The sequence below is a fragment of the Pseudomonas sp. SC3(2021) genome, from assembly GCF_019856535.1.
GTDB classification, from domain to species: Bacteria; Pseudomonadota; Gammaproteobacteria; order Pseudomonadales; family Pseudomonadaceae; genus Aquipseudomonas; species Aquipseudomonas monsensis.
Map to the genome: position 1 here is coordinate 2449259 of NZ_CP082236.1, position 57671 is coordinate 2506929.

The 57671-nt window shown below is 61.2% G+C and carries 49 protein-coding genes and 1 pseudogene (1 of these 50 cut by a window edge); 28 read left to right on the top strand and 22 right to left on the bottom strand.

Annotated features, from left to right (window positions below):
* The first annotated feature begins 56 nt into the window (after positions 1 to 56).
* From nrdR to K5Y35_RS10955, 12 genes are all read left to right on the top strand, one after another.
* Positions 57 to 521: a transcriptional regulator NrdR gene (nrdR, locus tag K5Y35_RS10900; protein ID WP_003228656.1), complete on the top strand. Its 465-nt coding sequence runs from the start codon at positions 57 to 59 to the stop codon at positions 519 to 521.
* Complete coding sequence (gene ribD, locus K5Y35_RS10905; RefSeq protein ID WP_222834211.1) at positions 518 to 1651, top strand: bifunctional diaminohydroxyphosphoribosylaminopyrimidine deaminase/5-amino-6-(5-phosphoribosylamino)uracil reductase RibD; 1134 nt, start codon at positions 518 to 520, stop codon at positions 1649 to 1651. The genes nrdR and ribD overlap by 4 nt, the downstream gene beginning before the upstream one ends.
* A 47-nt stretch (positions 1652 to 1698) precedes the next feature.
* Positions 1699 to 2364 (top strand): riboflavin synthase, encoded by a 666-nt coding sequence (locus K5Y35_RS10910; RefSeq protein ID WP_123463754.1) that lies wholly within the window; start codon positions 1699 to 1701, stop codon positions 2362 to 2364.
* A gap of 16 nt (positions 2365 to 2380) precedes the next feature.
* Positions 2381 to 3472, top strand: a complete 1092-nt coding sequence (ribBA, locus tag K5Y35_RS10915) for a bifunctional 3,4-dihydroxy-2-butanone-4-phosphate synthase/GTP cyclohydrolase II (protein ID WP_123463756.1) — start codon at positions 2381 to 2383, stop codon at positions 3470 to 3472.
* Between the two features lie 91 nt (positions 3473 to 3563).
* Positions 3564 to 4040 (top strand): 6,7-dimethyl-8-ribityllumazine synthase, encoded by a 477-nt coding sequence (ribE, locus tag K5Y35_RS10920; RefSeq protein ID WP_003228649.1) that lies wholly within the window; start codon positions 3564 to 3566, stop codon positions 4038 to 4040.
* Complete coding sequence (gene nusB, locus K5Y35_RS10925; RefSeq protein WP_123448286.1) at positions 4037 to 4537, top strand: transcription antitermination factor NusB; 501 nt, start codon at positions 4037 to 4039, stop codon at positions 4535 to 4537. Before ribE ends, nusB begins: the two co-directional genes overlap by 4 nt.
* Positions 4538 to 4564: 27 nt before the next feature.
* Complete coding sequence (gene thiL / locus K5Y35_RS10930; protein ID WP_222834212.1) at positions 4565 to 5530, top strand: thiamine-phosphate kinase; 966 nt, start codon at positions 4565 to 4567, stop codon at positions 5528 to 5530.
* Positions 5527 to 6030, top strand: a complete 504-nt coding sequence (locus tag K5Y35_RS10935) for a phosphatidylglycerophosphatase A (protein ID WP_003228639.1) — start codon at positions 5527 to 5529, stop codon at positions 6028 to 6030. The genes thiL and K5Y35_RS10935 overlap by 4 nt, the downstream gene beginning before the upstream one ends.
* A gap of 34 nt (positions 6031 to 6064) precedes the next feature.
* Positions 6065 to 6802 carry a substrate-binding periplasmic protein gene (locus K5Y35_RS10940; RefSeq protein WP_222834213.1) on the top strand — a complete coding sequence of 246 codons (738 nt, stop codon included), beginning with the start codon at positions 6065 to 6067 and terminating at the stop codon, positions 6800 to 6802.
* Between the two features lie 254 nt (positions 6803 to 7056).
* Positions 7057 to 7674: a GTP cyclohydrolase II gene (gene ribA, locus K5Y35_RS10945; protein ID WP_123463762.1), complete on the top strand. Its 618-nt coding sequence runs from the start codon at positions 7057 to 7059 to the stop codon at positions 7672 to 7674.
* Complete coding sequence (locus K5Y35_RS10950; RefSeq protein ID WP_123463764.1) at positions 7671 to 8090, top strand: MFS transporter; 420 nt, start codon at positions 7671 to 7673, stop codon at positions 8088 to 8090. Before ribA ends, K5Y35_RS10950 begins: the two co-directional genes overlap by 4 nt.
* Positions 8090 to 8890, top strand: a complete 801-nt coding sequence (locus tag K5Y35_RS10955) for a cobalamin-binding protein (RefSeq protein ID WP_222834214.1) — start codon at positions 8090 to 8092, stop codon at positions 8888 to 8890. Before K5Y35_RS10950 ends, K5Y35_RS10955 begins: the two co-directional genes overlap by 1 nt.
* Before the next feature lie 15 nt (positions 8891 to 8905).
* Here K5Y35_RS10955 and K5Y35_RS10960 read toward each other — a convergent pair whose 3' ends face one another.
* From K5Y35_RS10960 to K5Y35_RS10975, 4 genes are all read right to left on the bottom strand, one after another.
* On the bottom strand, positions 8906 to 10789 hold the full coding sequence (locus K5Y35_RS10960) for a TonB-dependent receptor domain-containing protein (protein ID WP_222834215.1): 1884 nt from the start codon (positions 10787 to 10789) through the stop codon (positions 8906 to 8908).
* A 163-nt stretch (positions 10790 to 10952) separates the two neighbouring features.
* Entirely contained in the window at positions 10953 to 12851 is a 1899-nt protein-coding gene (gene dxs, locus K5Y35_RS10965; RefSeq protein ID WP_186746113.1) for a 1-deoxy-D-xylulose-5-phosphate synthase, read from the bottom strand.
* A gap of 91 nt (positions 12852 to 12942) precedes the next feature.
* Complete coding sequence (gene ispA, locus K5Y35_RS10970) at positions 12943 to 13830, bottom strand: (2E,6E)-farnesyl diphosphate synthase (protein ID WP_123463771.1); 888 nt, start codon at positions 13828 to 13830, stop codon at positions 12943 to 12945.
* Positions 13827 to 14069, bottom strand: coding sequence for an exodeoxyribonuclease VII small subunit (locus tag K5Y35_RS10975; RefSeq protein ID WP_003228627.1), 243 nt, complete (start codon positions 14067 to 14069; stop codon positions 13827 to 13829). The genes ispA and K5Y35_RS10975 overlap by 4 nt, the downstream gene beginning before the upstream one ends.
* A 499-nt stretch (positions 14070 to 14568) precedes the next feature.
* Here K5Y35_RS10975 and K5Y35_RS10980 point away from each other — a divergent pair, with 499 nt between their 5' ends.
* Genes K5Y35_RS10980 through K5Y35_RS10995 form a run of 4 tightly spaced genes read left to right on the top strand, consistent with a single transcriptional unit; the run spans position 14569 to position 22317 of the window.
* Positions 14569 to 15360, top strand: coding sequence for a YfaP family protein (locus tag K5Y35_RS10980; protein ID WP_064589424.1), 792 nt, complete (start codon positions 14569 to 14571; stop codon positions 15358 to 15360).
* A gap of 38 nt (positions 15361 to 15398) precedes the next feature.
* Positions 15399 to 17111, top strand: coding sequence for a DUF2138 domain-containing protein (locus K5Y35_RS10985; protein ID WP_222834216.1), 1713 nt, complete (start codon positions 15399 to 15401; stop codon positions 17109 to 17111).
* A complete protein-coding gene (locus tag K5Y35_RS10990) occupies positions 17096 to 17746 on the top strand; it encodes a DUF1175 domain-containing protein (RefSeq protein WP_128615239.1) in 651 nt (216 codons plus the stop codon). Before K5Y35_RS10985 ends, K5Y35_RS10990 begins: the two co-directional genes overlap by 16 nt.
* On the top strand, positions 17743 to 22317 hold the full coding sequence (locus tag K5Y35_RS10995; protein ID WP_222834217.1) for an alpha-2-macroglobulin family protein: 4575 nt from the start codon (positions 17743 to 17745) through the stop codon (positions 22315 to 22317). The genes K5Y35_RS10990 and K5Y35_RS10995 overlap by 4 nt, the downstream gene beginning before the upstream one ends.
* Here K5Y35_RS10995 and K5Y35_RS28160 read toward each other — a convergent pair.
* Entirely contained in the window at positions 22310 to 22615 is a 306-nt protein-coding gene (locus K5Y35_RS28160; RefSeq protein ID WP_410055924.1) for a hypothetical protein, read from the bottom strand. The two genes, K5Y35_RS10995 and K5Y35_RS28160, sit on opposite strands and share 8 nt — an antisense overlap.
* Between K5Y35_RS28160 and K5Y35_RS11000 the strand changes: the two genes are divergently transcribed.
* Positions 22517 to 23938, top strand: a complete 1422-nt coding sequence (locus tag K5Y35_RS11000; protein ID WP_410055925.1) for a DUF2300 domain-containing protein — start codon at positions 22517 to 22519, stop codon at positions 23936 to 23938. The genes K5Y35_RS28160 and K5Y35_RS11000 overlap by 99 nt on opposite strands.
* 3 nt (positions 23939 to 23941) lie before the next feature.
* Positions 23942 to 24754, top strand: coding sequence for a YfaP family protein (locus tag K5Y35_RS11005; protein WP_222834219.1), 813 nt, complete (start codon positions 23942 to 23944; stop codon positions 24752 to 24754).
* 60 nt (positions 24755 to 24814) lie between these two features.
* On the opposite strand, the pseudogene K5Y35_RS11010 reads toward K5Y35_RS11005, so the two are convergent.
* From K5Y35_RS11010 to K5Y35_RS11055, 10 genes and pseudogenes are all read right to left on the bottom strand, one after another.
* A pseudogene (locus K5Y35_RS11010) lies at positions 24815 to 26372 on the bottom strand (methyl-accepting chemotaxis protein).
* Positions 26373 to 27627: 1255 nt separating this feature from the next.
* The gene (locus K5Y35_RS11015) at positions 27628 to 28374 is read right to left on the bottom strand and encodes a helix-turn-helix transcriptional regulator (RefSeq protein ID WP_123463785.1); all 747 of its coding nucleotides are present in this window, start codon (positions 28372 to 28374) and stop codon (positions 27628 to 27630) included.
* A gap of 222 nt (positions 28375 to 28596) precedes the next feature.
* Complete coding sequence (gene ppa, locus K5Y35_RS11020; RefSeq protein ID WP_095188472.1) at positions 28597 to 29124, bottom strand: inorganic diphosphatase; 528 nt, start codon at positions 29122 to 29124, stop codon at positions 28597 to 28599.
* A 112-nt stretch (positions 29125 to 29236) separates the two neighbouring features.
* Positions 29237 to 30049 (bottom strand): zinc-dependent peptidase, encoded by an 813-nt coding sequence (locus K5Y35_RS11025; protein ID WP_128614174.1) that lies wholly within the window; start codon positions 30047 to 30049, stop codon positions 29237 to 29239.
* 3 nt (positions 30050 to 30052) lie between these two features.
* Complete coding sequence (locus K5Y35_RS11030) at positions 30053 to 30703, bottom strand: DedA family protein (protein ID WP_123463789.1); 651 nt, start codon at positions 30701 to 30703, stop codon at positions 30053 to 30055.
* Between the two features lie 341 nt (positions 30704 to 31044).
* Positions 31045 to 31506, bottom strand: coding sequence for a GNAT family N-acetyltransferase (locus K5Y35_RS11035; RefSeq protein WP_003228592.1), 462 nt, complete (start codon positions 31504 to 31506; stop codon positions 31045 to 31047).
* A gap of 114 nt (positions 31507 to 31620) precedes the next feature.
* Complete coding sequence (gene eutC / locus K5Y35_RS11040) at positions 31621 to 32445, bottom strand: ethanolamine ammonia-lyase subunit EutC (protein ID WP_222834220.1); 825 nt, start codon at positions 32443 to 32445, stop codon at positions 31621 to 31623.
* A gap of 5 nt (positions 32446 to 32450) precedes the next feature.
* The gene (locus tag K5Y35_RS11045; RefSeq protein WP_222834221.1) at positions 32451 to 33845 is read right to left on the bottom strand and encodes an ethanolamine ammonia-lyase subunit EutB; all 1395 of its coding nucleotides are present in this window, start codon (positions 33843 to 33845) and stop codon (positions 32451 to 32453) included.
* Positions 33846 to 34029: 184 nt separating this feature from the next.
* Positions 34030 to 35400 (bottom strand): ethanolamine permease, encoded by a 1371-nt coding sequence (gene eat / locus K5Y35_RS11050; protein ID WP_123463795.1) that lies wholly within the window; start codon positions 35398 to 35400, stop codon positions 34030 to 34032.
* A 301-nt stretch (positions 35401 to 35701) separates the two neighbouring features.
* On the bottom strand, positions 35702 to 37222 hold the full coding sequence (locus tag K5Y35_RS11055) for an aldehyde dehydrogenase family protein (protein WP_123448265.1): 1521 nt from the start codon (positions 37220 to 37222) through the stop codon (positions 35702 to 35704).
* Positions 37223 to 37539: 317 nt separating this feature from the next.
* Between K5Y35_RS11055 and K5Y35_RS11060 the strand changes: the two genes are divergently transcribed.
* The 4 genes from K5Y35_RS11060 (at position 37540) to K5Y35_RS11075 (ending at position 42394) form a co-directional block, all read left to right on the top strand.
* Positions 37540 to 39453: a sigma-54-dependent Fis family transcriptional regulator gene (locus K5Y35_RS11060; RefSeq protein WP_222834222.1), complete on the top strand. Its 1914-nt coding sequence runs from the start codon at positions 37540 to 37542 to the stop codon at positions 39451 to 39453.
* A gap of 670 nt (positions 39454 to 40123) precedes the next feature.
* Entirely contained in the window at positions 40124 to 41473 is a 1350-nt protein-coding gene (gene mpl / locus K5Y35_RS11065; protein WP_128613636.1) for a UDP-N-acetylmuramate:L-alanyl-gamma-D-glutamyl-meso-diaminopimelate ligase, read from the top strand.
* Entirely contained in the window at positions 41470 to 42117 is a 648-nt protein-coding gene (gene ubiX, locus K5Y35_RS11070; RefSeq protein ID WP_102354554.1) for a flavin prenyltransferase UbiX, read from the top strand. The genes mpl and ubiX overlap by 4 nt, the downstream gene beginning before the upstream one ends.
* Positions 42110 to 42394: a YceK/YidQ family lipoprotein gene (locus K5Y35_RS11075; RefSeq protein ID WP_222834223.1), complete on the top strand. Its 285-nt coding sequence runs from the start codon at positions 42110 to 42112 to the stop codon at positions 42392 to 42394. The genes ubiX and K5Y35_RS11075 overlap by 8 nt, the downstream gene beginning before the upstream one ends.
* A gap of 50 nt (positions 42395 to 42444) precedes the next feature.
* Here K5Y35_RS11075 and K5Y35_RS11080 read toward each other — a convergent pair whose 3' ends face one another.
* The 3 genes from K5Y35_RS11080 to K5Y35_RS11090 form a co-directional block, all read right to left on the bottom strand.
* Positions 42445 to 43086: an oxidoreductase gene (locus K5Y35_RS11080; RefSeq protein ID WP_123463805.1), complete on the bottom strand. Its 642-nt coding sequence runs from the start codon at positions 43084 to 43086 to the stop codon at positions 42445 to 42447.
* A 27-nt stretch (positions 43087 to 43113) separates the two neighbouring features.
* On the bottom strand, positions 43114 to 44841 hold the full coding sequence (locus K5Y35_RS11085) for a C13 family peptidase (RefSeq protein ID WP_222834224.1): 1728 nt from the start codon (positions 44839 to 44841) through the stop codon (positions 43114 to 43116).
* Positions 44842 to 44952: 111 nt separating this feature from the next.
* Positions 44953 to 45408 (bottom strand): MaoC family dehydratase, encoded by a 456-nt coding sequence (locus K5Y35_RS11090; RefSeq protein WP_007909575.1) that lies wholly within the window; start codon positions 45406 to 45408, stop codon positions 44953 to 44955.
* A gap of 180 nt (positions 45409 to 45588) precedes the next feature.
* On the opposite strand from K5Y35_RS11090, the gene K5Y35_RS11095 reads away from it, so the two are divergent.
* From K5Y35_RS11095 to K5Y35_RS11105, 3 genes are read left to right on the top strand one after another with little or no spacing between them, the layout of a single operon-like run.
* Positions 45589 to 45951, top strand: coding sequence for a CidA/LrgA family protein (locus tag K5Y35_RS11095; protein ID WP_123463810.1), 363 nt, complete (start codon positions 45589 to 45591; stop codon positions 45949 to 45951).
* Complete coding sequence (locus K5Y35_RS11100) at positions 45951 to 46667, top strand: LrgB family protein (RefSeq protein WP_123463812.1); 717 nt, start codon at positions 45951 to 45953, stop codon at positions 46665 to 46667. The genes K5Y35_RS11095 and K5Y35_RS11100 overlap by 1 nt, the downstream gene beginning before the upstream one ends.
* Positions 46668 to 46677: 10 nt before the next feature.
* A complete protein-coding gene (locus K5Y35_RS11105) occupies positions 46678 to 47268 on the top strand; it encodes an LON peptidase substrate-binding domain-containing protein (protein ID WP_123463814.1) in 591 nt (196 codons plus the stop codon).
* Between the two features lie 8 nt (positions 47269 to 47276).
* On the opposite strand, the gene K5Y35_RS11110 is transcribed toward K5Y35_RS11105, so the two are convergent.
* From K5Y35_RS11110 to K5Y35_RS11125, 4 genes are all read right to left on the bottom strand, one after another.
* The gene (locus tag K5Y35_RS11110) at positions 47277 to 50777 is read right to left on the bottom strand and encodes a calcium-binding protein (protein WP_222834225.1); all 3501 of its coding nucleotides are present in this window, start codon (positions 50775 to 50777) and stop codon (positions 47277 to 47279) included.
* A 204-nt stretch (positions 50778 to 50981) separates the two neighbouring features.
* A complete protein-coding gene (locus tag K5Y35_RS11115) occupies positions 50982 to 52502 on the bottom strand; it encodes a hypothetical protein (RefSeq protein WP_261991562.1) in 1521 nt (506 codons plus the stop codon).
* Between the two features lie 477 nt (positions 52503 to 52979).
* A complete protein-coding gene (locus K5Y35_RS11120; RefSeq protein ID WP_123463820.1) occupies positions 52980 to 54296 on the bottom strand; it encodes a bifunctional DedA family/phosphatase PAP2 family protein in 1317 nt (438 codons plus the stop codon).
* Between the two features lie 134 nt (positions 54297 to 54430).
* Positions 54431 to 55150, bottom strand: a complete 720-nt coding sequence (locus K5Y35_RS11125; RefSeq protein ID WP_222834451.1) for a DNA-3-methyladenine glycosylase — start codon at positions 55148 to 55150, stop codon at positions 54431 to 54433.
* Positions 55151 to 55327: 177 nt separating this feature from the next.
* Here K5Y35_RS11125 and K5Y35_RS11130 point away from each other — a divergent pair, with 177 nt between their 5' ends.
* From K5Y35_RS11130 to rsfS, 3 genes are all read left to right on the top strand, one after another.
* Complete coding sequence (locus K5Y35_RS11130) at positions 55328 to 56599, top strand: glutamate-5-semialdehyde dehydrogenase (RefSeq protein ID WP_222834227.1); 1272 nt, start codon at positions 55328 to 55330, stop codon at positions 56597 to 56599.
* Entirely contained in the window at positions 56568 to 57290 is a 723-nt protein-coding gene (gene nadD / locus K5Y35_RS11135; RefSeq protein WP_261991565.1) for a nicotinate-nucleotide adenylyltransferase, read from the top strand. Before K5Y35_RS11130 ends, nadD begins: the two co-directional genes overlap by 32 nt.
* Before the next feature lie 72 nt (positions 57291 to 57362).
* Positions 57363 to 57671: the 5' portion of a ribosome silencing factor gene (rsfS, locus tag K5Y35_RS11140; protein ID WP_123463828.1), read on the top strand. The gene runs 186 nt beyond the window's last position; only the first 309 of its 495 coding nucleotides appear in the window; its start codon is at positions 57363 to 57365; the stop codon falls past the right edge of the window.

The following is a 57671-nucleotide window of genomic DNA, read 5'->3' on the forward strand; positions in this document are numbered from 1 at the left end:
TGTCTTGCCACCGGGATGCGCTACCATGGCCCTCCCTTTTTTTGTTGCCAGCCACCATGCACTGTCCCTTCTGCGGTGCCAACGACACCAAGGTCATCGACTCCCGTCTGGTCGCCGAGGGCGAACAGGTGCGCCGCCGGCGTGAATGCCTGGCCTGCGGCGAACGTTTCACAACGTTCGAGACGGCCGAACTGGTGTTGCCGCGCCTGATCAAAACCGACGGCAGCCGCCAACCGTTCGACGAAGAAAAGCTGCGCGCCGGCATGCAACGCGCCCTGGAGAAACGTCCGGTGAGCGTCGAGCGCCTCGAATCTTCTCTGGTCCACATCAAGCACAAGCTGCGCGCCACCGGTGAGCGCGAGGTCAAATCCCTCGTGGTCGGCGAACTGGTGATGGCCGAACTGCAAAAACTCGATGAAGTCGCCTACATCCGTTTCGCTTCGGTGTACCGGCGCTTTCAGGACCTCAACGAGTTCCGCGAAGAAATCGACCGCCTCGCCCGCGAACCGGTGAAAGAATGACCCGCGCCGCCGAGCAGGCCATCCTCGACGCGCACTTCATGGCTCGCGCGCTGGAACTGGCGCGCAAGGGCCACTACACCACCCATCCCAATCCACGGGTTGGCTGCGTGATCGTGCGTGACGGGCAAATTGTCGGCGAAGGCTTCCACGAGCGCGCCGGCGAACCCCATGCCGAAGTCCACGCCCTGCGCGCCGCCGGTGAACTGGCCCGCGGCGCGACCGCTTACGTCACCCTTGAACCGTGCAGCCATCATGGCCGCACGCCGCCGTGCGCCGACGCATTGGTGAATGCCGGGGTGGGCCGGGTGGTCGCAGCGATGCGTGATCCGAACCCGCAAGTTGCCGGGCGTGGCTTACAGCGTCTGGCCGATGCCGGCATTGCCACTGAAAGCGGTGTGCTGGAAGCCGAGGCGCGCCAGCTCAATCAAGGTTTCCTGAAACGCATGGAACACGGCTTGCCGTTCGTGCGGGTCAAGCTGGCGATGAGTCTGGACGGTCGCACGGCGATGGACAGCGGCGAGAGCCAATGGATCACCGGCCCGGCCGCCCGTTCGGCGGTGCAGCGTCTGCGCGCTCAGGCCAGCGTGGTGCTGACCGGCGCCGACACCGTACTGGCTGACGGCGCTCGCCTGACCGTGCGCGCCGACGAGTTGGGCCTGGATGCCGGGCAAACCGCGTTGGCCATGAGCCGTCCGCCACTGCGGGTGCTGATCGACGGGCGCCTGCGGGTGCCGCTCGATGCGCCGTTCTTCAAGGCCGGTCCGGCGCTGGTCGCCACGTGTATGGCGGTGGAAGAGCAGCACGCCAACGGCCCGGAATGCCTGATCGTGCCGGGTGATGACGGTCAGGTCGATCTGCATCAACTGCTCATCGAACTGGCGAATCGTGGCGTCAACGAGGTGCTGGTCGAGGCCGGCCCGCGTCTGGCGGGGGCGTTTGCCCAGCTCGGTCTGGTCGACGAATTCGTGATCTTCATCGCCGGCAAGTTCCTCGGCTCCACGGCGCGTCCGCTACTGGACTGGCCGCTGGCCTATATGAAGGACGCTCCCGAACTGAAAATCACCGAGATTCGCGCGGTTGGCGATGACTGGCGAGTCACTGCGACGCCGGTCCGTTCGGCGAGCGTATAATTCCCGGCCATCGCCTTAGCGCTGGCTTCGTTCTCAAGGAGAACCCCATGTTTACCGGCATCATCGAATCCATCGGCAGTATCCGTGCACTGACCCCCAAGGGCGGTGATGTACGGGTGCACGTCGAAACCGGCAAGCTCGACCTGAGTGACGTCAAACTCGGCGACAGCATCGCGGTCAACGGCGTGTGCCTGACTGCCGTTGAACTGCCGGGCAACGGCTTTGCCGCCGACGTCAGCCGTGAAACGCTGGACTGCACGGCCATGAACGACCTGAAAAGCGGCAGCCCGGTCAATCTGGAAAAAGCCCTGACCCCGACCACCCGTCTCGGTGGGCATCTGGTCAGCGGTCACGTCGACGGTGTCGGCGAAGTGGTTTCGCGCAGCGACAATGCCCGCGCCGTGGAATTTCGTATCCGTGCGCCGAAGGAACTGGCCAAGTACATCGCCCATAAAGGCTCGATCACCGTCGACGGCACCAGCCTGACCGTGAACGCGGTCGATGGCGCCGAATTTCTGCTGACGATCATTCCGCACACCCTGAGCGAAACCATCATGGCGTCCTACAAGCCAGGTCGCCGGGTGAACCTGGAAGTCGACTTGCTGGCGCGTTATCTGGAGCGCCTGTTGCTGGGTGACAAGGCCGCTGAGCCTGCATCGGGTGGCACGATCACTGAAAGCTTTCTGGCCGCCAACGGCTATCTCAAATCCTGACTGAAGGGGGTGCCTTGTGGCGCTCAATAGCATCGAAGAACTGGTTGAAGACATCCGCCAAGGCAAGATGGTCATCCTCATGGATGACGAAGACCGCGAGAACGAAGGCGACCTGATCATGGCTGCCGAGTGCTGCAAGGCCGAGCACATCAACTTCATGGCCAAGCACGCCCGTGGCCTGATCTGCATGCCGATGAGCCGCGAGCGCTGCGAACTGTTGAAGCTGCCGCTGATGGCGCCGCGCAACGGTTCCGGGTTCGGCACCAAGTTCACCGTGTCGATCGAAGCCGCCGAAGGCGTCACCACCGGTATCTCCGCCGCCGACCGTGCACGCACCGTGCAAGCGGCTGCCGCCAAGGACGCCAAGGCCGAAGACATCGTCAGCCCGGGCCACATCTTCCCGCTGATGGCTCAGGCCGGTGGCACCCTGGCCCGCGCCGGCCACACCGAAGCAGCGTGCGACCTGGCACGCATGGCCGGTTTCGAGCCGAGCGGCGTGATCTGTGAAGTGATGAATGACGACGGCACCATGTCCCGTCGTGCCGAGCTGGAAGCGTTCGCCGCCGAACACAACATCAAGATCGGCACCATCGCCGACCTGATTCACTACCGGATGATCCACGAACGTACCGTTCAGCGGATTGCCGAGCAGCCACTGGACAGCGAACTGGGCCAATTCAACCTGGTGACCTATCGTGATTCGGTGGAAGGCGACGTGCACATGGCCCTCACCCTGGGCAATGTCTGCGCCGAAGAGCCGACCCTGGTTCGCGTGCACAACATGGATCCGCTGCGTGACCTGCTGATGGTCAAGCAACCGGGCCGCTGGAGCCTGCGCGCCGCGATGGCTGCGGTTGCCGAGGCCGGCAGCGGTGTCGTGTTGTTGCTTGGTCACCCGCTCGATGGCGACGTGCTGCTGGCACATATCCGTGAAACCGGTGAGCAGGCAGCGCCGAAAAAACCGACCACTTACAGCATCGTCGGTGCCGGTTCGCAGATCCTGCGTGACCTCGGTGTGCGCAAAATGCGCCTGATGTCTGCGCCAATGAAATTTAATGCGATATCCGGTTTCGATCTGGAAGTTGTAGAATACGTGCCCTCCGAATAATGACCGGTTGTTTCCGGTCTCCGATTCGCGGCAAATAAATCACTGAGGGACGCGTAGCAGACGCGTCCCGGCTCTTTAAGAGAACTGACGAATGACCCTGAAGACCATCGAAGGTACCTTCATCGCCCCTAAAGGCCGCTACGCTCTGGTAGTGGGCCGTTTCAACAGCTTCGTCGTTGAAAGCCTGGTCAGCGGTGCAGTTGATGCCCTGGTTCGCCATGGCGTGAGCGAAAGCGACATCACCATCATCCGCGCACCTGGCGCCTTCGAAATCCCGCTGGTTGCGCAGAAAGTCGCCCAGAAAGGTGAGTTCGCAGCCATCATCGCCCTTGGCGCGGTCATTCGTGGCGGCACCCCGCACTTCGAATACGTGGCAGGCGAGTGCACCAAGGGCCTGGCCCAGGTGTCCATGGAGTTCGGCGTTCCGGTCGCGTTCGGCGTCCTGACCGTGGATTCCATCGAGCAAGCCATCGAACGTTCCGGCACCAAAGCCGGTAACAAAGGTGCCGAAGCTGCCCTGTCCGCACTGGAAATGGTCAGCCTGCTGGCGCAGTTGGAGGCCAAGTGATTAGCGACGAAAGCGATCGTTTCAACCCGCGCGATCCGAAACCTGCGGATGCCGGCAAGCCCTCGAAAAGCGTCAAGCGTCGCGAAGCCCGTCAGCTCGCGACCCAGGCGCTGTACCAGTGGCACATGGCCAAGCAATCGCTGAACGAGATCGAAGCGCAGTTTCGCGTTGATAACGATTTCACCGATGTCGACGGTGCTTACTTCCGCGAAATCCTCCACGGGGTTCCGCAGTTCAAGACCGAAATCGACAACGCCCTGACGCCGTGCCTGGATCTGGCGATCGAAGAGCTGGACCCGGTTGAACTGGCCGTTCTGCGCCTGTCCACCTGGGAACTGCTCAAGCGCGTCGATGTGCCGTATCGCGTGGTGATCAACGAAGGTATCGAGCTGGCGAAAGTCTTCGGTTCGACCGACGGCCACAAGTTCGTCAACGGCGTGCTCGACAAGCTGGCCCCGCGCCTGCGTGAAGCTGAAGTGAAGGCGTTCAAGCGCTAACCCGCGCTTGAACTCTTTGTCTCAGCCATGGGCGAGTTTGAGCTGATCCGCAATTTCTTCGCCGCCGCGCCTTGTGCGCAGGGCGGCGAGGGCGTTGCACTGGGGATCGGCGACGACTGCGCCTTGCTGGCGGTTCCCCCGGGGGAACAGCTGGCGATTTCTACCGATACGCTGGTGGCCGGTGTGCATTTCGCCGACCCCTGCGATCCGTTTCTGCTCGGTCAGCGCTCGCTGGCCGTTGCGGTCAGTGATCTGGCCGCCATGGGCGCCACGCCCGTTGCCTTTACCCTTGCCCTGACTGTACCGACGGTGACCGCCGATTGGCTGCAAGCCTATGCCGGCGGTTTGAACCGCATGGCGCAAGGCTGCGGCGTCGCGCTGGTGGGCGGCGATACCACGCGCGGGCCGTTGAGTCTGACGGTCACTGTGTTCGGGCGTGTTCCGGCCGGTCAGGCGTTGACCCGCAGCGGTGCGCAGCCGGGAGATCTGTTGTGTGTCGGCGGTGAGCTGGGCAATGCCGCCGGCGCCTTGCCGTTGGTGCTGGGCCAGCGTGAAGCCGAACCGCATATCGCCCAGCCGCTGCTCGATCACTACTGGTCGCCGCAGCCGCAACTCGCCCTCGGACAGGCCCTGCGCGGCAAGGCCCGTTCAGCACTGGACATCTCCGATGGCTTGCTCGCCGACTGTGGCCACATTGCCCTGGCCTCGAAGGTGCGGCTCGAGATTGAACGCGAGCGCGTACCGTTGTCGGATGCTCTAGTGGCATTTCTCGGCCAGCGCGGCGCCGAGCGTGCGGCGTTGAGTGGTGGCGATGATTATGTGCTGGCCTTCACCCTGCCGTCCGTCGAGTTGCCGGCGCTGCTGGCCGACGGCTGGCCGATCCATGTGATCGGTCGCGTCAGTGAAGGGCAGGGCGTGGCGTTGCTGGATCGCGAAGGACACGACATCACCCCGCAAATCCGGGGCTATCAACATTTTCAGGAGACACCGTGACAGATCACCCGAAGCAGGTTCCGGCCGAATTCGTGCCGCCATCGGTCTGGCGCAATCCCTGGCATTTCCTCGCGTTCGGCTTCGGTTCGGGCACTTTGCCGAAAGCACCGGGCACGTGGGGCTCGTTAGTTGCGCTACCCTTTATCCCGTTGTGGCAGATGTTGCCCGATTGGGGTTACTGGCTGATGCTCGGGATCACCATGCTGTTCGGCTTCTGGCTGTGCGGCAAGGTCGCCGACGATCTGCGGGTACACGATCACGAAGGTATCGTCTGGGACGAGATGGTCGGGATGTGGATCACCCTGTGGCTGGTGCCGGAAGGCTGGTACTGGTTGCTGGCCGGTTTCCTGATGTTCCGTTTCTTCGACATTCTCAAGCCGTGGCCGATTCGCTGGATCGACCGGCATGTCCACGGTGGCGTCGGGATCATGCTCGATGACGTGCTGGCCGGCGTGTTTGCCTGGCTGGCGATGCAAGGACTGGTATGGATTTTCGCCTGATCCGGAGAGTCCGGGTTCAGTGAGGAGACTAAGGATGGCGCGACGCTGGCTGGCGCTGGTTTTTCTGATCTTGCTGGGCACTGTCGCCAGTGCTCAGGAAGCCGCGCACGCGCCGTCGGTCATCCACCTGGCCAGCGAAGACTGGGAAGACTACACCGCCGCCGACGGTCATGGCCTGGGCTGGGACGTGCTGCGCAAGGTGTTTGAACCTGCCGGGGTGAAGCTCGACATTCGCAGCGAGCCCTACACCCGCTCGGTCGGTCTGGCAGAGCGCGGTGAAGTCGACGCGTGCGTCGGCTCCTATCATGACGAGACCAGCGACCTGCTGTACCCGCGCTGGAATTTTGATACCGACCACATCTATGCCCTGGGGCTTGCGAGCAACCCGCCGCCGACCCCCGAGACACTCGGCAGCTATCGACTGGCCTGGGTGCGTGGTTATGACTACCAGAAATACCTGCCCAATGTGCGCAACTACAATGAAGTCATCCGGCGTACCGGCATCCTGTCGATGCTCACCCACAACCGCGCCGACTACTACATCGACGCACTGACCGAAATCGATTACGTGCTCGGCCGGGCCAGGGATCCGGCGCAGTTTCGCAAGACCCACATCGCCGAGTTGCCGCTCTACCTGTGCTTCGCCGACACGCCGCAGGCGCGCACGTTGCTGGCACTGTTCGACAGGCGCATGGAGCAGTTGGTGAACAGTGGTGAGCTGAAACCGATTTTCGAGAAGTGGAAGCAGCCGTATCCGTTCGAGGCAAATTGAACGCGATTGACCGGCTGCTAAAGAGTTTTGTCGGAGCTGGCTTGCCAGCGATAGCGTTGGGTCAGTAACCACAATGGCGGCAGAGATTACGCCATCGCTGGCAAGCCAGCTCCCACAGGTAAAGAAATGTTGGGCACGGTGTTATCAAACTTTTTGATCGTTATGCCCGATAATTCAGCCTAAGCGTCTGCAGGAACCTGCTGTTACAATGCCCGCCTGCGAATTTTCAGACTCTTTAGATCAGGAGCACACCGGTGCCTGTCGTCTTTGTCGCCGCTTCCAAGCTGCCCACGCCTTTTGCGCAATTCACCATGCACGGTTTTCTCGATGAAAGCACCGGGCGCGAGCACGTCGTGCTGAGCCTGGGTGACATTGCCGACGGAGCCCCGGTACTCGGCCGTTTGCACTCCGAATGCCTGACCGGCGACGCCTTGTTCAGCCAGCGTTGCGACTGCGGCTCGCAACTGGAAGGCGCGCTCAAGGCCATCGCCCGTGAAGGTCGTGGCGTGTTGCTATACCTGCGTCAGGAAGGCCGTGGCATCGGGCTGCTGAACAAGATTCGCGCCTATGAATTGCAGGACGGCGGCGCCGACACCGTTGAAGCCAACGAGCGCCTGGGCTTTGCTGCCGACCAGCGCGACTACGCCATGTGCCTGCCGATGCTCGAGCATCTGGGCGTGAAGTCGCTGCGCCTGATGACCAACAACCCGCGCAAGGTCAAAGCCTTGACCGACATGGGCATCACCGTTGCCGAGCGCGTGCCGCTGCACACTGGGCACAATCCGCACAACAAACTGTACCTGGCAACCAAGGCCAGCAAACTCGACCACATGATGGGCAACGAGCATCAGGGCGAGGTCGATCGCGCGTGACGAGGGGGCAGGTACGACGCCGATTGGCGGTCGACTGGTGGAAATACCTGGCGCTGGCGTTGCTGCCGCTGTTCGTACTCAACCTGCTGTTCGGTCAGGGTGAGGGCCTTCTGCCGGTGTTGGCGATGCCGTTCTTTATCGCAGGCGTCGCTTCGATGTTTGTCAGCCTGAAGTTTTTTGGCCGCTACAAACATGCGCTGATCGCCACGCAAAAAGCCCTCGACACTGCCGAAGAGCCTGCTGCATGGATTGCCCTCGCGGCCCGCCGTCGTGCGGCGTTTCTTGTGGCCGCACTGCCGGCGTGGATCGGTGCACTGGCGGTGTTCGTCGGCCTCGAAGCGGTGCCGTTGATGCTGCTGGCATTGTCCACCGCCGTACTGTTCTACCTCTATCGCATCCCGCGTCAACTCGGCTGATGCGCCGTCTGTGGCTGGCGGTTCTGCTGCTGGCCTGCGCCGGCCCGGTGCTGGCGAACCTGCGGGTGGTCAGCCTCGCGCCTTCCCTGTCTGAAATCGTCGTTGAGCTGGATTCGGCTGATCTGCTGGTCGGTGTGCTCGATGCCGGCGAGCGTCCTGCGGCGCTCAAGGATGTCCCGTCAGTGGGCCGCTACGGTCAGCTCGACATGGAGCGGCTGCTCAGTTTGAAGCCCGATTTGCTGCTGTTGTGGCCCGGCAGTGTCGGCCCGGCGCAACGCGATCAGCTCAAACGCCTGAATATTCCGACTTATGTCGCCGAACCGCATACTCTTGAACAGCTGTCCGCGCAAATTGAAGCGATTGCCTCTCAACTGGGGCGACCTGAGCGAGGGGTGAAACTGGCGGCGCAGTTGCGCGCCAAACTCGAAGGTCTGCGCCAACACTATCGCCGGGACGCGCCGCTGAAGGTGTTCTACCAAGTCTGGGACAAGCCGCTGTACACCGTCGGTGGCGGGCAGATCATCAGCGATGCGTTTGAGGTGTGTGGCGCGCGCAACGTGTTCGCCGACCTGAGCCTGCCGGCGCCGCAGGTCAGTATCGAGGCGGTGTTGCAGCGCAATCCCGAGGTGATTCTGGCCGGCGATCAGGCCCAGCTTGATGCCTGGAAAGCCTGGTCGCAGGTGGATGCGGTGGCGCGTGGGCAGTTGCTGTTGGTCACGGATAAGGGGCTGGAACGCCCGAGCGGGCAGATGATCGAGGCGACCGCCAAGCTTTGCCATCTCCTTCAGCCACAACGCTGATTTTTGTGGCGAGGTTTAGAGCCCCGGCGTCCAGGTCACCCCAAACACCCAGGCCCGACCTTCCTCGCGATAGCCATACTGGCTGCCGTCATAGCTGTACAGTGCACGGCTGTAACCCTTGTCCAGCAGGTTATCGACCTTCAAATCCAGTTTGATCTCGCGGTTCAGCGCCCAACTGCTCCGCAAGCCGATCAAGCCGTAGCCACCCAATGACTGGGTGTTGTCCTTGTCGTCGTAGCTGCTGCTCACCGTCTGCCAACTGGCACCCAGACTCAGTCGATCGAACTGGCGATCCAGATCCCAACTCATCGTGCGCCGTGCGCGACGAGCCAGGGTGTGCCCGGTGTCGCGATCACGCGGGTCGATGATCGCCACGCCAAGGTTGCTCTGCCAGCCGAACAGCTCCTGCTTGAGCGCGGCTTCAAAGCCGTTTATCCGGGCCGAAGCGACGTTTTCCGGGCGTGAGTTGCTGCCGAAGATAATCGCGTCTTCCAGGTCCGTGCGGTAAATCGACGCTTCGAGGCGGCTGCTATCGCTCAACTGGCTGCGCCATTGCAGCTCATAGCTTTTCGAGGTTTCCGGTTTCAGGGCCGGGTTGCTGAAGTCCGGGTAATACAAGTCATTGAAGGTCGGCGCGCGGAAGCCTTCGCTGTAGCTCAACAGCAGGTCGTTGTCCGGGTTCAGCGGCAGGGTAAAGGTGCCGCTCCAGGTGTTCTGGCCGCCGAACTGCTGGTTGTCATCGTGGCGCAGGCCGAGTTCCGTGGAAAAACTGTCGGCTTGGTACCGATGCTGGATGAACGCGGCGCGGTTCCAGCGGCTGTTCTCCTCGAACGCGGTGCTGCTGTTGATCCGGTCTTCGTACCAGTCGCCGCCGAGGATCAGGCTGTTGCGCGCATCAAGGGTCAGGTCGTTCTGCCAGTTCACCGAATCGCGGTAGGTGTTGAACACCGTGCGCTCGTCGCTGAGCTTGTCGAGGGTTTTCTCGCGGTTCTCAGTGTGGCCGAACTCGACGCGGGTTTTCCAGGCGTCGTTGACTCGCGCATCGACGTAGCTGCTGACACTGCTGACATTGAAGTCGCTGTAGGGCTGCTGCTGCACCGACGCGAAGGTGCTTGTGTCGAAGCGGCCGAATGGATTGTCGAACTCGCTTTTGCCACGGTTATCCAGCAGATTGGCGCCGACTTCAATGTCATCGGTCAGCGCATGGCTGAGGCTCAGGCTGATGGACTTGTTGCGGTAGGCGTCGTGATCACTGTCGCTGGGATAGGACTCGTGAGTGCGGTCGAGCCCGGCGGTCTCATCGAGACTGGCGCCAAGATTGAAACGGGTTTTCTCGTCACCGCCGGCAAGCCCCAGACTGCGTTCCCAGGTTTGATGGCTGCCGAAGCCCAGGTGCAGACGCGGTTGCAGACTTTGCTCGGTGCCGCGTCGGGTGAAGATCTGGATCACCCCGCCAATCGCATCGCTGCCGTAAATCACTGAGCGCGAACCACGCAGCACTTCAACACGCTCGATCTGGTCGATGTTCAGGTGCTGCAGGTTACTGTCGCCGGAAGTCGAACTGCCGATGCGCTGGCCGTCGACCAGCACCAGACTCTGCGCCGACTGCGTACCACGAATGTAGATCCCCGGCAGACTGCCGCGCCCGCCGGCCTGCGCCACTTGCACGCCCGGCACCCGTTGCAGCAGGTCGGTGACGCTGCCCGGTTGCAGGCGGTCGATGTCTTCGCGAGTGAACACGGTATTGGCCGCGCTGCTGTCGTTGCGCGCTTCGACCTGGCGGTTGGCGGAGATCAGTGTGTCCGGCAGTTTCAGGGCTTCGTCGCGTTCGAAGGTCTCGGCGAAAGCGCTGGCGGTCGTCAGCAAGAGGAGGGGCAGGGCGAGGCACGAGCGGTTCATCGGTGATCCGTAGGTCTTTCAGGTGTACACAGATTTCGTAGCGGCACAAAACACTGTGGGAGCGGGCTTGACCGCGAAAGCGTCGGCACAATCAACATAGATGCTGGATGTGCCAACCTCTTCGCGGGCAAGCCCGCTCCCACAGGGGCGGTGTGTTAGCGGATTAGCGGTTAAGCAGTTGCAGACGCTCGCGGATCGCGGCCTCGATGCCGGCCTCGTCCAGCCCGCACTCTGCCAGCATTTGCGCAGGCTTCGCGTGCTCGACGTAGATATCCGGCAAGCCCAGGTGCAGGATCGACTTGAGGATGTTTTCCCGCGCCAGGAACTCGCTGACCGCGCCACCGGCGCCGCCCATGATCGCGTTCTCTTCGATCGTCACCAGCAGCTCGTGGCCAGCGGCGATCTCGCGCACCAGTGCCTCATCCAGCGGCTTGACGAAGCGCATGTCGACCACGGTCGCATCCAGCTTCTCGGCGACTTTCAGGGCTTCGGTCAGTTGCACGCCGAACACCAGCAGAGCGACTTTACTGCCCTGACGACGGACGATGCCTTTGCCGATTTCGATCGGCTCGAGATCCTTGTCGATGGTCGCATTCGGGCCGGTGCCGCGCGGGTAACGCACTGCCGCCGGGCCGTTGTACAGGTGGCCGGTGGTGAGCATCTTGCGCAGTTCGTTTTCATCGCTCGGGGTCATGATGACCATGCCCGGGATGCAGCGCAGGTACGACAGGTCGAAGCTGCCGGCGTGAGTCGGGCCGTCTTCTCCCACCAGACCGGCGCGGTCGATGGCGAACAGCACGTCGAGGTTCTGCACCGCGACGTCATGCACCAACTGGTCGTAGCCGCGTTGCAGGAACGTCGAGTAGATCGCCACCACCGGTTTGGCGCCTTCGCAGGCCATGCCGGCGGCGAACGTCACGGCGTGCTGTTCGGCAATGGCCACGTCGAAGTAGCGCAGCGGGAAGCGTTCGCTGAACGCCACCAGGTCCGAGCCTTCCTTCATCGCCGGGGTGATCCCGACCAGACGCGGGTCAGCCGCCGCCATGTCACACAGCCATTCGCCGAACACCGCCGAATACTTCGGCCCGCTGGCCTTTTTCGGCGCAGCGGCCGGAGCATCCAGAGGTTCGAGTTTGGTGATCGCGTGGTAACCGATCGGATCGACTTCCGCCGGGGCGAAGCCTTTGCCTTTCTTGGTGACGATGTGCAGGAACTGCGGGCCTTTCAGATCGCGCATGTTGCGCAGGGTGGCGATCAGGGTCGGCAGGTCGTGGCCGTCGATCGGGCCGATGTAGTTCCAGCCCAGCTCTTCGAACAGGGTGCCGGGAACCAGCATGCCCTTGGCGTATTCTTCGGTGCGACGGGCGATTTCCCAGGCACCGGGCAGGCGTGACAGGACTTTCTTGCTGCCCTCACGCATGCTCGCGTAGGTACGGCTGGAAAGAATCTTCGCCAGATAATTCGACAGCCCGCCAACGTTGCGCGAGATCGACATGTCGTTGTCGTTGAGGATCACCAGCATGTTGGCGTTCACTTCCGGCGCGTGGTTCAGCGCCTCGAAGGCCATGCCGGCGGTCAACGCGCCGTCGCCGATCACCGCGATCGCCTTGCGATCGCTGTTTTGCAGGCGGGCGGCAATCGCCATGCCCAGCGCGGCACTGATCGAGGTGCTGGAGTGGCCGACGCCAAAGGTGTCGTACTCGCTCTCGGCGCGACGCGGGAAGGCAGCGATGCCGTCCTTCTGGCGCAGGGTTTCCATGCGCTGGCGACGACCGGTGAGGATCTTGTGCGGATACGCCTGATGACCCACGTCCCACACCAGCCGGTCATCCGGGGTGTCGAACACGTAATGCAACGCGATGGTCAGCTCGATGACGCCCAGGCCGGCACCGAAATGCCCACCGGTCTGGCCGACCGTGTAGAGCAATTCCAGGCGCAACTCATCGGCCAGGGTTTCCAGCTCGGCTTCGCCTAACCGGCGCAGGCCGTCCGGCGTGTTCGCGCGGTCGAGCAGGGGCGTGGTCGGGCGCTTGCGGGGAATCTCATGAAACGTCGTGGGCATCAGGCGAATCGTTATAGGTATAAAAGATGCGGCAGTTTACCTGATGCATCGCCCCCTGCCCACGCGTTGGTCTTTTTTGGCTGATTCGCCGTCAGTTGCGCCGCTCGACGATATACCGGGCCAGCTCGCGCAAGGGCTCGGCTGCCGCGTCAAACGGTCGCAGGGCGTGCAGGGCCTGATCGCGCAGTTCCAGGGCGTAGGCCTTGGCCGCGTCGAGGCCGAGCAGGGCCGGGTAGGTCGGCTTGTCGCGCGCGATGTCGGCGCCCTGGCGTTTGCCGAGGGTTTCGGTATCGCTCTCGACGTCGAGGATGTCGTCCTGCACCTGGAAGGCCAGACCGATGGCCTGTGCATAAGTCTGCAGGGCCTTGAGTTCATCCGGTTCGGCACGGCCGCTGGCGAGGGCGCCGAGCTTGACGCTGACTTCGATCAACGCCCCGGTTTTGTGCCGATGCATCTGTTCAAGGGCTTGCTGGTCGAGTTTCAGACCGACCGAACCGAGGTCGATGGCCTGACCGCCGACCATGCCCGCCGGGCCTGCCGCGTGCGCCAGCGCCGTGACCTGTTGCAGACGGATGTCGGCGTCGAGGTCGCTCAGGCGCGGGTCGAGCAGGGCGCTGAAGGCCAGGCTCTGCAAGCCGTCACCGGCGAGAATCGCGCAGGCTTCGTCGAATTTCTTGTGGGTGGTGGGCTGGCCGCGACGCAGATCGTCGTCGTCCATCGCCGGCAAGTCGTCGTGCACCAGCGAGTAGGCGTGAATCAATTCAACTGCGCAGGCTGCGCCATTGGCCTGCTCAGCCTTGCCGCCGAGCGCTTCGCACGCCGCATAGGCCAGCAGCGGCCGCACGCGTTTGCCGCCGTTCATCACGCTGTAGCGCATGGCTTCGTAGAGGCGTGCCAATTGCGGCAACGGGGCGTTGAACAGGGTTTCCAGTGCCGCATTGACCCTGGCCTGGCTGGTCGCCGAATACGCCGCAATCATTCTGGCTGTTCCGCGTCGAAGGGTTCCTCGGCGAGTTCGCCATCGCGCTCCAGCAGCACCTGCACTTTCTGCTCGGCCTGGGCCAGCGCTGCCTGGCAGTCACGGGTCAGGCCGATGCCCTGCTCGAAAGCGGTCAGCGAGTCTTCCAGCGACAATTCACCGTTCTCCAGACGCTCGACCAGTGTTTGCAGGTCGGCGAGGGACTGTTCGAAATCCAGTGCAGCTTTTTTGCGGGCCATGGCGGCAGTTTCCGGTTGACGTTAAACCGGCGCGACACTAGCAGATAGGGGGTTTATGGGCAAATGAGGTGCCCCGTCCAAAGCCGCGCACATAACCCTGTGGCGAGGGGATTTATCCCCGTTGGGTTGCGCAGCAACCCTGGAATCAGACAACCGATACTCTCAGGAAAATCGAAGTCGCCGGTTTTACGACTGCTGCGCAGCCGAGCGGGGATAAATCCCCTCGCCACAAAGTTAATGTGAAATGTCGGGGCTGAGGCGTATTCGGCTCATTTTGTGAGCCGAATAACCGCGCTATTCGGCTCACGCTCAACAAAACTGCGTGATTCCCACCGCAAATGCAGATGTATCCGATTGTTAAAAAACTGCCGAATCGCTAATCTTCGCGCCTTCTACGACCCGGCAGTCACGGGTCTTTCAGACGAAACGCAGTTTCCACCGCTGTGAAGTACCGAGGATCGGGTGCAAGGTTTCGTTCAGGCATGGCAGGAGGCATTACATGCGTTCATTTCTTTGGCTGCTGATTGGCCTGGCCTGCGCGCCTGCGCTGCTCGCGGCGCCGAGTGCTGAACTGTCGGAACCGTCCGGTGGCTGGCGTTACCACGGCCTGCTCGATCGCAGTGAAAACCCGCAAGTCGCTTACCCCACGCCGCCGATCGACCGTGGCATTCAGCGCAATCGCACGATGATTCAGGGCCAGCTCAAGGCCATCGGCAATCAGCGCGGGCCGCACACGCTGGCGGTGAACGGCAATCCATTGAATCTGTACACCGACGATGATGGGCGTTTCGCCCGGCCGTATGCGTTCGGCGCCGGCTCCAACAGTGTCGAAGTGCGCAGCGCCGAGGGCCAGTCGCTCAAGCGTGTGCAGTTCTATGAAGCGAACAACCTGCGCACCCCGGCGAAGATCCGCGTGGTACTGGGCTGGGACGATCCCAAGGCCGAACTCGATCTGCACATCATCACGCCGGACGGCCAGCATGCGTTCTTCGCCCACACGGCGCTGACCAACGGCGGCGGGCTCGATCCGGACGGCGTCGATGGCCCCGGCCCGGAAATGTTCACCATGACCGCGCCGCTGCATGGCACTTATCTGGTTTACGTCAACTATTGGGGCAACTTCGGCGACGGCGGCTATAACTTCGAGGAGGCGAGCAATCAGAACGAGGTCATCACCTCGCAGATCACGCTGGTGCTCAACGAAAACACGGTCGACGAAAAACGCGAAACATTCATCGTGCCCCTGCGGGCGATCGGTGATCTGCTGCTGGTCAAGACTTTCAACTATTAAGCATCCCGCACCACGGATGAACTTCGGGTTTTGTGAACATGAGTGATAACGCTGCTTCTCCGGCCGTCCCGACACCTGCCGGCCAACCTTCCCGGCGCTGGCCGGCGCTGCTGATCGGCCTGGCCCTGGTGGCCGGCGTGGCCGGTGGGCTCGGCTGGCTGCTGCACAAACCCAAGTTGCCGCCCGCTGCACTGGCCAGCGACAAACTCGGCCTGAGCCGCCCCGATGCGCTGCTGGAAACCCGCTCCCTGAGCCAGTTGCCCAAGGACCTGCTGACGGTGCCGTTCCTCAAGGCCACGCTCACCGAGGATTTCGTCTTCTATTACGAAACTCACGCTGACCGCCTCGGCCTGATCGGCAGTCTGCGCCGGATCATCTACGAGCATGATCTGAAACTGCAGGACAGCCTGATCGAACAGCTTTTCGATCAACCGGCCGATGTGGCGCTGTGGCGTGGTGCTGATGGCCGGCTCAAGGATTTCCTGCTGGTAATGGATCGTGGCGGGCTGGCAAAACTGCTGGAGCCGCTGGCGAAAGTTGCGCTGGATGACACGCAGCTCAGTCAGATGGGCGAACTCAAGGTCGGTGGCGATACGGTGCCGCTGTACCAACTGACCTACAACGCCAGCAAAGCCCTGCTGTTCGCTTCCCACGGCGACAAACTGGTGGTGGTGTCCAACCCGGCCAAGTACTACGACCCGCAAAGCGGTGCGTCTGAAGAGTCGGGCCACGTCTCGCCACAAGCGCTGGCGGCGCTGCTCAATGGCGAAAAACTGTTCCCTGAAGCGTTCGGTCTGCCGGCGAAAACCCCGGAAACCAAACAGCGTCTGTCGGTCAACGCCAGCGTCCTTGCCATGGGCTATCAGCGCTTTATTCCGAACTTCGCCGGCCTGCGTTTCGACATGGACGACAAGGGCTGGCACAGCTACCTCGCCATGGATGAGCTGGATAACCAGCCGGACTTCGATTTCAAACCGGTGTGGCAAGCCATGCCGCTCGGTGCCAGTGCCTGCGTGACCCTGCCGGTGGCCGCCGAACCGCAGAAACCATTACTGGTGAAACTGGGCGCCGAAGAGGCCGTGGCGCAGACCCTTACCGAGCACGTGGCCGGCGCGGCGGGCCTGTGCTGGTACGCCGATTCGCGGCTGTACACACCTTTGCTGGTGGCGAGCCTGAAGGACGAAGACAGCAGCAAGCTCGATGGCGATCTCGGCAAGTTGTTCGGCTCGATGGTCGGTGCTTTCGAACCCAACGTTGCAGAAAGCGTGTTCCCGGTGGTCGAGAAGCAGGAAGGCCAGAACCACGTCTGGCAGCGTCAGGTCAGCTCGAACTTCGGCCCTTACGCGGCAAAAACTGCCGAAAACCCGGACGCGATCAGCGGCCGCGCCTTCATGAAAGTCAGCCTCGCCCGTCATGGTTCGACGCTGCTGTTTTCCCTCGACGACAAACTGGTCGACAAGGCCCTCGGCACCCTCGACAAGCGCTTCCCGCCGATGGCCGACGTGCTGCCCAAAGACGTGCTGATGCCGATCTACTTCGGCCCGGACGCGATGGCGCAACTGATGCAACAGGAAACCCTCGACAGCCTGCCGCAGGACATGGAGCCGGTGTTCTACAACGCCGCGCAAACCTACCTGATCCCGAAACTGCGCACCCTCGGCGGCTACGGCAAATACGCGCTGACCCTGCCGCAAGGCAGCGAGCCTGACGGCCACTGGCAATGGCTGCCGCTGGAATGGAAAGCGCTGTGACGGCATTGATCCGCAGCCTCGGCCTGCTCGCGCTGTTGTTCAGTGCGGGCGCTCGTGCCATCGAAGCACCGGCGCTCGATCCGGCGCAATCCCAGGTGTTCCGCGCCTGGTTCGTGCGCATCGCTCAGGAGCAACTGAGTCAGGGCCCGAGCCCGCGCTGGTATCAGCAGGACTGCGCCGGGCTGGTGCGTTTCGCCGCCAACGAAGCGCTGAAAGTCCATGACGACAAGTGGCTGCGCAGCAACGGCCTGTCCAATCGCTATCTGCCGCCGGAGCTGTCGCTGAGCGATGAGCAGCGCAAGCTCGCCCAGCAATGGCAGCAGGGCGGCGGCAAGGTCGGGCCGTACGTCAACGCGATCAAACTGATTCAGTTCAACAGCCATCTGGTCAGCCGCGACGTGTCTCAGGCGCGCCCCGGCGACCTGATGTTTTTCGATCAGGGCGACGACCAGCACCTGATGATCTGGATGGGCCGCTACATCGCCTATCACACCGGCACGACCACCCCCACTGACAACGGCATGCGTTCGGCAAGCCTGCAGCAACTCATGACATGGAAGGACACCCGATGGATACCCGACGCAGCCAACCCCAACTTCATCGGCGTCTATCGACTGAACTTTCTCTCCCAATGACCGGTGCCCGCATGTTGCGACTCTGCGCTCGAATTCCTCTGCTGCTGGCGCTGTTGCTGCCACTGGCGACTGTCAACGCTGAAGATTCGGTGGAGCCGAGCGGCTACACGCCGGTCTCCGGTGAAAGCTTCTTCCTGCTCGCCGACAGCAGTTTCGCGGCGGACGAACAGGCGATGGTGCGCCTCGAAGCACCGGGCCGCGACTACCGTCGCTTTCGCATGGAACCCTATGGCGGTGCCGACATCCGCGTGTACCGCATCGACAAGCCGCTGGATTTCCTCAAGCGCCAGAAGAACCTGCACCGTGTGGTCAGCGACGGCCAGTTCAAGGGCGAAGGCCTGTCTAACACCCTCGCGTACCTGTGGGACAACTGGTACCGCAAATCCCGTCGGGTGATGCAGCGCGCGTTCTCCTACGAGTCGCGCAAGCAAGTCACCGAGGAAGTGCCGGAACTGAAGATGGGCAACGCCATGGTCGCGCCGACGCCGTACGACGCGCAGCCGCAATTCGCCTTGATTCCGGGTTTGCCGGTGGTCAGCCAGTTCCGCTATCCGCTGTGGCAGGCCAAACCGATCCAGCCGCCGGCCGGGGTCAATCTGGCCGGTTCTTCCAGCGACTTCGTCAGCGTCGCACCGGGTAACGTCTACATCCCGTTGGGCCAGTTGAAGCCGGGCCTGTATCTGGTTGAAGCGCTGATCGGCAAGTACCGCGCGACCACCATGGTCTTCGTCTCCAACACCGTGGCGGTGAGCAAGATTGCCGGTGATGAATTGCTGGTCTGGGCCGCGCGTAAACACGAAGGCAGTTCGGTGCCGAAGGTCAACGTGCTGTGGACCGACGGCCTCGGTGTGATGAGCAGCGGCGCCACCGATGCCGATGGTTTGCTGCGCCTGAAACACGTCAGCCCCGAGCGTTCGTTCGTCATCGGCGAAGACGAAGAGGGCGGGGTGTTCGTCTCCGAGAACTTCTATTACGACAGCGAAATCTACGACACCAAACTCTATGCCTTCACCGACCGGCCGCTGTATCGCCCGGGAGACTGGGTGTCGCTGAAAATCGTTGGTCGCGAGTTCAAGAATGCGCGGGATTCGGTGTTGCCTGGCGCGGCGGATGTCACCGTCAGCGTGCTCGACGCTACTGGCACCGAGCTGCAGCACCTCGACCTGAAACTCGATTCCAAGGCCGGCACTCAGGGCCGTTTCCAACTGCCGGACAACGCCGTGGCCGGTGGTTACGAGATCCGTTTCAACTATAAGGATCAGGCTTACAGCAGTGCTTTCCGTGTCGCCGAGTACATCAAGCCGCACTTCGAGATTTCGCTGAACCTGGACAAACAGGATTACCGCACCGGCGAGCCGGTCAAAGGCAGCCTGGTGCTGCTCTACCCGGACGGCAAACCGGTGGCCAACGCCAAACTGACCCTGAGCCTGCGTGCCCAGCAATTGTCGATGGTCGACAACGAGCTGCAATACCTCGGGCAATTCCCGGTGGAACTGACCAGCACTGAACTGACCACCGACAGCAAGGGCAATGCGACCCTCGACTTGCCGGCCGCCGACAAACCGAGCCGCTACATGCTGACCGTATTCGCCAGCGATGGTGCGGCGTATCGGGTCAAGACCACCAAGGAAATCCTCATTGATCGTGGCGCCGCGAGCTTCCGTTTGAACGCGCCGCAACGTTTCAGCGCGGTTAACGACAAAGTCGCGTTCAGCTACGCCAACGAGGGCGGCAGCGAGCAGAGCAAAGCAGTGACCCCGAGCAGTTACGGCTGGGTGCGTCTGGAAGACCAGAGCACCGGTGAAGGCAAACTCGCAGCGACTGACAAGGGTTTCAGCATCACCTTCGAACGTCCGGGCACTTACAACCTGACGCTGAAAGATCAGCACGGTCGCGTCCTCGGCGCCACCGGCCATTCGGTCACGGGTGAGGGCGTCAAAGCGGTGCCGGGCACTGTGGAAATCGTCCTCGACAAGCCTGAGTACAAGGCCGGCGATGAAGCGCTGGCGCTGATCACCTTCCCGGAGCCGGTCAGCGATGCCCTGCTGTCGCTGGAGCGCGACAAGGTCGAAGCCACCGCGCTGCTGGCCAAGGGCGGCGACTGGCTGCAACTGGAAAAACTCAGTGACACCCAATACCGCGCACGCATTCCGGTGAAGGACAACTTCGCGCCGAACCTGACCTTCTCGGTGCTGTACACCAAGGGCGGTCAGTACAGCTTCCAGAACGCCGGGATCAAGGTGGTCGCGCCGCAAATCGACGTGGCAATCAGCACCGACAAAGCGGTGTACCTGCCGGGCGAAACCGTCACGGTTGACCTGACCACCCAGTTCGCCGGCAAAGCGGTGCCGGCGCACCTGACCGTCAGCGTGGTCGATGAAATGGTCTATGCGCTGCAACCGGAAGTCGCACCGACCATTGACCAGTTCTTCTATCACCCGCGTCGCAACAACGTGCGCACCAGCGCCAGCCTGTCGTTCATCAGTTACGACGTCGCGTTGCCGGGCAGCCCTGGCGCACCGGGCAAGGCCAACCGCAGTGAACGCGGAGTGAAAGTGCTGGAGCGTCCGCGTCGTGAAGACGTCGACACCGCCGCCTGGCAGCCAGAGTTGTTGACCGGTGCTGACGGCAAAACCCGTTTCACCTTCAAGATGCCGGACTCACTGACTCGCTGGCGCATCACCGCGCGGGCCATTGCCGATGACGGTCAGGTCGGGCAGAAGAAGCAGTTCGTCCGTTCGGAAAAACCGCTGTACCTGAAGTGGAGCGGGCCGAGCACATTCCGCAAGGGCGATCAGCCGCAACTCGGCGTGTTCGCCTTCAGTCAGGCCGAGAAACCGGTCAAGGCTGAGCTGGTCACCCATTACGCCGGCGCCGAACAACGCCTGCCGGTAACTCTGAACAACGGCATCAACTACCTGCCGCTGCCGGCGTTCGCCCTGGCCTCCGGTGAGTGGACGGCGGAGCTGGTGCAGGACGGCAAAACCGCTGACGCTTTGGCCGTGCGCCTGATTGCGAGCGGTGACGGCTGGCAAGTGACGCAGACGCAGAGCCTTGATGTCGCCAGTGGCGACACTGCGCTGAGCCTGCCGGCGGACGCCACCGATATTCGCCTGCGTCTGGATGACAGTCCGCAAGCGCTGTTCCGTTCGGCCCTCGATGATCTGCTGAGCTATCCGTACGGCGGCGTCGAGCAGACTGCCAGTCGTTTGCTGCCGCTGAGCATCGCGTATCCATCGCTGGCGTCGAGCCCGCAGATCCGTGATCGCCTGCGTCTGATCATGCAGAACAGTCGTCTGCGTCTGGTACAAATGGCCGGGCCGTCCGCGAGCTTCACCTGGTGGGGTTATGACGGCGAGCCGGATGCGTTCCTTACTGCCTATGCCTACTACGCCGACTGGAACGCCAGTCAGGTGCTGGAGCTGACCCTGCCGCCGGAACACTGGCAGCGCGTGCTGGAGGTGTACGCCAAGCAAGCGCCGAACACGCCGTTGCTGCAACGGGCGCTGATTCTGTCGTTTGCCAAGCAGATGCATTTGCCGGTGAACACCTTGCTCAGCGGTCTGATGGAGGATCTGGCCAAGGCCGGTGAGGGCAACGCCGAAACCCTGATGGGCGATGGCGAAGACAGCCTGGTGATGAGCGATCCGGACTCGGCGCTCGGTCTGGCGGCGGCGCGGGTGTTGACCGCGTCGCTGGCGACCCAGGCGAAAGTGACGCTGCCGGAGGCGTTCAATCGTCAGGTCGGCGCGGCGCAACAGCGTCTGGCGGTCAGTTCGCAGCCGTTTGCCGAAGCGCTGAACCTGTCGCTGCAGCCGTTCGATCAGGCGCGGGCGACGGCGTTGCTGCAACGTCTGCTACCACAACAATCGACCCTCGAACGCGCCCTGGCGCTGAGCTGGTTGCAACGCAGCATCACCCAGGCCTCGCCGACCATCGCACTGATGCCGGGTGAAGGCTGGAAGAAAAACTACGGCGCAACCGGTGAGATGTTCTGGACGTGGCAGGGTGTGACACCGGTGCCGAGCGTGTTGACGGTGTCCGGTACGCAAGAGCGTCCGCTGCGCGCGGCGCTGAGTTTCCAGACCCGGCAACCGGCCGTCGATCCAATGGCCGTGACCATCACCCGGCGCCTGTCGCGACTGGTGCCGGGCGACGAAGCGTTCACCTTCAAGCTGGAGCCGGTCGGCAGCAAACCGCTGTCCAGCGACAGCCTGTACCTGGACGAAGTGATCCTCACCAGCAAGGCGCCGAAACCGCTGCGCTACGGCATGCTTGAAGTGCCGCTGCCACCCGGCGCCGATGTCGAGCGCACGACGTGGGGCATCAAGTTGCAGGGCAAGGACGGCACCGAGCCGACCGCGCTGGAGAAGGCGCGCTTCGAGCCGGGGCAACTGGCCTACGCGGTGCCGGTCGATGCGCTGAGCGGCGAGTTGCGTTTGCGCCATCTGGTGCGTTTCTCGCAGAAGGGCCAGTTCAACCTGCCGCCGGTGCGTTTCACTCAGGTCTACGCGCCGCAGCATCAGGCCCAGGAAGCGAAAGCCGCCCTCGGTCAGGTCACGGTCAACTGACATGAACCGGCCGCTGCTGTGGCTGCTGATGTGTGTGATACCTGCGCTGGCGACGGCGCAGGAGGAACCGCTGCGGCTGGCGTACAAGGGCGAGTTGTTGTCGTTGAATCACACGCAACTGATCGCCCGCGATCCCTTGCCGGCGACGCTGGATACGCCGCTGGGCAGTCTGTGGAAATTGTTCGTCTATGCGTGGCTGGTGGATACCGGTGCGCGCGAGCCCGCATATGAATGTCGCGGGCAGTCGAAGGAAGAGGTTTATTGCTGCTCGGCGGGCGGCAAGATCGAACGTGATCAGGCGTTGGTGAAATCCTGCGGGATGTACTTTGAGCCGGCGCGGCTGGGCATCGCTTCTGCCGATTGGCGCACGTATTGGCAGGCGCGGCAGGCGCCGTCGTGGTTGCTCGACTTACCGTCGGTGCAACCGGCTACGCGGGTTTCCGTGGCTGAGTTGCTGAAGGTGTTGGCGGTGCTGCCGGCGCAGGATCAGATGCGCCGCGTATTACTCGACGTGGTACTGAACGCGGCGGACGGCAATGTCGTCGGTGAGCTGGGCGGGCGCTTGCGGGTGAAGACCTGGAGCTGGCTCGGCGATCAGGACCCGCAGTCGCGCCAGGGTGGTTTCGCCGGTTGGACGGCGGACGGTGCGCCGGTCTGGGCTGGCGGGCGCGGCACCAGTCAGATGGTTCTGCGGCAGTACGGTCAGGCATTGTCGACGGTGTTGCCAGCGGCATGGCCGGCGGAGGCCGGGCGTTGTGTCGAAGTCGGTCTGTTCTCGCGTTATCCGCTGGCGCGGGTCCTGGCGGGCGAGCGGGTGGTGACGTCCGGCCCGTTGCAAGGCGACTACCGCGTCGAATTCGCCAATGGCAATGCGCTGGATATCCACAGCGCCGGTGAACTGTTTCTGCTCAACGACAAACTGGTCGCCCGGCTCGATCGCGAAGAATACGTCGCCCGCGTCCTTGAGCGCGAAGCCAAACCGGAACCTGCAGAAGCGGCCAAGGCGCTGGCCGTGGCGATCCGTACCTATCTGCTGCAAAACGCCACGCGCAACGGCGATTGCCTGAGCATCGACGACAGCAGTAATCGCCAGCGCGTCGCCCCGCGCCCAGCTTCGGCCGAGTCACGCAACATCGCGGCGTGGACGGCGGATCTGGTACTGGCCGGCAGCACCGTCACCTATCACTCCGATCAACCCGGCCCGGACAAGCTCGCCTGGCAACAAGCCGTCGAACAAGCCAACGCCGGTCAGCGCTACGACGCCATTTTGCTGCACGCCTATCCACGCGCCAGCCTCAGCCGGTGGGACAACCCGGTCGCTTCCTGTGAAGCACTGCCCGCCGCGCAAGACTGGCTGCAAAAGCAGCGTCGCGGCTGGCGTCCGACGCTGGAAAGCGAAACCGGCTACAACGAAGTCAGCACCTTCGCGGTGTGCAAACTGGCGTTTGGCCGCCCGTTTGTCGATCGCGAGCGCCAGCGCATTTACGTGCGCGGCGTGCTGACGTTGCAGGATCGCCTCGACCTGACGCACGAATACCTGCACCTGGCCTTTGAAGCACATCCCAATGGCCAGGATGAAACCTACATCGAAGGGCTCGCCCGTCACCTCTTGCTGGAATAGACCATGACACTCCGTTATCCACAGGTCTTGCTGTTGCTCTGCACGTTGACCGCGTTATCACCGGTGATGGCTGCCGACGGCGTCAAACTCGACACCCCGATCGGTGGCTGGCGCAGTGGCGCCCCCGAAGGCGAGGGCGAAAGCTTCCGTCAAACCGTCAACTACCCGGCCTCGTCGGTCAACACCCCGCTCGGCCAGGCCAACACCGCCCGCATCAGCGGCCAGATCAAGGCCACGCCGAAGAACAACGAACCCGGTCGCCTGATCGTCAACGGCGTCAGCATGCCGCTGAAAATCGGCGACAGCGGCCGCTTCGACCGCCCGTTTTCCTTCCCCAACGGCAGCAACAGCGTCGAAGTGCGCAGCCCCGACGGCCAGCAACGCCAGCGCACCCAGTTCCTCAACACCAGCGGCGGCGCCACCCCGGCGAAACTGCGCGTACTGCTGGCGTGGGACAGCGACGGCACCGACCTCGACCTGCACCTCGTCACCCCGGATGGCGCGCACATCTGGTACGGCGACCGCAGCGCCGCCAACGGCGCCGCGCTCGACGTCGACGTCACCACCGGCTACGGCCCGGAAATCTTCGCCATGCCGGCGCCGATCAAGGGCCAGTATCTGGTGTATGTGAATTATTTCGGCGGTGGCTATCGCGGGGATGATGAGGGTGGAGAAGAGGCGGCGCAGGCGTTGACCACGGCGCAGGTGACGGTGATTACCGAGGAAGGCACGCCGAGCGAGAAGATGGAGACGTTTGTGGTGCCGATGCGGGCGGTGGGGGAGTTGACGTTGGTGAAGTCGTTCAGTTATCCGTGAATTTACTCTTGACGGTGTGAGGCCAGGCGCCGCCAGGGGCGGGCAGCGCCTGCCTCGGGTTCACACTTTGAAACGACCAACCAGACCTTCCAGTTCATGCCCCAGCCGCGCCAGTTCAATACTCGACGACGCGGTTTCTTCACAGGTACTTGCCGTCTGATCTGAAATGTCGCGAACGTTGATCACGCTGCGATTGATTTCCTCGGCTACGGCACTTTGCTGATCCGCTGCGGTGGCGATCTGCTGATTCATGGACTGGATAATGGATACCTTGGCGGTGATGTTTTCCAAGGCGTGGACGGCGCGATGGGTAAAGTCCACGCTGCTTTCGCTCAGGAGCAGGCATGCTGTCCATGCCTGACGCGACGGCATGAGTGCCGCTTTGCACACCGGCGACCAGGCTTTCAATTTCTTCAGTGGAGCGCTGGGTGCGCAAGGCCAGATTACGCACCTCATCGGCAACCACTGCAAAACCGCGACCCGCCTCTCCTGCGCGAGCCGCTTCAATGGCGGCATTCAGCGCCAGCAAGTTGGTTTGCTGGGCTACGGCCTTGATCACATCCAGCACACCGCCAATTTTGTCGCTTTGTTCCTGTAGGTGGCGTACAGCCTCTGCCGAGCGGTTGAGTTCCTCCGCCAGACGCTTGATCTGAGCGATGGCGTCACCGACGATCTGCTCCCCCTCGCAGGCTTGCTGATCTGCGACAGTTGCGGCAGCCGACGCTTCTTCGGCATTGCGTGCAACGTTTTGCACAGTGGCGGTCATTTCGTTCATTGCAGTGGCAACGTGATCAGTCTCGACTTTCTGATTGTTCACACCTGTATTCGTTTGCTCGGTAATGGCCGATAGCTGTTCGGCAGCGCTTGCTACCTGGATGACACCGCTGCGAATACCATCGATCAGTTCGTGCAGGTTCAGCGTCATCCGGTGTAGACCCGATTGCAACAGGCCCAACTCATCACGCCGATCAACCTGAACCTGCTGGCTTAAATCACCTTCGGCAATACGATTGACCGCCTCAAGTGTGCCTCGTAGCGGGGTGACGATCTGTCGAGTAATAACCCATGCCGCCAGTGTGCCGAGCAGCAAAGCCAGGGCGGCTACAAGGCTCAGCAGGGTTTTGGCGGATTCGGCATCGGTAGCGCGCTTGGCGTTTTGCGAATCAATGAGTTTTTGCGTGGTGTCGAGCAACTGATCGCCCAACTGCGCCATTCGTTTGAACATGGGTGCCTGATCAATTTTGGGCCTGAGCAGTTCATGCAGCAGTTGTCCATATTCCGTCGCTGCACTGATCTGTTGCTGAATCAGCTCTTGATCTACCGCAATGATGAATTCTCCTTTGACACTGGTCAGGTGGGCCAACAGGCTATCCAGCGTTTGCTGCAAGGGTTGATAGGCATCCGGTTGAGGATTGCTACCTATGCGTAAACGAATGATTCGCAAGTCTTTCGTGTAATTACTGACTTGAGCAATCTTCTCAATCTTGATACCGCGCTCGGTCAGTGCGTTAACCGCATACCAGCCAGAGGCTGCGATTAACAAAGTAAGTCCTAATACCACTCCAAACCCCAGACTAAGTTTAGCGCTGACACGGATATCGCTGATCCAGCCGAACATAAGGACTCCAGGTAGTAATGGGTTTAGATTGATCTTGGTGCTCTGATGTCGACCATGAGTCGTTAATCTTTAACCTTGCGGCTGCTATTAATTGGGGGGGGCGAGTAATTTTCAGTCTGTTGCTCAGAAAAGTATTCGGCGTCGCTGCTATATGATGCCGGGTAACTGAAAGGTTACAGCTTAAAGCCCGCCTGAGTTGTGAGCGCTCTTTGGCGGTTGGCCAAAGGCATCAAATGCAGATAAAACAACATGACTCATTCTTTAGTCGAATAGGCAGAGTTGTCGTGATCTGGGTAGCCCGTATCCACGGACTTTCCTGCGAAATCAGTTGCTGTATGGACTGCAAAGCTTAGATGTGAACCAGCTGCTTCAGGTAAAAAAACAGTTGGTCCTGACAGGCTCTGTACTGGCTTTCGAGCTTTTCCACTTCCCACATTCGAGCTAGCCACACATCATCACATGCTGCGTTTACTTGATTGGTTGTAGTTTTCCAAGCGATGCGCGCACTCTCTATCGCGTGGAGTAATTGCAGTAGCTTCTCATCTATCGGTATCGTACCCAACGGGTATTGGCTCAAAGACATTCTGGTTCCAAAACTAACTGGTGGTCGGATTGGATTTTGTGGGGGGTACTATAATCGCTGTTGTCAGTGGGCCAGTATTCGACTAATAGCCAAGAGGCTTTATAAATTAGATTTTTTAGTTTCAGTTATTCATAAGTCTTATTTTTGTTGTCGGGCAATCTGGATGGGCGGTGACTTTTTAAAAGTTGCCCGCGATGGAAAGTTGCCTGATTCGTTTCAGCGCGGTCAGCCAGGTACCAAACCTGTGCTGGTTGTACTTCGCGTTAATTTATCCATGCGCCAGATCGGGGAGCACACCAGCAGACTCTGATCGTCAGAAGCCTCTGACCTAGTTTTTCTGCGGGCATTAAAAAGCCGGCTTGTGGCCGGCTTCTCGGGGACTGGCTTGGCTTATTTTTGGTAAACCGCGCCAGCCTTCAAAACGTACACCCGGATCTGCGTCCGGCTGTGGGACTTGGTCAGACGTTGGTCTGCCGCGTCAGGCGTCATCTGGGCCGCGGGAGCGGGTCGATGCGCAAATGTGGGGCGCAGGATACTGAGTTTTGCTTGGGATTCCCAGCCTGAAGTGCGGGTTAGAGCGACCGCAGTCGAACAAATTCGAGATTTGTACCGATTATCAGGGCCTCATCGCGAGCAGGCTCACTCCTACAGTGGGCTTTGCAGGCCGTGAGATCAGAGAAACGGCACCACCGGCCGGCGTTTGCTCAGGGTCGACCACCAGAACACCCAGCCCAGTATGTGAATCCGTTGCTCTTCGATCTGTGCGGGGTGGAAGACTTCGTCCGGGTATTCGGCGCTGTTGTGGCTGCGCAGGCGCAGGCCGTTGCCGGGCATGCGGTGCAGGTATTTGATGCGCAGCATGCCGTCGTGTTCGATGGCGTAGATCTCGCCGTCAACCACTTGGGTCAGACCGCGGTCGATGGCGACGACGGAGCCGTCTTCGATGCGGTCGGCCATGCTGTTGCCGATCATGTGCGCGCAGATGGCGTCCGCGTGACGGATGTCCAGGTTGTCGAGGTGTGCACGCAGCAGGCGGATGGTCTGGTCCGGGTCCTGGATTACGTGGGTTTTGCCGGAACCGTTGGTGAGCGGGGTTTCCTTGAAGAAGGTCAGGTCGATGTCATTGGGGTCGACGACCGTGTAGACGCCGCGGATGGCGTGGGCATCGAAGGTGTCGCCGTTGCTGGCGGGCGGCGTCAGGCCAGGCGACTCCTTGGGGCCTTCGCCGGTTTTCAGCCATTCGCTGTTGACGGACAGCAGGCGTGAGACTTCTTCCATGCGATACGCCGGGACGCCCCGGGTGTACCAGTTGTGGACATTTTGGGCTTCCGTGCCCCAGAACTTTGCGAATCCCGTGGTGGTGATGTTCGCTGCTTCCAGGAGTGCCTTGAATCGTGGACCGCTAGTGTTCTTTCTCATAAACACGGAGTCTACGGCCGTGCCAGAGCGGTTTGAATAAACCGGTCGTTCAAAAACGGGCTGAATTTTGCGACGGGATGTAAGACGTTAATGTGGGAAATTAAACAAGTTAAAACCGTGCTGCTCGGGATTTAAACGAAACGTTTAAGTGGATACTTTTCGCTTACAAAAAACCCCGGATCAACCGGGGTTTTCGTCAAGCATCACGCAGGGTGCAGGTGCTTAGCCTTTGTAGGCAGCAACCGACTTGGTGATCGCGTCGCGAGCGGCGTCAGCGCCAGCCCAGCCTTCGATCTTGACCCATTTGCCTTTTTCGAGATCTTTGTAGTTCGCGAAGAAGTGCTCGATCTGCTGGATCAGCAGTGGCGGCAGGTCGGTGTATTCCTTCACATCGACGTACAGCTGGGACAGCTTGTCGTGTGGGACTGCGATGACTTTGGCATCGCCGCCGCCGTCGTCGGTCATGTTCAGGACGCCGACTGGACGCGCGCGGATCACCGAGCCTGGTGCAACCGGGTAAGGGGTCACAACCAGCACGTCGAGGGGGTCACCGTCGTCAGCCAGGGTGTTCGGGATGAAACCGTAGTTGGCCGGGTAGAACATTGGGGTGGCCATGAAACGGTCAACGAACAGGCAATCGCTGTCTTTGTCGATTTCGTATTTGATCGGCGCGTGGTTGGCCGGGATCTCGATCGCGACGTAGATGTCGTTTGGCAGGTCTTTGCCAGCCGGAATCTTGCTGTAGCTCATTGGGCGTTGCCCCCGTAGTTGACCAAAAACACTTGGCCGGATTGACCAAAAAGTGGCGGCGATTATAGGCATATTCTGCCGGCGACGCCATGTACCGAAAGTCGTGCAGACCTTAGTCGTGCGCCTGATAGACCGGGTCTGTGGCCTGAAGTTGCCGCAACCGGCTCAACGGATCCTGCCGGTAGAAAAGCTTCAGTTGCAAGTAGACCTGTGGATAAGCCTCATGAAGCAGATCCGGGGCACTGAAGAAGTATTCGCTGGTGACCGCGAAGAACTCGGCGGGGTTTTCGGCGGCGTACGGGTCGATGGCGGTTTCGGTGTCAGGATCGTGGTCGAGCTGGCGGTTGAGATCGTCGTAGGCGTGTTGCATGACCTCGGCCCAATCGCTGACGCGCATGTCGGCGTGCAGCGGCGGCAGGCCGTTGGCGTCGCCATTGAGCATGTCGAGCTTGTGCGCCAGTTCATGGATCACCAGGTTGTAACCTTCCCAGCCACCACTGGCCATCACCCCGGGCCAGGCCAGGATGATCGGCCCCTGTTGCCAGGCTTCGCCGCTGTGTTCGCCATCCCACTCATGCTCGACGCCGCTGGCATCGCGATGACGTTGCGGGCTGAGGAAGTCGTCGGGATACAGAACGATCTCGTGAAATCCCTGATACCAGTTCAAGTCACCGAGATGCAGCAGCGGCAATTGTGCCTGGGCGGCGAGCAGCAGGCGTTGTTCCTGATGCAATTCGACGCCGGGCAGGGCGCTCAGGTGTTTGTCTTCGAGGAATAACACGCAGGCTTCACGCAGCCACTGATCTTCGGCGGCGCTGATACCGTCCAGAAAACTCAGATGCTGGCGCACCCGTTGCCATAGCTCGTCGGCAATCGGGTGCCTGGCCAGAATGCGCCGGCGTCGCCAGGCGCTCAGTGACCACATGGCTCAGCGGATTTCGGCTTTGGCACCGCCGAAACGGCTGCGTACGACACCGATGATCATCGGTATCAGCGACAGCAGGATGATGCCCACGACCAGCAGCGACAGGTTCTTCTTGATGAACGGTACGTTGCCGAAGAAGTAACCCAGGGTCACCAGACCGCCCACCCAGAGGATGGTGCCGAATACGCTGAAGCCGAAGAAACGCGGGTAGGGCATTTTCCCCACGCCGGCGACGAACGGCGCGAACGTGCGGATGATCGGCAGGAAACGCGCCAGGGTCACGGTCTTGCCGCCGTGCTTGTCATAGAAGTCGTGGGTTTGCTTCAAGTAGTCGCGGCGGAAGATTTTCGAGTTCGGGTTGCTGAACAGCTTCTCGCCGGCCGTTCGTCCAATCACGTAGTTGGTGCTGTCGCCCAGAATCGCCGCCAGCATCAGCAGGCCGCCCAGCAGGACCGGATCCATGCCACCGCCCGCCGCCACGGCACCGGCGATGAACAACAGCGAGTCGCCCGGCAGGAACGGCGTGACCACCAGACCGGTTTCACAGAAGATCACGGCAAACAGAATCGCGTAGATCCACGGCCCGTAGTTGGTCACCAGCAAATCGAGGTAGACGTCGAGATGCAGGATAAGGTCGAGCGGGTTGAAATCCATGGGGCACCTGTGGTGATGGCCCGACTCTGCAGGCCTGTGCGGATGATTTAGGTGTAAGCCTACAGCGGGGTGTAGTTTTTCTTACAAGCCGGAAAGCTCGGGATTATACGGTCTGAGAGGTGAAAAGCGCGTTGGTTTTGTAGCGGGGGATGTCGGGGTGTGAACAATTGTCAGGCAGGCATTGATTGTGGCGAGGGAGCTTGCGCCCGCTGGGGGAGCAGCACTCCCAGGCTTTGATTTGCCCGACACGTTGAGTTGACTGAGACAGGGCTGCTTGGCAGCCCGGAGGGAGCAGGCTCCCTCGCCACAACATGCCTTCGATCAACGTGAGCGTCTGAGCCCTAGAGCTCGTCGCTGATCGGCAACACGTAGTTCTTGAACTCGGTGTCTTCCTTGAACCCGATGGATTCGTAGGTTTTCTGCGCCACTTCGTTGTTGCTGCTGGTGGAGACACGCATGCGCACGGCCTGGGTTTCCTTGGCCATTTTCTTTGCGGTGCGGATCAGGTTGTCGGCCACTAGCTGGCGGCGGGCATCTTCGGCGACATAGATGTCGTTAAGGATCCACACGCGCTTGAGCGACAGCGAAGAGAAACTCGGATAGAGCTGGCAGAAGCCCATCAGCTTCTTGTCATCATCGTCGGCCAGGGCCAGGTAAATCACCGACTCCTTGCGGCGCAGACGCTTTTCGAGGAACGCCCGGGAGGAATCCGGGTAAGGCAGGGAACCGTAGAACTCGCGATATTTGACGAACAACGGGGTCAACAAATCCAGATGTTCGAGGGTCGCTTGAATAATCCGCATGATAGGTCTCGTCTTCAAGTGGCTGTCTTCAACTGCTCTGACGGCGATGGGAAACCCTGCGGCCGTGCAGCGATCCTGCCTGAAAGCAGCGCAGAAAGGCAATGCGGAAACGGTTCAGGTTATGGGCGGGCTCAGTAGGAAATTTCCCTTCATGTCCGCACCTGTGTCCGACTCCAGCGTCTGCACCTGTGCTTCGTCCTTCAGGTTCACGCCCGACAGTTGTCGCCGACAGGCCTCGCGCATCAGATACAGCAAGCGATGCGCCGCCATGCCGTAACTCAAGCCTTCCAGCCGTACGTTGGAAATGCAGTTACGGTAGGCATCGGTCAGCCCGACCTTTGGATTGTAGGTGAAATATAACCCCAGGCTGTCCGGTGAACTGAGGCCGGGACGCTCTCCGATCAGCATCACGACCATTTTTGCCCCGAGCAACTGGCCGATTTCATCACCAACGGCAACCCGACCCTGTTCCACCAGCACTACGGGGGCTGCCGACCAGCCGTCGGCGCTCATCTGCTGCTCCAGTCGGGTCAGAAACGGCAGGGTATGCCGATGTACCGCCAGCGCCGACAGACCGTCCGCCACCACAATCACCAGATCGACGCCGCCCGGATGCGCTTGCGCATGGTCACGCAGGCGTTGCGCCGAGTCTTCGCTGAGCTTGCGCCCCAGATCCGGGCGTTGCAGGTAGCTGTTGCGATCCGTTGCCGCGCTATGCAGCAACAGGCTCTCGCGCCCGCGTTCGCTCAGTTGCGCGCTCAGCCCGGCATGATCGAACGGCAGATGCACCGCATCCCGCGCCTGGGCGTGGGCGAACTGGAAATCCAGTTGGGCGCTGGTCGGCAGGCTGGTGCCGGTGCGGCCGAGGGCGATACGCGCCGGGGTCAGGCGGCGCAGTTCCAGCCAGGGGTTTTGCGGGTCGACAGGCGGTTTTTCCATAACACTCATCCCAGTTGCGCCAGCGCCTGGCGGAAGGCCGGCGGCAGGTTGTTGCCAAAGCGGACCTTGCCGTCCGCCTGGGTGAAGATGCCCATGTTCGCCAGCCATTGCTCGAACTCCGGCGCCGGTTTCAGGCCCAGGGTCTGGCGCGCGTAGAGCGCGTCGTGGAACGAGGTGGTCTGGTAGTTGAGCATGATGTCGTCGGAGCCGGGGATGCCCATGATGAAGTTGATCCCGGCTACACCGAGCAACGTCAGCAGGGTGTCCATGTCATCCTGGTCGGCTTCGGCATGGTTGGTGTAGCAGATGTCGCAGCCCATCGGCACGCCGAGCAACTTGCCGCAGAAGTGGTCTTCGAGGCCGGCGCGGATGATTTGTTTGCCGTTGTAGAGGTATTCCGGGCCGATGAAGCCGACCACGGTGTTCACCAGAAACGGCTTGAAATGCCGCGCCACGGCGTAGGCCCGGGTTTCGCAGGTCTGCTGATCGACACCGTGATGGGCGTTGGCCGACAGCGCGCTGCCCTGACCGGTCTCGAAATACATCAGGTTTTGCCCGAGAGTGCCGCGATTGAGGCTCAGCCCCGCGTCATAACCTTCCTGCAAGACGTTGAGGTTGATGCCGAAACTGGCATTGGCCGCTTCGGTGCCGGCGATTGACTGGAACACCAGATCCAGCGGCACGCCACGGTTGATCGCCTCGATCGAGGTGGTGACGTGGGTCAGCACGCAAGCCTGGGTCGGGATGTCGTAGCGCTGGATGATCGCGTCGAGCATTTCCAGCATCGCGCAGATCGAGGCGATGCTGTCGGTGGCCGGGTTGATGCCGATCATCGCGTCGCCGTTGCCGTACAGCAGGCCGTCGAGAATGCTCGCGGCGATGCCGGATGGCTCGTCGGTCGGATGGTTGGGTTGCAGGCGGGTCGACAGGCGCCCGCGCAGGCCAAGGGTGCCGCGAAATCGGGTGACCACGCGGATCTTCTGCGCCACCAGCACCAGATCCTGCACGCGCATGATCTTCGACACGGCGGCGACCATTTCCGGGGTCAGGCCGGGGGCAAGACTGCGCAGGCTGGTTTCGTCGGCGGCATCGCTGAGCAGCCAGTCGCGAAAAGCGCCGACGGTGAGGTGGCTGACCACCGCGAAGGCTTGTTTGTCGTGGGTGTCGATGATCAGCCGAGTGACTTCATCGGACTCGTAGGGGATCAGTGCTTCCTGCAGGAAATGCGTCAGCGGGATGTCGGCCAGCGCCATTTGCGCAGCCACGCGTTCGCCGTCATTGAGCGCGGCGACGCCGGCCAGGAAGTCTCCGGAACGCGCCGGGCTGGCCTTGGCCATGACGTCCTTGAGGCTGTCGAAGCGATAGGTCTGGGCGCCGACGGAATGGGCAAATGCGGCCATGGTGCGGTGTCCTCCAGTAATTACTGCAATCTGCTTTTGTGTAGGCCTTCGCCTGTTCGCGATGCAGGCAACTCGGTGCAACAGTCATACCGCGCTGATGCCATCGCGAGCAGGCGAAGGCCTGCAGGTATTGTGTGCACTTCTATAAAGCGGGCACCGGGCGACGAGCCCGGTGCCGGTGCAACTAGATACCTTCGAGCATAGCGTCTGCCGGGGCTTCGGCGCGTTGCTTGGCGGTCAGCTGGAAGTACAGATAGCCAGCGGCCATGAAGCCCAGGAACACACAGCCGATCAGCGTGTTGAACCACGCCATCGCCACCAGGCACACCACGGCCAGGAACAGCGCAATTGCCGGCACTACCGGATAGCCCGGGGCGCGGAAGGTGCGTTCCAGGTTCGGTTCGGTTTTGCGCAGTTTGAACAGGCTGAGCATGCTGATGATGTACATCACGATCGCGCCGAACACCGACATGGTGATCATCGCGGCGGTCAGGGTCATGCCCTGCAGATTGACCAGACCATCGCTGTAGATCGCCGCAATGCCGATCACGCCGCCGGCCAGAATTGCCCGGTGCGGGGTCTGAAAGCGCGACAGCTTGGCCAGGCTTTTCGGCAGGTAACCGGCGCGGGCGAGGGCGAAGAATTGGCGCGAATAGCCGAGGATGATCCCGTGGAAACTCGCCACCAGGCCGAACAGGCCGATCCACACCAGCATGTGCATCCACGTCGAGTTGTTGCCGACCACGGCTTTCATCGCTTGTGGCAGTGGGTCGTTGATGTTCGACAGTTGCCGCCAGTCGCCGACCCCACCAGCCATCACCATCACACCGATGGCGAGGAACACCAGGGTCAGAATGCCGCTGACGTAAGCCCTGGGAATCGTGCGTTTCGGGTCCTTGGCTTCCTCGGCCGCCATGGCTGCGCCTTCGATGGCGAGGAAAAACCAGATCGCGAACGGGATCGCCGCGAAGATCCCGGGGATCGAGCCCAGGGTGAACTCGTTGGAACCCGACCAGCCGTTGAGTACGAAGTTGCTGAAGCTGAAGCCCGGCGCGACCACGCCCATGAACACCAGCAACTCGGCGACGGCCAGCACGGTGACCACCAGTTCAAAGGTCGCAGCGATGCTGACGCCGAGGATGTTCAGGGTCATGAACACAAAGTACGCGCCGACGGCGGCGATCTTCGGGTCAAGCTCCGGGTACTGCACATTGAGGTAGGCGCCAATGGCCATGGCAATGGCCGGTGGTGCAAAGACGAACTCGATCAGCGTGGCGATGCCGGCGATCAACCCGCCTTTCTCGCCGAATGCCCGGCGGCTGTAGGCAAACGGCCCACCGGCGTGGGGAATCGCGGTGGTCAGTTCGGTGAAACTGAAGATGAAGCAGGTGTACATGGTCGCGACCATCAGCGCCGTGACCAGAAATCCGAGGGTGCCGGCGGTGCCCCAGCCGTAACTCCAGCCGAAGTATTCGCCGGAAATCACCAGGCCGACGGCAATGCCCCACAGATGCAGGGTGCCGAGTGTGGGTTTGAGCTGTGTGGTGGAAGTCATAAGTCCTCTCTGTTTTTTATTGTTTGATCTGTTGGACTTTCGGGTGCGGTGGTGGGGTGGATGGATGCTGTTCACGCAGCGGCCGTTTCGTGAAAGACCTGAATGACGGGTACGCAAGGGCCGTGCCAGAGCGGCCAGGCCTTGTGTTGTGTCATTGAGGACGCCATCGCTGGCAAGCCAGTTCCCACAGGTTTCTGTGGTGTACCCATTATCGAGATCTGCAGAGATCCCTGTGGGAGCTGGCTTGCCAGCGATAGCTATTTGGAGGGCAACACTGAAACATCAGTGTTGCCCCGGGTTTTTAGAAGAAGCCCAGCGGATTGATGTCGTAGCTCACCAGCAGGTTTTTGGTCTGCTGATAGTGATCGAGCATCATCTTGTGGGTTTCACGGCCGACGCCGGACTTCTTGTACCCGCCGAACGCGGCGTGCGCCGGGTACAGGTGGTAGCAGTTGGTCCACACGCGACCGGCCTTGATCGCCCGGCCCATGCGGTAGGCGCGGTTGATGTCGCGGGTCCACAGGCCGGCGCCGAGGCCGAACTCGGTGTCGTTGGCAATCGCCAGGGCTTCGGCTTCGTCCTTGAAGGTGGTGATGCTCACCACCGGGCCGAAGATTTCTTCCTGGAACACGCGCATCTTGTTGGTGCCCTTGAGCAGGGTCGGCTGGATGTAATAGCCGGTCGCCAGACTGCCCTCGAGTTTTTCCACCTTGCCGCCGGTCAGCAGTTCGGCGCCTTCGCCCTTGGCGATTTCCAGGTACGACAGGATCTTGTCGAACTGCTGCTCGGACGCCTGGGCGCCGACCATGGTGTCGGTGTCCAGCGGGTCGCCACGCTTGATCTGGCTGACTTTCTTCATCACCGCCTGCATGAATTCGTCGTAGATCGACTCCTGCACCAGTGCGCGCGACGGGCAGGTGCACACCTCGCCCTGGTTGAAGAACGCCAGCACCAGACCTTCGGCCGCTTTCTCGATGAAGCTCGGCTCGGCCTGCATGATGTCTTCGAAGAAGATGTTCGGCGACTTGCCACCCAGTTCCACGGTGGACGGAATGATGTTCTCGGCTGCGCACTTCATGATGTGCGAGCCGACCGGGGTCGAGCCGGTGAAGGCGATCTTGGCGATGCGTTTGCTGGTGGCCAGTGCTTCGCCGGCTTCTTTGCCGAAACCCTGCACCACGTTGAGCACGCCCGGTGGCAGCAGATCACCGATCAGCTCCATCAGCACGCAGATGCCCAGCGGGGTTTGCTCGGCAGGCTTGAGCACCACGCAGTTGCCGGCGGCGAGTGCCGGGGCGAGTTTCCACGCGGCCATCAGCAGCGGGAAGTTCCACGGGATGATCTGGCCGACTACGCCTAGCGGTTCATGGATGTGATAGGCCACGGTGTTGCCGTCGATTTCGGCAGCGCTGCCTTCCTGAGCGCGCAGGCACCCGGCGAAGTAGCGGAAATGGTCGGCGGCCAGCGGGATATCGGCGTTCAGGGTTTCGCGGATGGCTTTGCCGTTGTCCCAGGTTTCGGTGATCGCCAGCAGCTCGAGGTTTTCTTCGATGCGGTCGGCGATTTTCAGCAGGATCAGCGAGCGCGCCTGCACGGAGGTCGCGCCCCACGCGTCGGCAGCGGCGTGGGCGGCGTCCAGTGCCTTGTCGATGTCTTCGGCAGTGGAGCGGGGGAATTCGGCAATCGGTTGGCCATTCACTGGCGAGGTATTGGTGAAGTACTGACCTTTGACAGGCGCGACGAACTCGCCGCCGATGTAGTTACCGTACTTGCTCTTGAACGAGACTTTGGCGCCTTCAGTACCGGGGTGAGCGTAACGCATGATGATGTTCTCCTTGGCTTTGTACTTATTAGAGAAACGCGCAAGTGCGCTTGCTATAAGCGTAGAGCAAAGGCCGGGCCACTGCCGTGCAGGTCAGGCAAATCAAGGCCTTGCGTGTTTTATGTCGGACGGGCGGGCGGTGCCTGTGATGGTTTCGGTACAGAGGGGGTGACAGTGTGTACCGCTTTTGGCACAGCCGGTGACCGAGCGGTCTCGCCAGCATTGCAATGCGCCGATGGCTGGAGGATGCTGACTGCAAATCGCCCAGATGCCAGCCAATAAACAGGCGGCACTGATCTCGGGGAGAATAATAAGAAATGCACGACAACCATTTGAGTCGCCATGCCCAACAGGTGCTCACCGTGACCCAGGGCAAACCGCACCTGCACGGGCCCGGTGCCGATCCGTCGATTGCCCGCTCGTGGCTGCGTTGTCTTGAGGACTATCACCTCGACCCGGCCCTGGCCATGGCGCCCACCGTGCTTGAACACGGCCGGGTCCTCGAAAGTCGCGAGCGTCTGCAGCAGGTGTTGCAGATTGCCGGCAATGAAATGAGCAGCCTGCATCAACAACTGTCCGGCGCCGGCCACGCGGTGCTGCTGACCGACGCGCGCGGGGTGATCCTCAACTGCGTCACTGCGCCCGCCGAACGCAAGATTTTCGAACGCGCCGGCCTCTGGCTTGGCGCCGACTGGAGCGAAGCCTGCGAAGGCACCAACGGCATCGGCACCTGCCTGGTCGAGCGCCAGGCGCTGACCATTCACCAGGACGAACACTTTCGCGGCCGCCACACCGGCCTGACCTGCTCGGCGAGCCCGGTATTCGACCCACACGGCGAATTGCTGGCGGTGCTCGACGTGTCCTCGGCGCGCCACGATGTCTCGCGGCAGAGCCAGTTCCACACCATGGCACTGGTCAACCTGTCAGCGAAGATGATCGAGAGCTGCTATTTCCTGCGCTGTTTCGATAACCAATGGTTGCTGCGCTTTCACTTGCAGGCCGAATCCGTAGGACTGTTCAGCGAAGGTCTGCTGGCGTTTGACGGGGAAGGGCGGATCAGTGCAGTCAACCAGAGTGCGCTGAACCTGCTGGGGCATATTCGCGGTGGTCTGCTGGGCAAACCGGTGGAAGCGTTTTTCGATTGTTCGCTGGATGAACTGCTGGGTCGCGCCAGCGCCAATGCCAGCGCCAGTTGGCCGCTGCGCACTCGCGATGGGCGGTATCTGTTTGCCTTGCTGCGTGGCGAATCGCGCAAACCGCTGCCGATCACCCCGGCCCCGGTCGTGGTCAAGGCTCAACCCCTGGCGGGTATTTGCCTCGGTGACGCGGCGCTGCAAGCCGATTTCCGCAAGGCGCTGCGGGTGTTCGAGCGCGACGTGCCGCTGCTGATCAATGGTGAAACCGGCTCCGGCAAGGAAGCCTTCGCCAAGGCTGTGCATCAGGCCAGTCAGCGCGCAGGCAAAGCCTTCGTCGCCCTCAATTGCGCGGCGATTCCCGAGAGCCTGATCGAGAGCGAACTGTTCGGCTATCGCGGCGGCAGTTTCACCGGCGCGCGCAAGGATGGCATGCGCGGCAAGTTGCAGCAGGCCGACGGCGGCACGCTGTTTCTCGATGAGATCGGCGACATGCCGCTGGCCTTGCAGACGCGTTTGTTGCGGGTGCTGGAAGACCGGCAAGTGGTGCCGATCGGTGGTGAACCGGAAGCGGTCAACGTGCGGATCATCAGCGCCACGCACCGCAATCTGCTGGAGCGGGTCGAAGACGGCAGCTTCCGCGAAGACTTGTATTACCGGCTCAACGGCCTCGAAGTCGCGCTGCCGGCGTTACGCGTGCGCAGCGATAAATCGCAGCTGCTGGATTTCCTGCTGGCCGAAGAGGCGGGCGGCGAAACGATCCTGATCGACGAGCCGGCGCGCCAAGCGTTGCTGGCCTTCAACTGGCCGGGCAACGTGCGCCAGTTGCGCAATGTGCTGCGCACGCTGGCGGCGTTGTGTGATGAAGGGCGTATCGGGCTGGAGGATTTGCCGGTGGTGATTCGGCAGGGGCGGCCAGCGATTTCGCCAGCCGAGTCGGGTGAGCATCCGCTGGAAGACGCCGAGCGGTTAGCCTTGCTCGCAGTTCTTGAACAAGCGCGGTGGCACATGACTCGCACCGCTGAGCAACTGGGCGTTAGCCGCAATACGCTTTACAGAAAGCTGCGTAAGCATGGGATTGAGCGGCGGGTCAGTTAAAAGCCCCTCACCCTAACCCTCTCCCGGAGGGAGAGGGGACTGATCGGGGTGTTTTGGCGATCTACGCCGACCTGAACTATCGAGCCGAACTCAATCTTTGAACGCCACGTAGATCGGCTCCTTGTCCTCGGGATAGGGGGCTGGTCGGGGTGTTTTGGCGATCTGCGCCGACCTGAATTATCGAGCCGAACTCAATCTTTGCACGCCACGTAGATCGGCTCCTTCTCCTCGGGAGAGGGGGCTTGTCGGGGTGTTTTGGCGATCTATGCCGACCTGAATTATCGAGCCGAACTCAATCTTTGAACGCCACGTAAATCGGCTCCCTCTTCCTCGGAAGAGGGGACTGACTGGGGTGTTTTGGCGATCTGCGCCGACCTGAATTATCGAGCCGAACTCAATCTTTGAACGCCACATAGATCGGCTCCTTCTCCTCGGGAGAGGGGGCTGGTCGGGGTGTTTTGGCGATCTGCGCCGACCTGAATTATCGAGCCGAACTCAATCTTTGCACGCCACGTAGATCGGCTCCCTCTCCCTCGGGAGAGGGCTGGGGTGAGGGGGGACAATCTTCAGTCGAGCCCAAATGCCAGGCCAACCAGCCCCGCTCCTCACCTAAAGAGTGCGATTTCCCCCTCCCTACGCTAACCTGCGGCCATGTTTTACGAGGTCGACTATGCACATTCATATTCTGGGTATCTGCGGGACTTTCATGGGCTCGATGGCTGTGCTGGCCAAAGAGCTGGGCCATCACGTGACCGGCTCCGATGCCAACGTCTATCCGCCGATGAGCACGCAGCTTGAAGCGCAAGGCATTCAACTGACGCAAGGCTATGACCCGGCCCAACTCGATCCGGCACCGGATCTGGTGGTGATCGGCAACGCCATGTCCCGCGGCAACCCGGCGGTGGAATATGTGCTGAACAAAGGCCTGCCGTACGTCTCCGGTCCGCAGTGGCTGGCTGATCACGTGCTGCAAGGTCGCTGGGTCTTGGCGGTTGCCGGTACGCACGGCAAAACCACAACCAGCAGCATGCTCGCCTGGGTCCTGGAACACGCCGGCATGAGCCCGGGTTTCCTGATCGGTGGCGTGCCGCAAAACTTCTCGGTGTCGGCCCGCCTGGGCGGTACGCCGTTCTTCGTGATCGAGGCCGACGAGTACGACAGCGCCTTCTTCGACAAACGTTCGAAATTCGTCCACTACCGCCCGCGCACCGCGATCCTCAATAACCTTGAGTTCGATCACGCGGACATCTTCCCGGATCTTGCGGCGATCGAGCGGCAGTTCCACCATTTGGTGCGAACCATTCCGAGCGAAGGCCTGGTCATCCACCCGACCACCGAACCGGCCTTGCAGCGCGTGATCGAAATGGGTTGCTGGACCCCGGTGCAGACCACCGGCGCCGGCGGTCAGTGGCAGGTCAAACTGCTCAGCGAAGACGGCTCGGCGTTCGAAGTGATGTTCGAAGGCGTGCCTCAGGGCACCGTCGAATGGGAGCTGACCGGTCAGCACAACGTCGCCAACGCCTTGGCTGCATTGGCAGCGGCGCGCCATGTCGGTGTGGTGCCGTCGATGGGCATCGCCGGCCTGAGCGCGTTCAAGAACGTCAAACGCCGCATGGAGAAAGTCGCCGAGGTGCGCGGCATCACCATCTATGACGATTTCGCCCACCACCCAACCGCCATCGCCACCACTCTCGACGGTCTGCGCAAGCGCATCGGCGACGCACCGCTGATCGCGATCATCGAGCCGCGCTCCAACTCGATGAAGCTCGGCGCGCACCGTGACGGTCTGCCTGACAGCGTGGTCGATGCCGATCAGGTGATCTGGTACGCCCCGGCCAACCTGGGTTGGGATCTGGCGGGCACCGCCGCACTGTGCACGGTGCCGTCGATTGTCAGCGATTCCCTCGAAGGCATCATCGAACGTGTGAAGAGCCAGGCCCAGCCCGGCACTCACGTGGTGATCATGAGCAACGGCGGCTTCGGCGGCCTGCACGGCAAACTCGCCGAGGCGCTGAAATGAACACTCTTTCCCAGGATGGCGGCCCGGAACGCATCACGCTGGCCATGACCGGCGCCTCTGGCGCGCAGTACGGTTTGCGCCTGCTCGATTGCCTGGTGCGCGAAGATCGCGAGGTGCACTTCCTGATCTCCAAGGCCGCGCAACTGGTGATGGCCACCGAGACCGATGTCACGCTGCCACCCAAGCCGCAGATGATGCAGGCGTTCCTCACCGAATATACCGGCGCGGCTGCCGGGCAGATTCGCGTGTATGGCAAGGAAGACTGGATGTCGCCGGTGGCCTCGGGCTCTGGCGCACCGGCGGCGATGGTGGTGGTGCCGTGTTCCACCGGTACGCTGTCGGCGATTGCCACGGGCGCCTGCAACAACCTGATCGAGCGCGCTGCCGATGTCACATTGAAAGAGCGTCGCCAGTTGATTCTGGTGCCGCGCGAGGCGCCGTATTCGAGCATTCATCTGGAGCACATGCTCAAGCTGTCGAACATGGGCGTAACCATTCTTCCTGCGTCGCCGGGCTTCTACCACCAGCCGCAGACCATCGACGACCTGATCGATTTCGTCGTCGCACGGATTCTCAATCTGTTGGGCATTCCGCAGGACATGCTGCCGCGTTGGGGTGAGCATCATCTGAGCAGCGATGAATAAGCTGCTGGCAGTTGTGCTGGCGCTGCAACTGGCCGGGTGCGCCACTGTGCGCACGCTGGATGCGGCCAAACCGGGCGCGCCGGTGGTGTATTCCGGCACGCGCCTGGATTTGTACGCGCTGAATGGCGGGTGTTGTGCGATGGATCGCTTCGGCGCTGAGGCGCCGAGTTATCCGGGGGTGGACCTGCCGGCAAGTGCGTTGCTCGATACGTTGTTGTTACCGTTGTCGTTGCTCACCGTGATCGGTGTGAGTTTTCAGGCGACTGGCGGATTGTAGGGGAGTGCTGCGCACTCCATCGCCAGCCTGCTGGCGATAGCGATTTCAGGTTATTTGCCCAATTTGCGCAGTTCATCCGACTCGATCACCCGCACCCCATCCTGCTCTTCCAGCGCCAGGCGCCACATCGCCCGGGCCAGCTGGCAGGCTTCGATGCCGCGGTATTTGCCTGGAATCAGTTTGGAAAACGGCGCGGCGAGTTGTTCGCCCAGGCGCGGTTCGGCGCGATCACCCAGTAACAGCGATGGCCGGCAAATGGTCAGTTGTGGCCAGTCTTGCGCACGCAACGCCTGCTCCATTTCACCTTTGACCCGGTTATAGAACACCGACGATTTCGGATCCGCGCCAATCGCGCTGATCACGATCAGGTGCCGCGCACCCATCTCCCGCGCGCGTTTGGCGAACGCCACGACCATGTCCAGATCTACCGCGCGAAACGCTGCTTCAGAGCCGGCCTGTTTGATGGTGGTGCCGAGGCAGCAATAGGCGATGTCGACGCGGCCACTGAGTTGCGGCAGAAACGCCTGCGGATCGCCCACCGGGTTTTCCAGGTGTGGATGTTCGGCCAAGGGTCGACGGGAAGGGGCGAGCACACGTGAAATCGTTGGCTCGTTGAGCAAACGGTCGAGTAGATGTTCACCGGTCAAACCGGTGGCTCCGGCAAGCAATACGTGCTGAGGCGTCAAGTACATGGTGTCTCTCCCTTGATACTGTTCAGCTTAGTTGCTCTTTGTAGCTCCGTCGTTCAACGCAGCACTTTGCAATGCTTTTCTTGCTTGCTGTTTGCGCAGCAGTTGCCAGTGTGACAGCACGGCTTTCGGCGCCCAGATCTGCGGTTCCGAGGCTTCGAAATTGTCCGCCAGTTCGCGCTCGGCGACGGTGGCCCTGGCGAGTTTGAAGGCTTGCTCCAGATCGTCGGTCTGGTTCAGCGCCTGGGCGAACAGCGCGTCGCCGAAGTAGGTGAAGTTGGCTTCTTCCGAGCAGCCGAAGGACACCCGGTCGGCGCGCGACGCGGTCATGATCAGCGTGTGTTCGTCCTTGAGGGCGGGAATGAAACCGCCGGAGTAACACGACGAGATCACGATGATCTTGTCGCGGTTTTTCAGCGGTGCCAGCACGGCGGCGAGTTCGTCGGCGGGCAGGTCGGCCAGCTCCATGCGCGGCTGGTCGAGCACCAGTTCATGCTCGGCGGTGCCGTGGCTGGTCAGGTAGATGAACAGCAAGTCTTCCGGGCCGCTGCGTTCGGCCAGTGCCTGCGCGGCGCGGCGCAGGTTCTCGCGGGTGGCCATCGGTCGGTCGCCGAGATGGTCGCGGTGGTTGACCAGGCGGATCTGGCCGTAGGCGCCGAAACGGGTGTTGAGCATGTTGGCCACGTAGTCTGATTCGCGCAGAAACACGCTTTGCTTGCCATCGCCGCCGAGGGTCAACGTGTACAACTCGACCGCTGGGGTCGAGGCGGGGATGGCGGCCAGCGCGTCATCGAGCAGACGTCCCTGGGCGAGCAAGCCGAGTTCAAGGGTATCGGGCAGCAACTTGCCATCGGCATCGCGCACGCGCTGGCCGTTGATCCAGGTGCCGCTCATCACGGTGCCATCGGTGAGCACCAGGGTGCCACGTCCCGCATAGCTGTCGTTGTCGAAGCCGCCGATGTAGAAACTGCCGTCGGACAGGTTCAAGCGCCCCTGACCACTGAAGCGCCAGTCGCTGAACGCGCCGATGTAGTGGCTGCCGTCGGCACCGATCAGTTCGCCCTTGCCGGTCAGCGCGCCTTCCTTGAACTGGCCGAGCCAGACATCGCCCTCAGCGTTTTCGTAACGACCTTTGCCGTGCAGTTGATTGTTCTTGAAGCCGCCGACATAGATGTCGCCGTCGGCACTGTTGAAGGTGCCATTGCCCTCCAGCTGACCATTGACGAAGTGGCCACTGAACGAATTGCCGCTGGCATCGCCGCGCTGGCCTTCGCCGTTGGGCTTGCCGTGGGCGAACTGGCCTTGATAGGAACTGCCGTCGTCCATTTCCAGGCGGCCGAGCCCCGAATATTGATCGGCCTTGAACTCGCCACGGTAGGTCATGGCGTTTTCTTTCAGCGTACCTTCGCCGTCGCGCCGGCCCTGTTTGAAACCGCCGGTGTAGCTGCTGGCATTGGTGGTCAGGCTGCCCTGGCCGTCGAACAATCCCTGCTGGAACTGACCGCGATAAACCTCGCCATTGCTGCCGTGCCATTCGCCCTGGCCATGCCACTGGCCCTTGTCGAACTGCCCGGCGTACCAACTACCGTTGGGATAGTCGACGCGGCCCTGACCTTGCAGCAAGCCATCGACCAGCTCACCGCGATAGCGCCCGCCGTCCGGCAGACGCGCATCCGGCGGCAACAGCGATTCGCCGTCGCCGCAAGCGGCCAGCAACAGAGTCAAGGCAAGGGGGGCAAGAGTCGCGAGTGAGCGCATAGCGGGATCCGGGCAATTAGGCGACCGAGTATGCCGCAGCTGTGTGACCTAATGCAGCCGGTAAAACAGTGTTGACGCGAAACAGCGTGCGCTGCTTCGCATCCAGAACCATCAGACGAAGCAGAGCGACAGTGGCTCGGCGATATAGGCTGGTTTGTCCGAGCCTTCTATCTCCAGTGTCGCGGTGGCCTTGAGCAGCCACTGGCCGGGTTTTTTCTCGGTCACTTCGCCCAGATCGACCTTCAGGCGGACCTTCGAATTGACTTTCACCGGCTGGATGAAGCGCACGCTGTCCAGACCGTAGTTGACCACCATCTTCACGCCTTGCGGCAGGATCAGGATGTCTTCCATCAATTTGGGGATCAGCGACAACGACAGGAAACCGTGGGCAATGGTGCTGCCAAATGGCGTTTGCGCGGCTTTGACCGGGTCGACGTGAATGAACTGATAATCACCGGTGGCTTCGGCGAACAGGTTGATGCGTTCCTGATCGATAGTGAGCCATTCGGAACGTCCGAGTTCCTTGCCGACATAATCTTTGAGCTCTGCAACGGGAACATAGGGCATTGAGACTCTCCTTGGGTTCATCGGTTTTATAGTTTTTCAGGTGGGGGATTTGACCGCCCTGCGAACCACTGTAGATCATCATGGCGATTTGCTCCGGTCAACCGACCATGCTTTTGGCGAATGCCGATCCATAGCGCAGGCGTGCTTATAATGCTCGGCGCTTTTTGTCGGAGATGTCAGATGTTGTTACGTGGCCTGACCCTGCTGGTGCTGTTTCAATTGCTCGGCACGGCGCTCAATCACTTGCTGTTGCCGGTGCTGCCGGGGCCGATCATCGGCCTGCTGTTGCTGCTGGTGTTCCTGATCGTTCGCGGGGAAGTCGGCGAGCCGTTGAACCTCGCGGCCGGCAGTCTGTTGCGCTATCTGCCCTTGCTGCTGGTGCCGCCAGCCGTGGGTGTGATGGTGTACGCCTCGGCAATTGCCGCGGATTTCTGGGCGATTGTCGGCGCACTGGTGGTGTCGCTGATTCTGTCGATGGCCTTCGCCGGGGTCTTGATGCAGCGTCTGGTCCGGCGTCATGTACCGCCATCGGAGGAATCCTGATGCTCTTCGACTGGCACGGCGCCTGGGCGTCGGTGATTCACCATCCGCTGTTCGGCATCGGCATCACCCTCGGTGCTTATCAGCTGGTGCTGGCGGCGTTCGAGAAAACCCGCTGGATCTTTCTGCAACCGGTGCTGGTCTCCATGCTGTTGGTGATTGGGGTGCTGGTCAGCTGCGGCCTGACTTACGCCGAGTACCGCAAGAGCACCGAGATCCTCAGCATTCTGCTGGGCCCGGCGACAGTGGCGCTGGCGGTGCCGCTGTATCTCAACCTCAAACGCATCCGCCAATTGTTCTGGCCGATTTTTACTACGCTGGTGATAGGTGGTGTGGTCGCGACGGGTATGGGCGTATTGCTCGGCTGGTGGTTCGGCGCCGAGCACATGATCCTGATGACCATGGCGCCGAAGTCGGTGACCTCGCCGATTGCCATGCTGGTGGCCGAGCAGATCGGTGGCGTCGCGGCGCTGGCGGCAGTGTTCGTGCTGATCACCGGGGTGATCGGGGCGATCTTCGGCCCGGCACTGTTGACCCGCCTTGGCGTACACAGCCCCGAGGCGCGCGGCATGGCGTTGGGCATGACAGCCCACGCCGTCGGCACCTCGGTGGCGTTGCAGGAAAGTGATGAGTGCGGCGCCTTCGCGGCGCTGGCAATGAGTCTGATGGGCGTGGCCACGGCGGTGTTCCTGCCGTTGGCGGTGTCGATGGTGGTCTAAGGAAATGTCTATGAGCCTGCCGCTTTTTCCGCTGAACACAGTGCTGTTTCCCGGTTGCAATCTCGACTTGCAGATCTTCGAGGCGCGCTACCTGGACATGATCGGTCGTTGTATGAAACAGGGCGGCGGCTTCGGCGTGGTGTGCATCCTCGACGGCAGCGAAGTCGGCCTCGCGCCGCAGGGTTTTGCGCTGGTCGGCTGTGAAGCGCTGATCACCGATTTCCAGCAGCAGGACAACGGGCTGTTGGGGATTCGCGTGCAGGGCGGGCGCCGCTTCCATGTGCTGCGCACCGAAGTACAGCGCGACCAATTGATTCTCGCAGACGTCGAGTGGCTGGACGACGAGCCGGAGCAACCCTTGCAGGAAGAAGACGCCGACCTGGTGGCGCTGCTCAAGGCCCTGGCCGAGCATCCGATGGTCGAGGCGCTGAACATGGGCACCGACGCGCCTGGTCAGCAGTCACTGGCCAATCAGTTGGCCTACCTGTTGCCCTTTGCCGAAGAAGACAAGATCGACCTGCTGCAACTGGATGATCCGCAACAGCGCCTGGATGCCATTCAGGCACTGCTGGATGAGTTGCAAGGTGAGTTATTCGCCTGAGCTGCGCATCAGGCGATCAGTGCGCGGTTTATCACCAGCTCTTGCGGTTTGATGCGATAGCTCAAGTCGCTGTCGATGCCCCAGTAGTCCTTGCTCGCGTTGTAATAGATATGACCGCTTTTTTCGGCGGTGGAGCCGATGTTCAAGACGAACACCTGCGAAGCCAGTTCGTGGCGTTCCCGGTGTTGCCGGATGTCCTCCAGCAGCGCCGCCAGCGTGGCATAGCCCCGGGCTTCGATGACGTAGAGCTGCAACACTTCGAACAGCAGCGACACTTCATAAATGTTCCCGGATGACGTCGCCACACTGATGGACTCCACGGGGGTTTCTTCGTCGATGTCGGGCAATTCGATCAACACGCTGGCGACATGCAGTTCATTGCCACTGAGGCGGATATCGCTGCGGGTGACCGTTTCGGTCATCCGTGTACTGTAGAACGTCCAGGTCGACGCGTTGGCGGTCCTGGCCTGAGCGCCGGGGGTCGACAGGCTGATGATCGCGTTGCTCGACGGATAGACGTCGTAGATCGAGCTTTGACCCTGTAGGGCGTACTTGCCCTTATGCTGCGTTGAATTGATGTCGACCTTGCCGGGATGCACGGGCAGCAGATGGCGTTCAGTCACCTGTGGACGGTTGAACAGATAGCGGCCATGCCGCGGTTTCAGACACTCCGGTGCTGGCCGTGACTGGTAACCGGGGGTTGCGGAATCAGCGATATAGGAAAGGGCTGGCGGCACGAGGCGATACGATTCGCCATCCTTGAACACCAGCACTACGTCATGCCGGGTTTCGATGCCGGCGGCCATGCGTCCACCACCGACGTCGGTTTTATTGTCGGATCGCTCGCCCACCACATTCGATAGAAAAACAGCTTTTGCTAGCAGTTGCAGCCGGATCGTGAAAGCGCGGTAGGTGAGGTAGGAAAACCCCGATACGCCCTTGTTGCTGTCAACGCTGTAAGTGATGCCGAGGCCAAGCAACTCGGTGCTGTTGTAGTCGAGGTGAATGACGCTGGACGTTTTGGCCGTGCCGTGTGGCACGCTGAAGTCGACTCTGCGGTTGTTGCGCGACATGAAGTAATGTTGCGGTTGCGCAGCCTTGGGCTGTAGAGCACCGCCGTTGATGATGCAGGGGGCCGGCGGGCGGCTGCCGTTGACGGTCACGATGACTTCAGTCGTGTGGGGTAACAGGTCCTGCAGCAGCGCCGGCAGGACCGGCAATAGCTCGTAACCATCAGACGTGATGAAGAGCAGCAGGTTGTTGATCACCTGACGTTGACCATTGAGCGTCCTGTAGACGTTCTCGATGGTCAGGGTGTGCTCCGGCAGCTCGCCGTCTGCGCCACGTCGTGAAGTGATGACCAGCGAGGTGCCGACAATTCGCCATTGTTGAATGTTCTCTGCTGGCCAGCCGAGTTCGATGTGACTGATCTGTTGACCGTTTTCGACAATCGTCGCCTCGATGGACGTCTCGGCGATGTAATAGCGATCGGTCCCCGCGCCGCCGTCGACGTTGACCTGCGCACCGCGAATGACCAACTTGTCGTCGCCTGCTCCGGCGGTCACGGTGTCGTAGCCATTGGCAACGATGACATTGGCGCGATCATCGCCTGTCACCTTGCTCGAACCCTGCCGCAGGGTCGAGATGTTCTCGATGTCCTTGATCTGCGCCACGCTGATATCGGCGATTTGCGGGTCGCCACTGCGCAGTGCGATCTCTCCGCTGGGCAAGTGGACGTCATGGCCGACAAAGCGCGTTTCACGCCTGGGCCGTGCCCCTTCGAACGCCAGCAGGTCGGTGCCTGCACTGCCATCGAGGATGCTGGTGCGTGCTGGCCGCACCGCTCTGTCGAACTCGCTCTCGGCGACCTCGAAGAGGAAGGTGTCGTCCTTGTCACCTCCGGTCAGGTTTTTGGCGTCGGTGCGATAGGTAAAGTAGTTGGGTTTGTTTTTCACCCCGACCACCCGGTCGTAACCGTCATCCAGGCGCCACAACACGCCTTTCCCGTCGCCGGCCTCACCGCTGACGACGCGCTTGAGGTCGGGTGGCAAACCGTCGCGCGCATCAATGTGGTCATCGCTGGAAACCACCACCGGCTCGTTCTCGATTTTGAACGGTTGTTCGCCGGCGCTCGCGTCCCACTGATGGCGCCATACGTTGATCGGGCGTAACTGGACATTGAAGCTGCCGTTCACCACGTGTTCGATATAGTTTTTATAGGCTCCCTGCAACAGGGCGGTGGCCGAGGCCTGCTGTTGCTGGCGGTGGTCGCCGGTGGCCTTGGCGATCCTGAACCGGTCCATCACGTCCTGATCCAGCTCTTGATGGGTGAAGGCAAACCAGCCCGAACGCAGACGCTCATGGAAACCCAGTTCGATGTAGTCATCAATGTCATCGACAACCCGCGCGGCGCGGTAGATTTCCGCACCCAGTACCAGCACGGCTGCCGCGGCCAGGCCAAGGGGGCCGGCAACGCTGCCGAAACCGGCGAGCGCCGCCAGGCCCAGGGCGATGCTGATTCCCGCACCGGCCACGCTGAGTCCGCCGCTGACGTAGTGATCCTGCGCTGCCTTGCCTGTCGTGCCCGCCGCCGCGTTAAAAGCCTTGACCGCACCAATGATGTCGAAGGGCAGCGTGATGGCACTGGCAAACAGGCCCGCGCCGCGACTCAGGGTCTTGCCGATGCTGGTGGCGGGAAAACGGTTGAACACCGTCGCGCCACTTTGGAACATCGCTTCGCCACCCTTGCTCAAGCCCCGCTCGATGATCAGCGAACCGATTTCACTGCTGATGCCGCCGGCATTGAACGCGGCTTCGCCGAGATCGCCGACCTTGATCGCCTCGGCAATCCCGATCAGGCCGCTGTAGATGCCGTAGGCCTGCAGACCGACGCCGGCACCGCTTTGCAAATAACTTTTGCTGCGGTTGACCCAGCCCGGCATGTGTTCAAGGGAATCGACGCGATGGATGTCGATTTTTTGTGCCGAGCCCAGCAGTTTGTCGAAGCGCGCCATCGGGTTGCCAGGTGCAAGAGGCGTGGAGGCAATGAACAGCGGTGCGGCAGTGGGTGAGCGTTTGCAGGCAATCTCGAAAAACAGGGTGGCGACTTTGCTGCTGTCGGGGTTGTCCGTGGATTTGATGCGCGATTCGACCTGAGCCGGGTCGAAACCCAGCGCATCGAGAAAGGTTTTGTCGGCGGCCTCCAGGTGGGCATTGGCGCCACTGATGTGTTCGCCATTCACTGTCGCGCCCATGGCTTGCAGTTCCACGCGGCTGATCGTGAACTCGCCGATGCGCAGCGGCCCCAGGCGTTTGTCGAGCGTCTTGAGTGCAAGAGGCGCAGGGTTCTGCACAGGGCGGGCGGGCGGCGGTGTCAGCGGTGGTGCGCTGGGGACGATTTCAACCTGTCGCGAGACCGGCGCATGGTGGTTGGCCGAAGTGCTGATCGGCGTGATGTGAATGACTGCATCGAGGGTGGGTTCCACTGATGCTGTAATAAGTTTCGCCATTATTTAATCCTTTAAAAACAGGCGTGGTCGGACACCGGTGTTGGAATCGGTATTCCGTTGTGAAAAATTGTAGTGTGAATATAAAGATTGAAAGTTGAGCGGTGCAGTTAGTTGGTTTCTTGATATTTAAATAAAATGTTAGTTCTGCCGTGGTCGTATGTCATAGGGTGGTCGTCTTGAAGTCTGCCCTCAGTATCGAGTTGTTTAAAGTTTGGGCCAGACGATGTCATCGGCAAATTCATTCTTATTGCCTGAAAGCCGAAGTATTGGATCACCCAAGGCCTCGACCTTGTCGATCAACGCGTCATACTGGTTTTTATTGGACGTGCCGAAGTGGGTCGATTCTTCTATGAAGTCCGCACGGTCTCCCGCCGCCTGATCAATGTCTTTGACCTTGGCCGCTTTCGTCATTTCCGTATTCAACAACCAGACCCGCTCTGCTTCGATACCCTTGGTTGTGACAGACACCAGACCTTCGTACTCGTCATCGGGAAACCAACTGGCAGTGTCCTCAACCTTCGAGTTGAACAGATGATTCTCTTCGTGCGGCACGACCTCCAGACCTCGGGTATCCAGTACGTAAAGAAACATGACCGTCTGTTTTGTCCGGGTCGCAATGTAATCGCGGTCATGATCCCAGGCGACCGGGCTATCGGGATCATCCGACCACTCAGCAGATTCACTGCTGTCGGAATCACTGTCGCTGGCGTCGGATTTCAGTTTGCCCGGGTGTTTGTTCGTCTGGCTGTTGTAGAGCAGGTATTCGGGATCGGGCGCACTGGCGTAACCGATGCCCTCCTTGAGACTGAACGTGGAGCTGATCGGTTTTTCGGTCGAAGCGCCGGGGCTGTGGCGGTAGCGAGGCAGCATGGTGTCGTCTCTGGCGATCTCGAAGGGCGTGCGATCATCGCCTCTGAACATTGCCGGGACATCGGTGCGGTACAGGCAATTGTTCTTGTTACGCCGATAACCTGCTTTCGCCAGGAGTGCCTCGCGCACGGCATCGGTCATGCTGGTTTCGGGGTCATACCAGGGGTGTCGGGCGCCGCGTTTCAGGTTCAGCTCATTGACCATGTCGCGGGCGAGGGCGTCGAGACGCTGCGGACTGCCAGGGTCTTCAACCAGGCGTTTGTGTGATTCGGCCCACTGCGGGATTTTCAGTTCTGTACGCAAGTCTTGTTGCAGGCGAGACAACTGACTGGGCAACAGGTTGTAAGACTGCAACCACTTCTGGCGTTGATCCGCACTCAAGGTCGGATGCAACTGACTCAGGGCGTTTTGCAGCAGATCGGTGAGGGGGTTTTCGGACTTCGTCGGCTTGAACTGTTTTGGTGGCAAGCCAGAGGCCTGAGCCATTTCGCTGGCAGTGTCTGCGGGACGTTTCAGGGGTGACTGGCGTTGCTCGGTCAGGCGCCAGGTAGGCTCTTCGGGATTTTTGTAGAGGATCGGGCCGGAAGGTGTTCGTTCGGTGAGCATTTTCAGCCGATAAACCCCGAGGGTTTCATCCAGGCCGGCGTGCGCGGTGTGCACCTCACCGTCATGCTCGACATCGACGAATTTGCGTCCGACCACGTAGCGGAAACCCTCGCCGTCAGCAGCTTGCATGCCGCGCAGGAGAGGTGTAGCGCTCCAGTATCGGTCCACCGGACTGTTGGCCGTTGCCTGGCCGGCGTTCCGGTTGGGGAGCGCAGTGACTTCAACCGTCGGCGGCAGGGCGTGACTCACACTCTGCTCTGGATGACGGGGCCGAAACGGGTTTGTCGTATCTGGCGTGCCAAAGGGCCTTGATGCAAGAGGGATCGAAGTGCCTGGCGGGTTGTCGGAGCGATGCGCTATTGGTGTTGTTGTCTCTGTACTTTGCGAAGTTGAAGTCGAATGTTTGCGCGGTATTTTAGGGTTCATGGAATGCTCATTATTAATAGGTGTTTAAATTTATTAATGGTTAATGTGTTCAGTTGCTGTTCTGTTCAAGTAATTTTTCTTCGGGGTGGAGTCAGTGTCATGCTTTTTAATTTAATGGATTTTTGCACTGGTGAAGTGTTGGTTATGAAGATGTTTAATTTAAATATGTAACTTGGTTTTTTGTTTAATGCGCAGCAACCACTCACTTGAGTCAATCAAGAGCAGCTTTCAGAACGGAGCGGGGGGGAGTGCGGCGCCACTCCCGGCGTCAATGCGCAGAGAGTGGCGAGAGAGGGGCTATCAGTAGGCGTAACGCAACATCGTATGCGGCAAATGGCGCAGGACGAAGAGGCTGAACAGCAGCACCAGTGCCGGAATGATCAGCCACCAGATTTTGTACGGCATCGCACCGAGGGGGGCCTTGCGCTGGCTCAACCACAGACTTGCCGCACACACGCAGCTCGCCAGCATCGCGCCAGCGAGAATGTCCGTCGGCCAGTGCGCGCCCAGATAAACTCGTGAAAGGGCAATCGCCAGCGCAGGAATGCAGCCAAGTAGCAGCCAGGTCAGGCGCAGTCGGGGCGGTTGTCCACGTCCGGCAAGGACGGCCAGAGTCAGAAACAATGCAAACGAGCCGGAGGCATGGCCGCTGGGCATGCTGTAGCTGGTGATCGGGTCAGTCAGCACCTCCGGGCGTACACGGGCGAAGAATAGCTTGGTCGCGGTGTTGGCCAGAGCGGTGCAGAGCAACGTGCCGCCGGCGAACAGCGCCTGTCGCCATTGCCGGCACAGCAACAGCAGCACGGTCAGCAGGGTGCTGAACATCAGCATGTTGCGGAATTCGCCGATGAGGGTGAGCGTTACCGCGATTTCATCCAGCATCGGCTGACGATGCTCCTGCACCAGGGTCATCACCCCTTGATCGAGCGCATTCAGATAGGGATAGCCGATGAACAGGCCGATCAGAATCAGCAGGCTCATGCTGCTGATCCAGAGGGTTGCCCGGCGGTGACGGCGCAGACTGCTGTTCACACTGAGGCCAACCATGACCGCGATACTGGCGGCGACAATGCCCGCTTCCAGCCAGAAGCCTTCGGGCAGCGGCAAGCGGATGGCCGCACCGGTGGCCCAGCCCGGCAGCAGGTAAACCAGGCTCCACCCGGCGGCGGCCAGCAGGCTGACGGCGGCAAAACGCGGGAACGGCATATCGCACATGCCGGCCACCATCGGCAGCATCGGCCGCAACGGACCGATAAAGCGGCCGACCAACAGGCTGGCGATACCGTAGCGCTGGAAATAGGTTTCCGCCCCGGCCATCCATTCCGGGTGGTGGCGCAGTCCCGGCAGGCGTCGGATGTTCTGGTGGAAATGCCGGCCAAGGAAGTACGAGATTGCATCGCCGAGAATCCCGCCGAGAAAACCCAGCAACAGGGTTTCGCTCAACGACAGCGCGCCGCTGCCGGCCAGTACGGCGACAGCAAACAGTAACACCGTGCCAGGGACGATCAGTCCGGCGATCGCCAGGCATTCGACAAGGGCCACGATAAACACCGCTGCGGCCAGCCACTGGGGATTGGCCGCCAGCCAACCGGTCACGCTATCGAGCCATGGGCCCATACAAAAAACTCCATCAATTCTTCAATCGGCTCCCTTGGGGAGTGAGCCTGCTCGCGAAGAGGGTGTGTCAGTTGAATCTCTTTTGGCTGACCCTCTGCTTTCGCGAACAGGCTCGCGCCCGCAGGGAATTCCTTTTAGTTCAGACCTGCTTCTGACCCCGACAGCAGGAAATAGTCGCGCCCTTCGACCTGACCCCGGCGCAGCGGGTTCCGTGTGCACCATTGCGCATAGCTGGCGTCGACGAAGCGGTACATCAGGTGTTCGTCGCGGCCATGGGGGATACCCAGTCGCGTCGTCTGAATGATGTGGGTCGGTGTCGGTCCGGTGTCTTCCACCAGGAGCATTTCATGATCGAAAGGCCTGGCGTCCCACACCGGTACCTTCAGGCCAAGAGCCTTGCACAGCAATGTCTGCCCGGCGCAGAGTTTTTGTGACGGGCGCGGGCGACCCTGTGCATCCGGATTGTTCAGCAGCATCTGCGCCAGGCTCGACTGCCCGCTGATGTCATCGACCCACGGATACGCCGATTTGATCAGCACGGCATTGCCCGGCCCTTGCGCGCTGAAATTCAGTGAGTCGCCGCCACGGGCGTAATACATATAGATGTGGCCGCCATCCAGAAACAAAGCCTTACGCTTTTCTGTGTAACCGAGGGACGCGTGACTGCCTTTTTCCGCGCAGTAATACGCTTCGGTTTCGATAATCCGCGCACTCAGCCACAGACTGCCGACACGATGACGGATGACTTTGCCGAGCAGATCCTTTGCCAGCACTTGGGCGTCTCGGTCGAAAAAAGCGTCCGGGAGCCCAAGCGGCAGGCTTTCGGCGTGGTTGCGAGCGGTCAGGTTGGACATGGCAGGCAAGGTTTATCCAGGCTGAAGAGGTCGTAATGATAACAATGCACGGCTTAACTACGGCTTAACGTCGGCGATTCGCCGTTCATTTCGACCATCCGCCCGTCACCGCTGTTAGTCCCGGGACGCGACAGCTATAATCTGCCGCTTTCCTCTTTGCCAAGACCCCAGCAGACCATGACTGAGTCCGTTCTTGACTACATGACCCGATTGGGTCGCGCCGCCCGCGAAGCCTCCCGGGTCATCGGCCGTGCCAGCACTGCGCAGAAAAACCGCGCCTTGCAGGCTGCTGCCAATGCTTTGGACGCCGCTCGTGCCGAGCTGGCTGCAGCCAATGAGCAGGATCTGGCCGCCGGTCGCGCCAATGGTCTGGAGCCGGCATTGCTGGAACGTCTGGAACTGACTCCGGCGCGCATCGACGGCATGATCGTCGGCTTGCGTCAGGTCGCTGCGCTGCCGGACCCGGTCGGCGCGATCCGTGACATGAGCTTCCGTCCGTCGGGCATTCAGGTCGGCAAGATGCGCGTGCCGCTGGGCGTGATCGGGATTATCTACGAATCCCGTCCCAACGTGACCATTGATGCCGCGAGCCTGTGCCTGAAGTCGGGCAACGCGACCATCCTGCGCGGTGGTTCTGAGGCGATTCATTCCAATCGGGCGATCGCCGCGTGCATCCAGCGCGGTCTGGCCGAGGCCGAACTGCCGGCAGCGGTGGTGCAAGTGGTCGAAACCACCGACCGTGCCGCGGTTGGCGCAATGATCACCATGCCCGAGTACGTCGACGTGATCGTGCCGCGTGGTGGCCGTGGTCTGATCGAGCGCATCAGCCGCGATGCGCGCGTGCCGGTGATCAAGCACCTGGACGGCATCTGCCACGTTTACGTCAGCCAGCACGCCGACCTGGCGAAAGCCCAGCGCATCGCGTTCAACGCCAAGACCTATCGCTACGGGATTTGCGGGGCGATGGAGACGTTGCTGGTCGATCAAACGGTTGCAAAGGATTTTCTGCCGTCGATGGCGGCGCAGTTCCGCGAAAAAGGCGTCGAACTGCGTGGCTGCGAGCGCACCCGGGCAATCATCGACGCCGTGCCGGCAAGCGAAGACGACTGGAGCACCGAATACCTGGCGCCGATCCTGTCGATCCGCGTGGTTGACGGCCTGGCTCAGGCCATCGAACACATCAACCATTACGGCTCCCATCACACCGACTCGATTGTCAGCGAAAACCTCGCCGACACCCGCCGGTTCGTGGCGGAAGTCGACTCGGCGTCGGTGATGATCAACACCCCGACGTGCTTCGCCGATGGATTTGAATACGGATTGGGTGCCGAGATCGGCATTTCTACTGATAAGCTGCACGCCCGCGGCCCGGTGGGCCTTGAAGGACTGACCTGCGAGAAGTACATCGTGGTCGGTGATGGCCAGTTGCGCGGCCAGGCGACGGTCTGACTTGACCGACCTCGACCTGACAGCGCCGCAAACCGGCAGCGAGTCTCGCCCGCGACGCATCGGCGTCCTCGGCGGCACGTTCGATCCGGTGCACATCGGGCATTTGCGCGGCGGGCTGGAAGTCGCCGAAGCGCTGGCGCTTGACGAGTTGCGCTTGACGCCCAGCGCGCGGCCGCCGCATCGAGATACCCCGCAGGTGTCGGCGCAGGATCGGCTGGCGATGGTCGAGTACGCGGTGGCCGGAGTGCCGCCGCTGGTGGTGGACGCCCGCGAATTGCAGCGGGACAAGCCGTCCTACACTATTGATACCCTGGAGTTGATGCGCGCCGAAATGCCCGCCGAGACCCAGGTTTTTCTGCTTTTGGGCTGGGACGCATTTTGCGGCCTGCCCACTTGGCACCGCTGGGAAGAGTTGCTCCAGCATTGCCATATCCTGGTGCTACAGCGCCCGGACGCCGACAGCGAACCGCCGGATGCCTTGCGCAACCTGCTGGCAGCGCGTTCGGTGAGCGACCCGCTGGCCCTCAAAGGGCCGAGTGGACAGATTGCATTCGTCTGGCAGACACCGCTCGCGGTTTCCGCCACCCAGATCCGTCAACTGCTGGCCAGCGGTAAGTCGGTACGTTTCCTGGTGCCCGACGCGGTCCTGGCCTACATCGATGCGCACGGTCTGTACCGTGCGTCGAACTGAACAAGGCGTGCTTCACGGATACGAATCCACGTGTCGCCAAGCCGCCGAATATATGAGCAAAACGAGTTTTATATGACTGACAAAGACCAAACCAAAGTTAAGCGCAAAGGCACGTTCAAGAGCGCTCCGCTGCCAGAAGCGGTCAACACCAACGAGCCGCTCAAGGGTGACGAGCTGGTCAAGATCGCTGTAGCCGCTCTGGAAGACGTCAAGGCGCAGGACATCCAGGTTATCGATGTTCGCGACAAGCAGAGCATCACCGACTACATGATCATCGCCACCGGTACGTCCAATCGCCAGATCAACGCGATGCTGGACAAGGTCCGTGAAGAAGTCAAAAAGCAGGGCGCCAAGCCGCTGGGCGAAGAAGGCAAGGGCGAC

What these genes read in the sequence shown, in the direction of transcription:
- K5Y35_RS11060 (WP_222834222.1), top strand. Translation starts at nt 37,540, where the DNA reads ATGCACGACAACCATTTGAGTCGCCATGCCCAACAGGTGCTCACCGTG.
- nadD (WP_261991565.1), top strand. Translation starts at nt 56,568, where the DNA reads ATGGCCAGTTGCGCGGCCAGGCGACGGTCTGACTTGACCGACCTCGAC.
- ppa (WP_095188472.1), bottom strand. Translation starts at nt 29,124, where the DNA reads ATGAGCTACAGCAAGATTCCGGCTGGCAAAGACCTGCCAAACGACATC.
- K5Y35_RS10985 (WP_222834216.1), top strand. Translation starts at nt 15,399, where the DNA reads ATGAGTGATAACGCTGCTTCTCCGGCCGTCCCGACACCTGCCGGCCAA.
- K5Y35_RS11130 (WP_222834227.1), top strand. Translation starts at nt 55,328, where the DNA reads ATGACTGAGTCCGTTCTTGACTACATGACCCGATTGGGTCGCGCCGCC.
- K5Y35_RS11085 (WP_222834224.1), bottom strand. Translation starts at nt 44,841, where the DNA reads ATGCGCTCACTCGCGACTCTTGCCCCCCTTGCCTTGACTCTGTTGCTG.
- K5Y35_RS11045 (WP_222834221.1), bottom strand. Translation starts at nt 33,845, where the DNA reads ATGGCCGCATTTGCCCATTCCGTCGGCGCCCAGACCTATCGCTTCGAC.
- K5Y35_RS11105 (WP_123463814.1), top strand. Translation starts at nt 46,678, where the DNA reads ATGAGCCTGCCGCTTTTTCCGCTGAACACAGTGCTGTTTCCCGGTTGC.
- K5Y35_RS11095 (WP_123463810.1), top strand. Translation starts at nt 45,589, where the DNA reads ATGTTGTTACGTGGCCTGACCCTGCTGGTGCTGTTTCAATTGCTCGGC.
- ribE (WP_003228649.1), top strand. Translation starts at nt 3,564, where the DNA reads ATGACCCTGAAGACCATCGAAGGTACCTTCATCGCCCCTAAAGGCCGC.
- ubiX (WP_102354554.1), top strand. Translation starts at nt 41,470, where the DNA reads ATGAACACTCTTTCCCAGGATGGCGGCCCGGAACGCATCACGCTGGCC.
- nrdR (WP_003228656.1), top strand. Translation starts at nt 57, where the DNA reads ATGCACTGTCCCTTCTGCGGTGCCAACGACACCAAGGTCATCGACTCC.
- ribD (WP_222834211.1), top strand. Translation starts at nt 518, where the DNA reads ATGACCCGCGCCGCCGAGCAGGCCATCCTCGACGCGCACTTCATGGCT.
- K5Y35_RS11080 (WP_123463805.1), bottom strand. Translation starts at nt 43,086, where the DNA reads ATGTACTTGACGCCTCAGCACGTATTGCTTGCCGGAGCCACCGGTTTG.
- K5Y35_RS11015 (WP_123463785.1), bottom strand. Translation starts at nt 28,374, where the DNA reads ATGAGAAAGAACACTAGCGGTCCACGATTCAAGGCACTCCTGGAAGCA.
- mpl (WP_128613636.1), top strand. Translation starts at nt 40,124, where the DNA reads ATGCACATTCATATTCTGGGTATCTGCGGGACTTTCATGGGCTCGATG.
- eutC (WP_222834220.1), bottom strand. Translation starts at nt 32,445, where the DNA reads ATGGAAAAACCGCCTGTCGACCCGCAAAACCCCTGGCTGGAACTGCGC.
- ispA (WP_123463771.1), bottom strand. Translation starts at nt 13,830, where the DNA reads ATGATTGCGGCGTATTCGGCGACCAGCCAGGCCAGGGTCAATGCGGCA.
- K5Y35_RS11005 (WP_222834219.1), top strand. Translation starts at nt 23,942, where the DNA reads ATGACACTCCGTTATCCACAGGTCTTGCTGTTGCTCTGCACGTTGACC.
- K5Y35_RS10940 (WP_222834213.1), top strand. Translation starts at nt 6,065, where the DNA reads ATGGCGCGACGCTGGCTGGCGCTGGTTTTTCTGATCTTGCTGGGCACT.
- K5Y35_RS10960 (WP_222834215.1), bottom strand. Translation starts at nt 10,789, where the DNA reads ATGAACCGCTCGTGCCTCGCCCTGCCCCTCCTCTTGCTGACGACCGCC.
- K5Y35_RS11120 (WP_123463820.1), bottom strand. Translation starts at nt 54,296, where the DNA reads ATGGGCCCATGGCTCGATAGCGTGACCGGTTGGCTGGCGGCCAATCCC.
- K5Y35_RS11035 (WP_003228592.1), bottom strand. Translation starts at nt 31,506, where the DNA reads ATGCGGATTATTCAAGCGACCCTCGAACATCTGGATTTGTTGACCCCG.
- K5Y35_RS11055 (WP_123448265.1), bottom strand. Translation starts at nt 37,222, where the DNA reads ATGCGTTACGCTCACCCCGGTACTGAAGGCGCCAAAGTCTCGTTCAAG.
- K5Y35_RS10955 (WP_222834214.1), top strand. Translation starts at nt 8,090, where the DNA reads ATGCGCCGTCTGTGGCTGGCGGTTCTGCTGCTGGCCTGCGCCGGCCCG.
- K5Y35_RS10980 (WP_064589424.1), top strand. Translation starts at nt 14,569, where the DNA reads ATGCGTTCATTTCTTTGGCTGCTGATTGGCCTGGCCTGCGCGCCTGCG.
- K5Y35_RS11090 (WP_007909575.1), bottom strand. Translation starts at nt 45,408, where the DNA reads ATGCCCTATGTTCCCGTTGCAGAGCTCAAAGATTATGTCGGCAAGGAA.
- K5Y35_RS10990 (WP_128615239.1), top strand. Translation starts at nt 17,096, where the DNA reads ATGGAAAGCGCTGTGACGGCATTGATCCGCAGCCTCGGCCTGCTCGCG.
- thiL (WP_222834212.1), top strand. Translation starts at nt 4,565, where the DNA reads ATGGGCGAGTTTGAGCTGATCCGCAATTTCTTCGCCGCCGCGCCTTGT.
- K5Y35_RS10975 (WP_003228627.1), bottom strand. Translation starts at nt 14,069, where the DNA reads ATGGCCCGCAAAAAAGCTGCACTGGATTTCGAACAGTCCCTCGCCGAC.
- K5Y35_RS11100 (WP_123463812.1), top strand. Translation starts at nt 45,951, where the DNA reads ATGCTCTTCGACTGGCACGGCGCCTGGGCGTCGGTGATTCACCATCCG.
- K5Y35_RS10910 (WP_123463754.1), top strand. Translation starts at nt 1,699, where the DNA reads ATGTTTACCGGCATCATCGAATCCATCGGCAGTATCCGTGCACTGACC.
- K5Y35_RS11075 (WP_222834223.1), top strand. Translation starts at nt 42,110, where the DNA reads ATGAATAAGCTGCTGGCAGTTGTGCTGGCGCTGCAACTGGCCGGGTGC.
- K5Y35_RS11025 (WP_128614174.1), bottom strand. Translation starts at nt 30,049, where the DNA reads ATGTGGTCACTGAGCGCCTGGCGACGCCGGCGCATTCTGGCCAGGCAC.
- eat (WP_123463795.1), bottom strand. Translation starts at nt 35,400, where the DNA reads ATGACTTCCACCACACAGCTCAAACCCACACTCGGCACCCTGCATCTG.
- K5Y35_RS11125 (WP_222834451.1), bottom strand. Translation starts at nt 55,150, where the DNA reads ATGTCCAACCTGACCGCTCGCAACCACGCCGAAAGCCTGCCGCTTGGG.
- dxs (WP_186746113.1), bottom strand. Translation starts at nt 12,851, where the DNA reads ATGCCCACGACGTTTCATGAGATTCCCCGCAAGCGCCCGACCACGCCC.
- K5Y35_RS11030 (WP_123463789.1), bottom strand. Translation starts at nt 30,703, where the DNA reads ATGGATTTCAACCCGCTCGACCTTATCCTGCATCTCGACGTCTACCTC.
- K5Y35_RS10995 (WP_222834217.1), top strand. Translation starts at nt 17,743, where the DNA reads ATGACCGGTGCCCGCATGTTGCGACTCTGCGCTCGAATTCCTCTGCTG.
- K5Y35_RS11110 (WP_222834225.1), bottom strand. Translation starts at nt 50,777, where the DNA reads ATGGCGAAACTTATTACAGCATCAGTGGAACCCACCCTCGATGCAGTC.